We start from the raw sequence: 55,225 nt of genomic DNA, 5'->3' as shown, positions 1-55,225 counted from the left end.
GCATGTCGACCTTCTCGCGGTCCTCGCCCACCCCGCCGTTCTTGCAGACCCAGACGCCGTTGATCGCGACGTTCAGCCGGTCGGGCTCGAAGGCGGCCTTGGTGGTACCGATGGCGGAGAGCACGCGGCCCCAGTTGGGGTCCTCGCCGTGGATGGCGCACTTGAGGAGGTTGTTGCGGGCGATGGAGCGGCCCACCTCGACGGCGTCGTCCTCGGAAGCGGCGTTGACCACCTCCACCTTGATGTCCTTGCTCGCGCCCTCGGCGTCCCGGATCAGCTGCTGGCCGAGGTCGTCGCAGACGGCCCGTACGGCCTCGGCGAACTCCGCGTACTCCGGGGTGACCTCGGCGGCACCGGAGGCGAGCAGCAGCACGGTGTCGTTGGTGGACATGCAGCCGTCGGAGTCGACGCGGTCGAAGGTCGTGCGGGTGGCGGCCCGGAGCGCCTTGTCCAGGACCTCGCTCTCGACGACGGCGTCCGTGGTGAGCACGACCAGCATGGTGGCGAGGCCGGGGGCGAGCATGCCGGCGCCCTTGGCCATGCCGCCGACGGTCCAGCCCTCCTTGGCAGTCACCACGGACGTCTTGTGCACCGTGTCGGTGGTCTTGATGGCGATGGCGGCCTTCTCGCCGCCGTGCTCGGACAGCTGGACGGCGGCGGTGTCGACGCCGGCGAGCAGCTTGTCCATGGGCAGCAGGACGCCGATCAGACCGGTCGAGCAGACGGCGACCTCGATGGCACCGCGCCCCAGCACCTCGGCGACCTTCTCGGCCGTCGCGTGGCTGTCCTGGAAGCCCTTGGGGCCCGTACAGGCGTTGGCGCCGCCGGAGTTGAGGACGACGGCCGAGACCTGGCCGCTCTTGAGGACCTGCTCGGACCACAGCACCGGCGCGGCCTTCACCCGGTTGGAGGTGAAGACGCCCGCGGCGGCACAGCGAGGTCCGTTGTTGACCACGAGGGCCAGGTCGGGGTTGCCGTTCTCCTTGATCCCGGCCGCGATGCCCGCGGCCGTGAATCCCTTCGCTGCCGTCACGCTCACGGCGCAACTCCGATCGTGGTCAGCCCGGTGGTCTCGGGGAGTCCCAGGGCGAGGTTCATGCTCTGGACGGCACCGCCCGCGGTGCCCTTGGTCAGGTTGTCGATGGCGCTGATGGCGATGATGCGGCCGACGGCGTCGTCGTACGCGACCTGCACCTGAACGGCGTTGGAACCGTAGACGGACGCCGTGGCGGGCCACTGCCCCTCGGGGAGCAGGTGGACGAAGGGCTCGTCGGCGTAGGCCTTCTCGTAGGCGGCCCGGACGGACTCGGCGGTCACTCCGCGCTTCGCCGCGGCGCTGCACGTGGCGAGGATGCCCCGGGGCATCGGCGCGAGGGTCGGCGTGAAGGAGACGGCGATCCGCTCCCCCGCCACCGCGCTGAGGTTCTGGATCATCTCGGGGGTGTGCCGGTGGCCGCCGCCGACGCCGTACGGCGTCATGGAGCCCATGACCTCGCTGCCCAGCAGATGCGGCTTGGGCGCCTTGCCGGCGCCGGAGGTCCCGGAGGCCGCGACGATCAGCGCCTCGGGCCCGGCGATCCCGGCCGCGTAGGCCGGGTACAGGGCGAGGGAGACGGCGGTGGGGTAGCAACCGGGTACCGCGATGCGCCTGGACCCCTCCAGCGCGGCGCGGGCACCCGGCAGTTCGGGAAGGCCGTAGGGCCAGGTACCGGCGTGCGGGGAGCCGTAGAAGCGCTCCCAGTCGGCCGGGTCCTGCAGGCGGAAGTCGGCGCCCATGTCGACGACGAGGACGTCCGGGCCGAGCTGCTCGGCGACGGCGGCGGACTGGCCGTGCGGCAGGGCGAGAAAGACGACGTCGTGCCCGGCGAGGGCTTCGGGGGTCGTCTCCGCCAGCACGCGGTCGGCCAGCGGCAGCAGGTGCGGCTGGAGCCCGCCCAGGCGCTGCCCGGCGTTGGAGTTGCCGGTCAGGGCACCGATCTCGACCTCGGGGTGTGCGAGGAGCAGTCGCAGGACCTCTCCGCCCGCGTATCCGCTCGCTCCGGCAACCGCCGCACGTACCGCCATGTCCATCCTCCTCTGGATGGCATGACTATACGGTTCCCTGCACTTTTATGCAACGGACTGCTCCGCCACCGCACCCCCCGAGCGCACCGGCGGCATGGCGATGATGCCCATGAGGGGACACGGGAGAACGTCCTACCCGTGCCCTCCCGGCGTCGTCCCGGCGTCCTCTCCGTGTCCGGGAGTGCGAGGAGACGGACCCGTGCCGGGGCCGCCGCGGCGATCCCGCCGGGGCCCGGGGCCGTCCTTCGATGACAGGATGTCCGGCAGGAGCCGGGCGGCCGAGATCACGGGGTGGGACGAATGGCGGACACGACCCTGGGGGCGCTCGACAACGTGCCGTGGGAGCGGCTGGAGCCCGCTCTGGCGCAGCATCCGGGCGCGGAGATGCGGCGCGCTCTGCTGCGTCTGGCGGGCCAGGGCGGGGCGGCGACGGAGGAAGACTGCCACCCCCTGTACGAGTGCCTCGCACTGGGTGCCGGACGCGTGCCTTCCGCCTCGACCGCCGCACTGCCTTTCCTCGTCGCCCTCGCCGGCGATCCGGACATCGGCGTCCGGATCGAACTCGTGCGGCTGACGGTGTACCTGTCCGAGACGGTGATCGCGGCCGAACCGGACCGGGTGGACCCTGGGTGGCACGAGACGTGGCGGAGTCAGCACCCCCGCTTCAGGGCGCTGCTCGCGGACCCAGGGCCCGAAATACGCCGGGAGGCCCTGCTGCTCACGGCGGAGCCCGGTGTGCTGCTGGAGCGGTGGCACGCCGAGACGGATCCGACGGTGCGGCTGCCTCTGCTGCTCAGGCTCGGCGCCAGTGCCGCGGGCTGTGCCGACGCCGATGCGCTGGACCGGGTGCGCGCGGTGGTGGCCGAGGTACTGCGGACCGGATCTCCGGTCATGCGGGTCGCGGCCGTACACGCCTGGGCCGCGTTCGTCCCTCGGGAGCCGGTCCAGGAGCTGGACCTGCTGGTGGAGATCCTGTCCGACCCGTCCGTACGCCACCGCTTCGAGGAGACCTGGTACGAGCCGGACGTGGACGATGCCTTCAGCCGTGAGGACGTGGTCTCCCGGACGGCCCGCCTGCTGGAGTGCGCGCCGGCCACCGCGCTCTCCTTCGTCGTCCACCTCATCGGCGCGGCACGCCGGACGGGCGACGCCCCGCTGTGCCGGGCCGCGCTGGACGAGGCCTGGCGGCTGCTGGTGGTCCGGCCCTCCACGGCGTCCGAGCTGCTCCCCCTCGCGGGTGGGCTGCTCGCCGACCCGGACGCCGGTGTGCGCTACCGGGCCGCCCACCTGCTCGCGGCCCTGGGAGCACGTGCGGCCCCCTACGCCGACGACCTGGCCCGGCTGCTGGACGACCCCGGCGAGGCCGAGGACCTGGAGGGCACCGTCGGCGACCACGCCCGCTGGGCGCTGACGCGCATCGGCGACCCGCGCGCCCTGCCCGGACTGGTCGAGCGGCTCCACGAGCCGTACCGGGGCGACTACTCCCGCTCGTACTGCACGGGTGATCCACGCCTTCCGGAGGTTGCGGAGGTGCTGACCCCGCTGCGGGCACACGCGGAGAGCCTGCTGCCCCCGATGCGCGGGCTCCTGCGCGAGGACGGCGCGGACGGTCCGCTCACCGGCGCCTTCCTCGAGGTCCTCACGGCCTGGGGACCGGCCGCGGCGCCCGCGCTGCCCGAGGTGGCGGCCCTCCTGGACGACGCCCGGCACTCGCTGAGCGCACTCGACACCCTGGTGGCGATGGGGCCGGCCGCGGCCTCCGCCGAGCCCGCCGTGCGCGGTTGCACGGTCCTCGACTTCCCCGCCAACCACCAGAGGGTGGCATGGGCCGCCTGGCGCCTCGGCGGCGACCGTGACACGGCGCTGCGGCTCGTCGGCGAGGCGGTGCTGTCCGAGGACGGGGCGTGCGGCGCCGCCCTGCTCCTCGGCGACTTCGGCCCGGTGGCTCTGCCGTATGCCGACCGGGTACGGCAGGTCATGGACGACTGCGACACATGGTGCGCGATGTGGCCGGCGATCGCCCTGTGGTCGATCACGGGCGAGACGGAGCCGAGCCTGTCTGTCCTGGAGAAGTACGTCCTGGCCGTCGCCGACGGCGACGACTCCTTCGGCAGCTTCCTCACCGCGCTGCGTGCCATCGCCCGGATCGGCACGGTCTCACCGGCCGTGCGGTCCGCCCTGCTTGCGGTGCGGGAGCGCGACCGGCGGCTGTCGCCGTACCGGGACTACCGCGCGTTCCTGGACGACGAGGAGATCCGGTCCGTGATCGACGAGGCGCTCGCTCTCCCTACGCCGCCTCCACCTTCGGCAGCATGACCCAGCGCGACACCACGAAAGTCACCGGAATCGCCGCCGCCGACGCCATCAGCGGAGCGAACCTGCTGCCGGCCTGCAGGACGTCGACGATCACGTACACCCCCACCGTGGTGATCACGAAATTCGTCGCGTTGGTCAGCGGGAACAGCAGGAACTTACGCCAGGTGGGCCGTATTCGGTAAGTGAACTTCGCATTGAGAAAGAACGAACCGATCATGCTCAGCAGAAACGCGAGAATATGCGCGGCGAGGTACGGCAAATACATCAGGAACAGCAGGTAGAGGCCGTAGTACGTCGCCGTGTTGATGACCCCGATCACCGCGAAGGTGATGATCTGGCCCGATATCGGGCGGGTGGGTCCGGTGGTCGTCAGGGCGTTCGGCATCAGGGGATGAGGTCCTTCGTCGTGCCGCGGGTGCGGTCTTCCGTTCGGTGCACGTTCGTCGCCTTCACCAGGAAGTGCGGGCGCCCCTTGACCTCGTAGTAGATCCGGCCGGTGTACTCGCCGATGACCCCGAGCATGATCATCTGTACGCCGGCCAGGGCGGTGACGGCTGTAATGATGGTGACATAGCCCGGCGTCTGGACGCCGTTGATCATCGCACCGCCCACGATCCACGCCGTGTACACGCCGGCCAGGGCCAGCAGGGTCATGCCGAGGTAGAGCGCGGCGCGCAGCGGGCGGTTGTTGAAGGAGAGCAGTCCGTCGAGGCCGTAGTTGAGCAGGCTGCGGAACGACCAGGAGCTGGAGCCGTGTTCGCGCACCGCGTTCTCGTACTCGAAGGTGGTGCTGGGGAAGCCGACCCAGGCGAACAGGCCCTTGGAGAACCGGTTGTACTCGGTGAGGTCCACGATCGCGTCCACCACCCGGCGCGACATCAGCCGGAAGTCGCCCACGCCGTCGACGAGTTCGACGTCGACGAGCCGGTTGATGAGCCGGTAGTAGAGGCGGGCGGTGAGGGTGCGGGTGAAGCGGTCGCCCTGCCGGGTGCGCTTGGCGATGACCTGGTCGTAGCCCTCGCCGCGCAGTTCGACCATGCGCTTGATGAGCGACGGCGGGTGCTGGAGGTCGGCGTCCATGACGATCACGGCGTCGCCGGTGGCGTGCTTCAGGCCGGCGAGCAGGGCGGACTCCTTGCCGAAGTTGCGGCTGAAGGAGACGTACCGGACGCGCGAGTCGCCGTCGGCGATCTGGCTGAGCAGGGGCAGCGTCCTGTCACGGCTGCCGTCGTCGACGTACACGAACTCCATGTCGTGACCGAGCGGCAGAAGCTCGTTGGCGATCTTCTGGACCTGCTCGTGGAAGCGCTCGATGACGTCTTCCTCGTTGTAACAGGGCGCGACGATCGATATCAGCATGGGTTTCTCCCCTGGGGACGGGTCAGTGAGCGGCGGTCGTGCGCTCGCCGGAGCGGGCGGCGGTTCTGCGGCGCAGGGCCGAGAAGGTGCCGAGCAGGATCAGAGTCAGCAGCGAGGCGCCGCCGACGGCCGTGCCCAGGCGCAGGCCGGGCGGGTGGAACGTGCAGGTGAGGCTGGTCGCGGAGGCGCCCAGCGGGACGGCGATCAGGCCGTGGAACTCGCCCGCCGCGGCCTCGTCGCCCCCGGCGGAGCAGCGCCAGCCGGCGATCCGCGGGGCGGCCACGACGGCGGTTCCCGTGCTGCCGGCGGGGAGGCGGGCGTGCAGGGTGCCGTCGGAGACGGTCACCTCGGTCGCCCCCGTGGCCTTCAACTGCTGTACGGCGGCGCGCAGTCTGCCGGTGTCGAGACAGCCGACCGCGCCCTGCGCCGGGACGCGGCCGAGCCGGTTGGGCTTCAGGTCGATCCGTACCTGCCCCGAGGCTCGAACCGTGCCGAGCGGCTGCATCGCGGCGATCTTCGTGCCCTCGGCGTCGGACCGGTAGAGCTGCTGCTCCCCGCCGCTGGCCAGTTGTGCCGTACCGGAGTAGTGCGGCGCCCACAGGAACGCTTCGCTGCCGGCCTGGCAGCGCGCGGTGAGCGTCTGCGCTCCGTCGACCAGCAGTCCGCGCGCCTCGTCGCCCCTGCGCGCACCGCTGAGGGTGGTACGGGGCAGGGTGTAGACGCGGGTGCCGAGCAGCAGTTCCTGGTTGCGGTACGGCGAGGGGCCGAAGGAGGCCGGGGTGGTGCGCGGGGCGGCCGGCCGCACGGTCACCAGCGGCGGGACGTCCTCGCGGGTGACGGTCGAGGGGCCGCCGCCCTGGGGCAGCCACTTCTGGTGCGGGTCCGGCGGGTTGTGCACCCGGGCGCCCACCGAGAAGACCGCGTCGGTGACCGGGTTGTCGAGGCTCTGCAGGCTGCGGCCGCGCGAGGTCCAGCCGCCGCCGAGCGCGGTGAGGGTACGGCTGAGGACGTCCGAGGTGAGGCTGCTGTAGTACTGGGAGCCCTGGCCGCCGACCATCATCGGGTCGTTGGCGACGGTCTGGTCGCGGCCGGGTTCGGTGCGGTACTTGGGCCAGGCGTCGGCCTCGGCGACGGCGTCCGCCTCCCGCTGCTGGCGGTCTCCCCAGGGGGCGTAGTCGTCCATCTGGTTGAGGCGCATATGGGTGGCCACGGCGGAGGTGGCGGCGGCCTCGCCGAACTGGGCGCCGATCAGCAGCACCGCGGCGAGCCCGGCGAGGACGGGCCGGCCGTCCCTGAGGCTGAGGAGCGCGAGCCCGCCGAGGGCACCGGCGACCGCGAGCAGCACCACCGGCCAGGTGTGGTGGGAGTGCTGCTGGGTCAGGGTGCTGCGGCCGGCGACGGCGCCGACCAGGGCCAGGAGCACGGCGGCCGCGCCCAGGGCACGCCAGTCCGGCAGCCCGTAGGCAAGAGCATGCCAAGCCGCTATGACCAGCAGGGCGCAGAACACGAAGGCCTGCCGGTAGGAGCTGCCGTTGGGGGCGGCGAAGGCGTGCCAGGCCAGGCTGGTCGGCGCCCACTGCAAGGACAGGCCCACGGCGAGCACCAGCACCGTCCAGCCCGCCCGCACCCGGACCGGCACCTTCCGGTGGAAGGGCAGGGCCAGGGCGAGCACCAGCGCGGTGATGCCGACATAGAGGGCCGGGGAGCTGTAGCTGTAGGTGGTCGGCAGCAGCCGGGCGAACAGGTCGTCGGCCCCCACCGGGGCGAAGTGGCCCTCGCGGCCCGGGTAGGCGTGCTTGGTGCCGGAGTAGACGACGATCACCAGCGGTGCGGCCAGGCCGACCCCGAGCCCGACGACGACCGCGGCCCGGCCGACCACCGCCAGTGCCCGCCGCCACGGCAGTTCGGCGAGGACCAGCCGGAGCAGCAGCACCAGGGCGGCACCGAGGGTGGCCATGTAGGCGGTGTAGAAGTTGGCGGTCCAGGCGAGTGCCACGATCAGCACGCTGAGCAGCGGGCGCCGGCCGGCCATGGCCCACTCGCCGACCAGGCAGAGCAGCGGCAGCGCGATCAGCCCGTCGAGCCACATCGGGTTGAAGGAGGCGAGCGCGAGGCTCCAGCCGCACAGGGCGTAGGAGGCGCCCAGGATCCCGGCTCCCCACCAGCGGCCCCGGCGCAGGCTGAGCAGCAGCCAGGCCATGGCGGCGCCGGCGACCGCCGTCTTCAGCACGGTGATCACATACACCGCGAGGTCGATCTCGTCGCGCGGGAACACCCCGACCAGCAGGGCGAAGGGGCTGCTGACGTAGGTGCCGATGTCCGGCAGGAAGCTGGAGCCGTAGCCGGCTTGCCAGTTGAGGACGAGCCCGCCGTCCGCCCTGCCGTGCAGCAGGTCCCACAGGTGCGCGTGGAAGGGCACGTACTGGTTGCCGAGGTCGTTGACGCTGCGCGTGTGGGACCCGAAGGGGTAGCTGCGGGCCACGACGTCGGCCGCACAGAAGGTGACGGCGGTGAGGAGCGCCGCGAGCAGGGCGGCCGCCCTGCGCGGATCGGCGTCGAGCCGTCGCGCGGGTCCGGTCTCCCGCTCTTCGCCTCCCGCCGGTTTCACCCCCTGTTCGCGCCCGGACAGGGTCGTGCGATTCATTCTGTGCGGCCCCTAGAGAAAACGGGGGTGTACTCCCCGCTGGTCGGTGTTTCGCCGACTAAGACGGGTAGAAGTTCCTGATGGTTGTACGTCTCCTGTGAAGTAATAACTCGAATTCCGAATCCGCGTGCGATATCGCAAAGAATTCGCGACTTTAAAGGGAACTGCGGATTTCAGGAAGGTGTTCTTCTGGTTAACGCGCCTGTGGCAGGCCTGTGTCGGCGTGACGGAGGGCCGTATCGCGCACCGCCTCCGGGGAGTCCGCCCGATGGGCGCGTTCGACGGATTGGCCCCAGTACGTCCCCGAGACGATCAGTGCGGCTCCCAGCACGGTGAGGGCGGTGAGGTGTTCGCCGCCGAGCCCGACGCCGACCAGGAGGGCCCACACCGGTTCGGTGCCCAGCAGCAGACTGGCCCGGGTCGCGGAGGTGCGCTGCACCGCCCAGGTCTGGGCGAGGAACGCGAGCAGGCCGCAGCACAGGGCGAGGTAGACCAGCTCGGCCCAGGTGACGGCGCCGGTCCGGGCGAGTGCCGGCAGGCCGGGCGCCGCCGGCACCAGGAAGAGGACCGCGCCGACGGCGGTCTGCACGGCCGTCAGCGGGAACGGACGCACGGCCCGGCCCGCGGTCACCCGCCCGACCAGCACCACATGACCGGCCCGGACCACCGCGGCCGCGAGCATCAGCAGGTCACCGGCGCCGGGGGCGCGCAGCCCGTTGCCGGACACCAGCAGCCCGACACCGACGACGCACACTCCGACGGCAAGGAAGAACCTCCCCGGCAGCCGCCCGCGGTCCAGGACCGGGGTGAGGACGAGGGTCAGGCTGATGATCAGGCCCGCGTTCCCGGCGCTGGTATGGGCGACACCGTAGGTCTCCAGGACGAGGACGGCGGCCTGGGTGAGGCCGAGGAGCGTGCCGTAACGCCTCTCGTCCCGGGTGAGCGGGCCGAACCCGCGCAGTGCGACGAGGCAGACGAGGGCGCCGATGGCGTAGCGCAGGAAGAGGACGATCAGCACGGGGAGGGCGTCCGTGGCCGTCTTCGCCGTCAGGTAACTGGAGCCCCAGACGACGGCGAGAGCCAGGAGCACCCCATCGGTACGACGGGTGTTCGGCATGCCGTTCACGATCCCTGGCCAGCACTTTGAAGTAAACGACGACTTGCTCAACCGACCCTGTAGCGAAGCTACACTCACGGCATGGACGAACGGCAGCTGCGCGTCCTGCGGGAGCTGGGCGAACTGGGCAGCGTCACGGCGGTCGCGGAAGCGCTGCGGGTGACGCCCTCGGCGATCTCGCAGCAGCTGCGCCTGCTCCAGCGGTCCCTCCCGGTACCGCTCACCGAGCGCGCCGGGCGCAGGCTGGTGCTCACGGCGGCCGGACAGGCCCTGGCCGACGCGGCGATCGAGGTGGAGACGGCACTGGCCCGGGCCCGCCACACCGTCGAGGAGTACGTCGACGAGCCCGAGGGGACGGTGTCGGTGGCGGCCTTCCACAGCGGGGCCGCCGCGTTCTATCCGCTGCTGCTGCGACAGGTGCGCGGCCCGGGCTCCCCGAGGATCACCCTGCACGACGAGGACGTGGCCCAGGCCGACTTCCCGCCTCTGACCCGCACCTACGACCTGGTCCTCGCCCACCGTCTCGACCACGCCCCGCCCTGGCCGCGGACCGCCACGGCCACCCCGCTGCTGCGCGAACCCCTCGACATCGCCCTGCCGGTCGGCCACCCGCTGGCCGCGCGGACCGCCCTGACCGCGCGGGACGTGTCCGGCGAGCCCTGGATCACCGTGCACGACGGCTTTCCGCTGCTCGCGACCGTCGAGGCCATCGCCGCCGCGGCCGGGCACCGGCTCGACATCGTCCATCGCGTCAACGAGACCTCGGTCGTCGCCGAGCTGGTGGCCGCGGGCGGCGGGATCGCCCTGATGCCCCGCTGGACGTCCCGCCCACACCCGGGCGTCACCCTCAGACCCCTCGCCGGCATCGAGGCCCACCGCCACATCGACGCCCTCCACCGCCCCGAGCGCACTGCCCGCAGGGCGGTACGGACCGTGCTCGGCGAACTGCGGGCCGCGGCGGAGACCATCCGCGTCAGGGGCTGATCGCGAAACGGGCTTGACCTGGAGCACGCTCCAACTCCTAGCGTTCCCTCCATGGACGCACGAGCTGACACGAGCGAGAGCACCACCCGTGACGAGCGTTTCGCCCGCGGTCTTGAGGTCATGAGCCAGGTCGACGGCGGGCTCCGGGAGCGGGTCCTGGAGTCGCTGGCCGACATCAGCCCCGAGCTGGGCCACCAGGTCGTCGCCTGGGGCTTCGGGGAGATCTACTCCCGGCCCGAACTGGTGCCCCGTGACCGGCAGTTGGTGACCCTGGGCATCCTCACCGCGCTGGGCGGCTGCGAGCCCCAGCTGGAGGTGCACATCAACTTCTCCCTGAACGCGGGACTCACTCCCCAGGAGATCGTCGAGGCGCTGCTGCACTCCGCCGGGTACTGCGGTTTCCCCAAGGCGCTCAACGCCACCCTGGTCGCCAAGAAGGTCTTCGCCGAGCGTGGGCTGCTGCCGGTCGGGCAGCAGCCCACGCCGGGGGCTACTTCTGCCTGATCCGCAGGAAGGTGACCGAGTTCGCCGGGAAGGTGTACGTGAACCGGTCGGCGACTCCGGTGAAGGTGGACGTGACCGGGGCGACCGCGGTGGACGTCTCGGTGTTCACCGCGTCCGGCGCGGCCGCGAGCGTGGTCACCTTCGCCTTCCTCGACACCTCGGCGCCCCCGAGGTCGACGGCCGTACGGGCCGCCGCGGACTGGGCGTTGACGACCTTGACGATCAGGTCGCCGGTCTTCTTGTCCCGGGTGACGACCTGCCGGAACGGCTCGGCCGGCTTGTCGTCGGTGAAGCTGCCCCACTCCTGCCCGTCGAGGGAGAGGGTGACCTGCCGCCCCCGCACCCTGATGTCGACGTCGTAGGTCCGGCCGGTCTGCACCGACCCCGGCTTGGCGATCAGCGTCGACTTGCCGCCGTCCACGGCCTGCTCGACCGCGCTCTGGGTGTTGTTCCAGCCGCCGATGTTCCACCAGTAGTAGGTGCCGGTGTCCTTGACGCCGAAGGCGACGAGGAAGCCCTCCTTGCCTGACTTCTTGGTGGCCTTCACGTGCAGGTCGTAGTCGTGCCAGGAGGGGTCGCCGGCGGAGACCATGGTGTTCTCCGCGGTGTCCGAGGTCTCCACGTACTGCCCGTCCTGGACGGTCCAGCTGCCGGTGCCGGTGTGGGTCCACCGGGAGGCGTCACCGGAGAAGTCGTCGCTGAGCAGGGTGTTCCCGTCGGCGTCGGTCACCTTGACGTCGTCGTAGGCGGCGCTGGTGTTCCAGGTGGACAGGCCGACGGCGCCGGTGATCGGGGCGAGCAGGGACGGCGTGCCGGTGGCCGTGGAGGGGACGACCCGGTCGCCGACGTTGTTCATGAAGAGCTTCTGGACCTCGTAGTTCGCCGAGCCCCAGGAGGCGTGGTTGTTGAACCACACCATGTCCGGGCTCCACTGGACGTAGTCCTCGTTGGCGAACAGCGGGGCGTAGGAGGCGAGCTTGACGACGTCCGCGTTGCGTTCGAGGCCGGTCATGTAGGCGGCTTCGGCGAGGCCGTTCTTGAAGGCGTTGCCGCCTGAGGCGTATTCGCCGAGGAAGACCTTGGGCCCGCTCCTGTCGTAGGAGTCGTAGCGGTCGTTGTTCTGCAGGAACCACTGCGGGCTGTTGTAGTAGTGCTCGTCGACCATGTCGACCTTGGCGTCCCTGTTGAGCTGCCAGGCCGTGTCGAAGGTGGTGCCGGAGTCGTCCGGGCCGGCGTTGGAGATGACCTGCATGTACGGGTACGCGGCCTGGATGGCCGCCCGGAACCGCGTGAAGCGGGCGAAGAACTCGGTGGGGAGGTTCTCCTCGTTGCCGACCTCGATGTGGGTGAGGTGGAAGGGCTTGGGGTGGCCCATCTCGGCCCGTTTCCGGCCCCACTCGCTGGTCACCGGGCCGTTGGCGAACTCGATGAGGTCGAGGGTGTCCTGGATGTGCCGCTTCAGCAGCGCGTCGTCGTCGACGGCCCTGTTCTGGCCGCAGCCGGTCACCAGGGCGGGGACGACGGGCAGCGGCATGGCGCCGATGTCCTCGGCGAAGCGGAAGTACTCGTAGTAGCCGAGGCCGTACGACTGGTTGTAGCCCCAGAAGTTGGCGTTCGTGGCGCGGGTCTCGACCGGGCCGATGGTGTCCTTCCACTGGTACGACCGCTTGCGCTGGTAGCCGGAGGCCGCGCTGTAGTCCTGCATCGAGCCGGTGTTGACCAGGCAGCCGCCGGGGAAGCGGACGAAGCCCGGGTGCAGGGCGGCGATCTTCTCGGCGAGATCCTTGCGCAGGCCGTTGGGCTCGTGCCGGTAGGTGTCGCGCGGGAAGAGGGAGACCATGTCGAGCGCGGCCGCGTCCGAGGTGGCCACGGTGAGGCGGCCGGTGGAGCTGGTGCGGGTCGCGGTGAAGGTCGCCCTGTACCGGGCCCAGCCGTTCTTCTTCACGGCCACCCGATGGGCGGTGGCGAGTGTGCCGCCGGCGTCCGACAGGCCTACGGTGAGGGTCGTGCGGCCCGCCGCGCGGGCCCAGACCGAGAAGTCGTACTTCTTGCCGTCCTCGACCCGGATGCCGGTGTTGTAGCCGGAGTTGGCGACGGCCGCACCCGCGGACAGGGAGAGGTAGTCGCGGTTGCGGTCGTCGAGGCGGCCGGAGTCGTCGACGACCTGGGCGGTCCCGGTGACCGTCCAGGCGGTGAGCGGGGTGTACGACTTGTTGTCGTCGGCCGTGTACTCGAAGGACCGGTTCTGGACGAGTTCCGCGTAGAGGCCGCCGTCGGCGGCGCGGTTGATGTCCTCGAAGAAGACGCCGTACATCGTCTTGTCGATCTTGGCGCCCTGGGATGTGGGGTCGACGGTGATCGCGTAGTCGGTGACGTCCTCGGCGTGGGCGGGCATCGGGACCAGTCCCACGGCGAGCAGGAAAGCGCTTGCTCCAAGGCCGAGTCTCAGCCGGGTGCGGTTGGTGCGTGACATGGATACTCCGCGGCTCGTGAAGGAGTTGACCTGGGGGGCCAGGCGCAACCGAGGTCAATCGGGTTCGAAATATCGGACAGCGGTCAGCACTTCGAACGGAAAGATAGGTACGGGGCATGAGCGCGTCAATGGGGCGGACGTCGGCCGGCTCCGGGACAAGTGCCACGGCGGGCGTAGGGTCGGGGGCATGGGGACCCTGCTGCCGTACCTGTTCGTGCTCGCCGGACTGGCCGTCGTCCCGGTGGCACTCACCCCGCTCGCGCGCTGCATCCGGCGGCGGGGCGGGGTGGGCGGTGCGCTCGCCGCGTACGAGGAGGCGTTCCGGGCGACCAGCCATGACGCCTACCACGAGATCCGGCAGCAGGCCGAGCGCAAGGCGCCGACCGGCTCCCCCCGCCCGAAGAGGCCGTGACCGAAACCATGACCGAAGGCGTACCCGTGGATGATTTCTGGCCGGTGGCGGATGTGCTCGCGCACCTGGCCGGACGGTGGCGTGTCGAGCGGAGCGTGCGGGACCTGGCGAGCGGGGACGAAGGGCGGTTCGAGGGGGCCACGGTGTTCCGGGCGCTGGAGGCGGGCGGGCTGCTGCACGAGGAGTCGGGGACGTTCACCTGGCAGGGGGTGGCGCGGCCGGCCGAGCGGACGCTGCGGTTCCTGCCGGGGCCGCGGCCCGGGACGGCGGACGTGCGGTTCGCCGACGGGCGGCCCTTCCACGACCTGGACCTGACCTCGGGGCGGTATGTCGCCGACCACCCGTGCGCGGCCGACCTCTACCGGGGCGAGTTCACCGTCCGGGACGCCGACCACTGGCGCACGGTGTGGCGGGTCGGCGGCCCGGCGAAGGACCTGGTCCTGACCACCGACTACGTGCGTGAGGCCTGAGACCGGACGAGCGGATCCGGCATCGGCCCACCGTGACGTGGGCACGACCGGCCAGCACGGCGCGGCGCACGGCCGACCGCGCGGTGCGCCACTTCCGGCGGACCGCTCAGGTGCGTGAGGCCTGGGCCGGCGACACGTCGAACCGCAGGTTCCAGCGGCCTCCGCGGCCCGTCACCGTGGTCGTCGACAGCGGGCGCACGTCGATGTTCCAGTAGGTCGACGGCGGCGCCTTGAGGGCGTAGACGAGCGCGGCCCGGATCACCGAGGGCTCGGCGACGGCGACGATCCGGCCGCCGTCGTCCACCGGGCGGGTGTCGAGCCAGCCGCCCACCCGGGAGATGAACGACAGCAGCGACTCGCCGCCGTGCGGGGTGGCGCGCGGGTCGGAGAGCCAGGCGTCCACCTGGTCCGGTTCCCTGGCCATCGCCTCGCCCAGCGTCAGCCCGCGCCAGCGGCCCATGTCGCAGTCGCGCAGGGCGAGCTGGACCAGCGGGGCGTACCCCAGACCCTCGCCGGTCGCGCGGCTGCGCGGAGTCGGCGAACAGTAGCGCAGCTCGGCCGCCGCGAGCGGTAGCAGGTCGGCGGCGACGCGCTGCACCTCGTCCCAGCCCGCCTGATCCAGGGGGCGGGCGTCCTCGAAGCGCTCCGCGAGCAGCGGTGAGCTGCGCGCGGCCGCGACGAACGTGACCCGAAGTGACATGCGGCGATGGTGTGACGCTCAAGTGCGCAGGTCAAGGGCTCTTGATACGTGAATTGCGCGAGGTGGGGGAAACGTTACCCAAAGGTCAGGAGGAGTCCGACAAGTCAACTGGAATGTCACTTCGGCGCCTCGTAGTAGAGCGCCATCCACTGGTCCGGGTGTTCGAGCGGGGCAAATCCGAGCTTCTCGTAGACCCCGTGGGCGTCGTGCGTGGCGAGCAGCACCCGCCGGATTCCGTACGGCCGCAGGTGCTCGCGGATCGCCCCGACCATCGCCGTGCCGACCCCCTTGCCGCGCACCGACGGGTCGACGTACACGTCGGCGAGCCAGGCGAACAGCGCCTGGTCGGTCACCACGCGCGCGTACGCCACCTGCTCCCCGGTGACGGTGTCGTACACCCCGAAGTTGAGGGAGCCCGTCATCGCCCGCCACTGCTGCTCCAGGGGACGGCCGGTCGCCCAGTAGGCGTCGGTGGACAGCCAGCGGTGGACGCGTTCGACGTCCACCCGGTCGGTGTCGGCGGAGAACTCGTAGCCCTCGGGGAGGCTGGGTGCGTCGTTCATGGGGGGATCCTCACCGGTCGGCCGCACCGGCGTCGATCGGATTTCAGAACGTGGATATCGGGGTCGGGCTTTCAGGCTGCGGGACGCAGCACCTCGTCGCAGGCCGTCCGCAGCCGTCGTACGCCCTCCAGGAGCTCCCCCGTCCCGGCGACCGCCGCGAAGCTCAGGCGGACGTGGGCGGCCGGGGGTTCGGCGCTGAAGTAGGGGCGGCCGGGAGTGACGGCGACGCCCGCGCGCAGGGCGGCGGCGGTCAGGGTTGCGTCGTCGACGCCCTCGGGGAGGCGGAGCCAGAGGTGGTAGCCGCCGGCGGGGATGTGCGGGAGGGCCAGTTCGGGGAGGTGGTGGGCGAGGGCGCCGGTGAGGGTGTCCCGGCGGGTCTTCAACGCGGCCGACAGGGCACGCAGGTGGCGGGGCCAGGCCGGGGAGCCGACGAGTTCGAGGGCTGCCTCCTGGAGGGGGCGGGGGACGAAGAAGGTGTCGACGATCTGGATGGCGCGCAGGCGTTCGAAGACCGGTCCGCGGGCGGCGAGTGCGGCCACCCGGAAACTCGGCGAGGTGGCCTTGGTCAGCGAGCCGACGTGGACCACGACTCCGTCGGGGTCGTCGGCGGCGAGCGGGCGGGGCAGCGGGCCCGCGTCGGCGTGGACCAGCCGTCGTACGTAGTCGTCCTCGATCACGAACGCGCCGGCCTCGCGGGCGATGCGCACCACCTCGGCGCGCCGGTCGGGGGCGAGGACGGCGCCGGTCGGGTTCTGGAAGAGGGGCTGGCAGACGAAGACCCGGGCGCCGGTGGCGCGGAACGCGTCGGCGAGGAGGGCGGGCCGCACCCCGTCGGGGTCGACCGGGACCGGGACCGGCCGCAGTCCGGCGGCGCGGGCGATGGCGAGCATGCCGGGGTAGGTGGGGGACTCGACGAGGACCGGGGCGCCGGGCGGGGCGAGCGCGCGCAGAGCGGTGGCGAGGGCGGACTGGCCGCCGTTCGCGATCAGCACCTCGGCGGCGGTGACCGCGCCGCCGATGTCCCGCGCGAACCATTCGCGCAGCTCGGGCAGCCCGTCGAGGGGCGGCCGCCCCCAGGCGCCGGGCCGGCGGCCGGCCCTCGCCAGGGCCGCCGCCATCGCACGTTCGGGTTCCAGGGAGGCGTGCAGGTAGCCGCCGCTGAGTTCCAGCACGCCGGGCGGCGGGGCGGCCAGGCAGATGGTGACCCCGGACGCGTCGACCGTGCGCGGTACAACGTCGAGGGCGCCGTCGGCGCTGAGCGCCACCTCCTGCCAGGAGGTGTCCCCGGTGGGCTCGGCCGTGGCACGCGGCCTGGCCTTGAAGGCGCCGGCGCCGGGCCGGGTGACGACCAGCCCCTCCGCGACCAGCTGGGCCAGCGCCCGGGAGACCGTCACCGGGCTCACCCGGAACCGCTCGACGAGGGCCCGACTCGACGGGAGCTTTCCTCCGGGAGAGTAGCGGTCGAGGTCTCGCCGCAGCTGTTCCGCCAGTTCAAGGACACTGCTACGCTCTTGCATGAGAGTACAGAGTAGCGCTACCGAGCCGACTTCGATAGCGGTCGGCACTCCCCCGGCCGCCCCCGCCTCCCATCGGGCCGGCACTCTGCAGGCCGCACTCGGTGTCGTCGCCTTCTCCCTCACCTTCCCGGCCACCGCCTGGGGCCTGGAAAGTTTCGGGCCCTGGGCGCTGGTGGCGGTGCGCAGCGTCCTCGCGGCGGCCCTGGCGGGCGGCTGCCTGCTGTTCCTTCGGGTACGACTGCCCGAGCGCCGGCACTGGGCGGGGCTGGCGGTCGTCGCGGCCGGCGTCGTGCTCGGCTTCCCGATGCTGACCACGCTCGCCCTGGAGACCTCCACCACTTCGCACGCGGCCGTCGTGGTGGGCCTGCTCCCGCTGACCACCGCCCTCTTCTCGGCCCTGCGCATGGGCATCCGCCCCTCCCGCACCTTCTGGGCGGCGGCCCTGGCGGGTGCCGCGGCCGTGCTGGTGTTCACCGTCGCCCAGAGCGGCGGGGCGCTCACGGCGGCCGACGGTTATCTGTTCGCGGCGCTTGTGGTGTGCGCGGCCGGCTACACCGAGGGCGGCCGGCTGGCCCGGGTCATGCCGGGCTGGCAGGTCATCGGCTGGGCGCTGGTGGGCTGCCTGCCGCTGACCGTGCCGGCCGCCGTGGTCGCGCTGTCCTACGAGCCGGTCGTCTGGAACCTGCACGGTGTGGCCGGTGTGCTGTGGGTGGCGGTGGGCTCGCAGTTCCTCGGTCTGCTGGTCTGGTACCGGGGCATGGCGGCGGTCGGCATTCCGAAGGCCAGCCAGTTGCAGTTGGCCCAGCCGCTGCTCACACTGGTGTGGTCGGTGCTGCTGCTGGGCGAGCACCTCACCGCGGCCGCTCCACTCACGGCCGCCGCCGTGCTCGTGTGCATCGCCGTCACCCAACGATCGCGATCGTGAGGAGGCCCTGGAGATGCGTGCATCCGAGGGCGACCAGCTTGTCCAGCACGGCAGGGTGGTCGGACAGCACGACCAGGTCTCGGAAGTCGTCCAGGTACTGGGCCCCGAGGGCAATCCGCCCTACCGGGTCCGCTTCGAGGACGGCCACGAGGCCATCATGTCCCCCGGTCCCGACTGCCAGGTCAGGCACCAGGAGACCCACCACCAACCGTAGGCCGCGGCGACGGGGTCGCCGGCCGCGCGCCGGTCAGTTCGGCGGGAGCGCCGGCTGCTGGTAATGGTCGGCGACCACCCGCGACAGCGCCCCGATCGGATCGGCGGCCACGTCCTGGGCCGCGAAGTAGACATGCCCGCCTACCTGCGGGTACTGGTCGGCGAGGGTCAGATGCCGGGACAGTTCGGCCGGATTCTGCCAGGCCGAGGGCGCGTCGGCGGCCCCGGCCCGGTACAGCGCCTCACCGATGTAGAGCCGGGTGCCGGACCCCTTCGCCACCCCCGCCCACCAGTCGACGACCTTGGTGTAATCGGCGGCCGCGTTGCCGATCTGCCAGTACACCTGCGGGACGATGTAGTCGATCCAGTTCTTCTGCACCCACTTCCGGGTGTCCGCGTACAGGTCGTCGTACGTCTCCACACCCGCCTTGGTGTCCGAGCCCCGGGAGTCGGTGGTGGAGTTGCGCCACACCGCGAACGGGCTGATACCGAACCGGGTGCCGGGCCGGAGCTTCTTGATCCCGGCGGCGGTCTCGGTCACCAGCTTGTCGATGTTGTCCCGGCGCCAGGCCGCCCGGGAGGAGAAGTCGCCGCCGTGGGTGTCGTAGGCGTCGTCGTCGTCGAAGGTCTGGCCGGCCACCGGGTACGGGTAGAAGTAGTCGTCGAAGTGGACGGCGTCCACGGGGTACTTGGCGACCGCGTCCAGGATCGCCTCCTGCACGAAGGCGCGCACGGCCGGGATGCCCGGGTTGTAGTAGAGCTTGCCGCCGTACGCCACCACCCAGTCCGGATGCTTGCGGGCCGGGTGCGTGGCGACCAGCTTGCCCGGGTCGGTGTTGTTGGCGATCCGGTAGGGGTTGAACCAGGCGTGCAGGTGCAGGCCCCGGGCGTGCGCCTCCTGGACGGCCACCCCGAGCGGGTCCCAGCCGGGGTTCTTGCCCTGGGTGCCGGTGAGGTACTGCGACCAGGGCTCGTGGGACGAGGGCCAGAACGCGTCGGCGGTGGGCCGCACCTGGAACATCACCGTGTTGAGCCGGTAGTCGACCGCCTTGTCGAGGAGGGCGGTCAGTTCCTTGCGCTGGGCGGAGGCCGACAGCCCGGTGCGCGAGGGCCAGTCACGATTGGCGACGGTCGCCAGCCACATGCCCCGCATCTCGGTGGCCGCACGCCGGGGCCGGGCCGCGGCCGTCGCCCCCGGTGCCGCCAGGGTCAGCGTCGACAGCGCCGCCACCGCGAACGCCCTGCGAGACACTTGTGCCATCGTGCGACCCTCTAACTCTCCGGATCCGCAAGGTCACGGATCGCCTCCGCGCCACAGGATGCCCCCACCCGCACGATCGATCATCGATACTTACGGGTAACGTGCACGAACGGAGCAGGCACCGGATCCGGAGGTCCTGCCGGCCGGCCGTAGATCAGCGAAGGGAACGATGTGACCGACATCGAGAAGGTCGGAGTCGTGGGCTGCGGCCAGATGGGAGCGGGCATCGCCGAGGTGTGCGCCCGCTCCGGTCTGGACGTGAGGGTCGCCGAGACCACCGGCGAGGCCCTGGAGATCGGCCGTACCCGGCTGTTCAACTCGCTGGCCAAGGCCGCCGAGCGCGGCAAGATCAGCGAGGAGGAGCGGGACGCCACGCTGGCCCGGCTGAGCTTCACCACGGACCTCGGCGAGTTCGCCGACCGCGACCTGGTGATCGAGGCCGTCGTCGAGAACGAGCAGGTGAAGACGGAGATCTTCCAGGTGCTCGACCAGGTGGTGACCCGCCCGGACGCGATCCTGGCCTCCAACACCTCCTCGATCCCGCTGGTGAAGCTGGCGGTGGCGACCTCCCGTCCCGACCACGTGATCGGCATCCACTTCTTCAACCCGGCCCCGGTGCAGAAGCTGGTCGAGCTGATCCCGGCGCTCACCACGTCCGAGGGCACCATCAGCCGCGCCCAGGTCTTCGCCGAGAAGGTGCTCGGCAAGCACGCGATCCGCGCCCAGGACCGCTCCGGCTTCGTGGTCAACGCGCTGCTGGTGCCGTACCTGCTCTCGTCCATCCGGATGTTCGAGTCCGGCATCGCGAGCCGCGAGGACATCGACAACGGCATGGAGATGGGCTGTGCCCACCCGATGGGTCCGCTGAAGCTGTCCGACCTGATCGGCCTGGACACCATCGTCTCCATCGCCAACAGCATGTACGCCGAGTACAAGGAGCCGCTGTACGCCGCTCCCCCGCTGCTCCAGCGCATGGTCGAGGCCGGCCGGCTGGGCCGGAAGACCAACTCGGGCTTCTACACCTACGGCTGAACACACCCCGCTGACTACAGGGAGCGATGCTCCACGGGCCCGGCACCGCCATCGGTGCCGGGCCCGTGTCTTTCACACACCGTGTGCACCCCGGGCACGCATATGCCCTGCGCACACTCTCCCCACGCGCTCACCAGGCGAGTTCACTCTTCATGCGCATGCAAAGGGATGCGGAACGACATCTTCGACTACGCAAAGGAGTGGACCCGTGACCACCGAACCAGAGCATCCCGTGGTCCAAGGAGAACTCGCAGAGTTACGTCGCCGCCTCGATGTGGCCTACGCCCAAGTCGAGGGCGGCCTGAACCTGCTCAGTCACCGCACCAAGGAGACCGCCAAGGAGCTGGACGACCTGAACACCCGCCTCGCGCTGCTGGAGAACGCCCGCTGGCCCCTGCCCTCGATCGCCGCGCTCACCGCACTGGGCGCCCTCGTCGTCACCGTCTGGCAGGCACTGGCCCACTAGTCGTCGGCGAGGCGCATGTGATGAAGCAGGAGTAACGCGGCCGCCATGTTGGCGGCCGGGACCTCCCCGCGGGCGATCATGTCCGGGACGAGCTTGAGGGGGACCCACTCCCGGCGGTCCGACTCGAAGTCGTCCACGGGGTGTCCGAGGTACTCGCCCTCGTCGGACCAGTAGATGTGGTGCCGGGCGTCGGTGAGGCCGTTGGACGGCTCCACCGTCATGAGGTGGTGCAGGGTTCCCGGCCGCCAGCCGGTCTCCTCCTCCAGTTCCCTGGCGGCCGCGACGGCGATGTCCTCGCCGTCCTCGACCACCCCGGCCGGGAGTTCCCACCCCCAGCTGTCGGTGATGAAACGGTGGCGCCACAAAAGCAGGACCTCACCTGCCTCGTTGACCACCGTGGCCACGGCCACGGGCCGCAGCCGTATCAGGAAGTGGTCGAGGTGCCGGCCGTCCGGCAGCTCGACATCTGCGAGATTGACGCTGAACCAGCGGTTTTCATACACAGTTTGTTCGTTCAGTTTCGTCCACTGCACGGTTCTGCCACCTTCCGCCGAGTAAGTGGCAATATCGCAGCAGGGACTGCTCAGGCCTACAGTGCGCCTCACTCGACGGGGGTGTGGTCTACAGCGGTACGCGCAGTGCGCTGTCGATGAGTTCCGCGGCCTCGGCGGTTCCGGCCGAACCGCTGCGCACCAGGTGCTCGCGCACCGCGCGGAGTCTGTCGCGCAGTCGCTGGGACTCCATTCCGCGGGCCTGTTCGGCCATCTGCACGGCCGTGGCCACCGCGTTGTCCGCGTTTCCCTGGCGCAGCTCGATGGTGCTGAGCATGGCCAGCCGGTGCACCCGCCCCCGGTCGTGGGCCGGGTTGTCGACGGCCGCCGCGGCGTGCTCCCGGGCGGCGGCGAGCTCGCCGAGACTGAGCAGCGCCTCGGCCACCTGCACATTGACCAGGCCGGGTTGGACATAGCCGGTCTCGTCGGGTTCATAGCCCCGCCGGATACGTTCGGCGGCCGCCTCCGCCCGCCGGATGCAGGACAGCGCACTCGTGCCGTCGCCGAGGTGGGCGTACGCCTTGGCCTGCATCGCGTAGAGGTCGGAGGCGAGCGCCGGGGTGATGTGCTTGCCGGCGGCGCGCAGCGCGGCCTCCGCGAACGCGACGGCCTGCCGGAACTCCCGCATGAACAGCGCCTGGTTGACCAGGAGCGCGATGACATAAGCACCGAGTCCCCGGTCGCCGCTCGCCTTCGCCAGACGCAGGGCCTGGTGGAAGTAGCGCTGCGCGAGGCCATGGGCGTCGGAGTCGTAGGCGCAGATCCCCACGATGGCGACCAACCCACCGGTAGCCCGGTGCAGTTGACGCCCCGTGGCGTCCGTGTAACTGCCGCGCAGCAGCGGAGCCGCCTCGGCGTTGAGGAAGCCGACGACCCGGGTGCGGGTCGCCATGCCGCCGGCCTTGCGGTACATCTGCTCGTAGTGGGCGCGGGCGGCCCGCAGCATCTCCAGATCGGCCGGGGTGACCCGGTGCCGGCCGCCGCGCGAGACGTCCACGTCCTCAGGGGGGTTCTCCCACTCCCACACCGGCATCACGGCGGGTGTGCCGGTGACGGCGGGGGCGCCGAGTATGTGCGGGCGCTGCTGCTCGTCGGACCGCCACAGCGCGGTGGCCCGTTCGACGAACCCGGAGAGCGAGGTGGTGTGCGGGACGCTGGGCTCGCCGGGCACACCGAGGCCGATGTCGTCGAGGGTGACCGTGCGGTGCAGCCGGGCGGCGAGCACCTCGCAGATCAGGTCGGGCACCTGACCGCGCGGCCGCTGGCCCTTCAACCAGCGGGCCACGGCGGTGTGTTCGTAGCGGAGCGAGAGTTCACGGGCCCGGCCCGCCTGGTTGACGTGGGCGGCGAGACCGGCGTGCGAGATCCCCGCCTCGTCCAGGATCGCGTCGAGCAGAGAGTTGGGCTGCATGAATGCCCCCCGAGTGGCCTGGTGCCGTCAGCGTAGTGCGTGGGTGTTCACACGGGGTGTGAACGGAGTGCGCGAATCCGCAGCGTACGTGCGCTGTTGCGGAGCGTGTCGGGCCGGTTTGACTGAACTGCCTCGCAAGAGGCCGGCCGGGCCGCCGGCTCCCCCCTCGTACAGTGCGGTGGCCTGGCCGTCGGCTTGGCCGACGGTTCGTGGGTCAGCGGTGCGTTGTCGGCTGCGGGTGAGTGGGGGCTGGCCGTGCAGTTCCCCGCGCCCCCAAAGGGGCGTGTTGGTGGCCGCGTTCGTTGCGAAGTACCAGGAGGGCGATGTCGTCGGTGGGACGGCCGTTGGTGTGGTGGAGGAGCGCGGTGAACACCGTCTTCAGGATGCCCTGGGGCGAGACCGGGTGCGCTCGTACCGCTTTCGCCAGCGCCGCCGCCAGGGAGAAGAAGTGACCCCCCGCGTCTCGTGCGTCTTCCGCGCCGTCCGTGTACAGCACCAGGGACTCGCCGAGGTGCAGAGGGCCGCAGTCGGTGGGGGTGAGGTCCGTCGGGAGGGCGAACGGACCGAGGGGCGGTAGTGGATCGGCGCACGACAGTGGCTGCACCCGCACATCGCGCAGAACATACGGCCACGGGTGGCCGCAGTTGATCGCCCGTACGTCACCGTCCCCGGCGATCTCCAGGAGCAGCAGGGTGACGAACTCCTCGGCGACCGGGTTGTCCGGGTCCAGGCCGCCGGCGGGGTGTTCCGCCCTGGCTCGTTCTCGTAGGTGTCTGGCCAGGGCGCGGTCCAGCCGGCCGAGGACATGGCCCAGTTCGGGCTCGTCGTGGGCGGCCTCGCGGAAGCTGCCGAGGACGGCGGCCACGGTGGCGATGGCGGCCAGACCGTGGCCGCGTACGTCGCCCATCACGACCCGTACGCCGTGCTCGGTGGCGACGGCCTCGTAGAGGTCGCCGCCGATGGTGGCACCCCGGTCGGCGGAGAGCTGGGCGGCGGCGACGTTCAGCCCGGCGAGACGGGGCGGCAGTGGCCGCAGCAGCACGCTCTGCGCGGCGCCGGCGACCTTGCGGGCCTGCCGTAGCTCCCTGAGCAGGGCCCGCCGGACATGGAGTATCAGCCCGGTGCCGACCGCGAAGAACACGGCGCTGGTGACGATGCGCGCGCCGAGCCCGTTCTGGTCGGCCAGCGGGCATCCGAACTTGTACGAGACCGCGACACCCCACACCGTGGGCAACCCGAGGGTGAGCGCACAGCGCGAGCGCCGAGAACTGGTCCGGGGCCGCCTTCTGTGGGGAACCCCAGCCTTGATGCGGATCATGCCGATGGCCCCCAAGTAGGCCCTGACAGAACAGACGGACCGACCCCGAAAGGCCGGTCCGATTCTGTCGACGGCATGCCCCGTAAGGGCCATGTCCGGGTTGGATCTCACCCAAATGAGTGACCACCCACAGGACATCCGCATTTATGCAGGTGGCAGCACATGTTTCACGCCGCCAAGGGCAGCGCCCCGCCAGGGGCGCTGGGGGTCCCCCCGGCCGAAGGCTGGGGGAGGAACTGCGCGATCAGCCACGACGAAGCCGCAGCCGACCGACAACAGTCCCCCCTACGGCGACTAGCCCCGCAGCACCGCCCCCGTACGCTCACCGGCAAGGGCGACCGCCGCATCCCGCGCAGCCGACGCCTCGTCCACGGTCAGCGTCCGGTCACCGGCCCGGAACCGCAGCGCGTACGCCAGCGACTTCTTCCCGTCACCGAGCTGCTCGTCGTTGACATACACGTCGAACAGCCGGATGCCTTCGAGCAGTTCACCCGCCCCGTCGCGCAGCGCGGCCTCGACCTCGGCGGCCGGTACCGGCTTGTCCACCACGAGGGCGACATCCTGCGTGGCGACCGGGAAGGTCGAGAGGCTCGGCGCCTGCGGCGTACCGTCGCCGGCCTGCTCCAGCGCGTCCAGGTTCAGCTCCATCGCGCAGGTGCGTGTGGGCAGCCCCAACGCCTTGAGCACCCGCGGGTGCAGCTCACCGGCGTGGCCCACGACCCGCTCGGTGCCGTCGGCGACGACCAGCAGCTCGGCGCACCGGCCGGGGTGCCACGGCCCGTACTGGCCGGACCGCACGATCAGCTCGGTGCCGGTCTCACGGGCCACCGCACGCGCCGCCTCGACTGCGTCGGCCCAGTCGGCCGGACGGCCGTCGCCCCACCAGCCGGCCTGCTCGCGTGCGCCCGCGAGGACGGCGGCCACATGCCGGGGCTGCTCCGGCAGCACGGCATCCAGCGCGGCGAGTTCCTCGTCGGTCGGGCGGCGGTCGACCGGCAGATGACCGGGGACGCCCTGCTCCTCGCGCGGGAGGAAGACCAGGCCGGTCTCGAACAGCGCCAGGTCGTGGACGCCCCGCCCGTCGTTGCGCCGCAGCGCACCGAGCAGCCCCGGCAGCAGCGAGGTGCGCAGCGCGGGCTCCTCGTCGTTGAGCGGGTTGGTGAGCCGGACGACGCGGCGGGCCGGGTCGTCGGCGGCCAGGCCCAGCTGGTCGAAGACCTGCTCGCTGACGAACGGGTAGTTCAGCGCCTCGACATAGCCGGCCCCGGCCAGCGCGCGGCCCACCCGGCGGTGCAGCCGCTGGCGGTGGGTCAGGCCCCGGCCGGACCGCGGCCTGGGCAGCGTGGAGGGCAGGTTCTCGTAGCCCTCCAGGCGGATGACCTCTTCGGCCAGGTCGTTCTGTTCGAGGAGGTCGGGCCGCCAGGACGGCACGGTGACGATCAGCTCGTCCTGCCCGTAGACGTCGCAGCCCACCTCCTGGAGGCGGCGGACGACGGTCTCCCGGCCGTACTCGACACCCGCGACCTTGTCGGGGTGGTTCGCCGCGACGGTGATGGTGTGCGGCGCGGACGGCGCGATGACCTCGGTGACCCCGGCCTCGGCGGTGCCGCCGGCGAGCAGCACCAGCAGGTCGACCGTGCGCTGCGCGGCGGCGGCCGCGGCCTGCGGGTCGACGCCGCGCTCGAAGCGGCGGGAGGCCTCGGAGGACAGCTTGTGTCGGCGGGCCGTGCGCGCGATGGCGACGGCGTCGAAGTGGGCCGCCTCGATCACCACGTCGGTCGTGGCGTTCTCCACGTCCTCGTGGTCGGCGATCTCGGTGTTGGCGCCGCCCATGACACCCGCGAGGCCGATCGGGCCGCGGTCGTCGGTGATCACCAGGTCCTCGGCGTGCAGCTTCCGCTCGACGCCGTCGAGGGTGACGATCTTCTCGCCCTCGGCCGCGCGGCGGACCCCGATGGTGCCCTGGACCAGGGAGCGGTCGTAGGCGTGCAGCGGCTGGCCGAGCTCCGTCATCACGTAGTTGGTGACGTCGACGGCGAGCGAGATCGGGCGCATGCCGACCTTCTGGAGCCGGCGCTGCAGCCAGATCGGGGAGCGGGCCTCGGGGCTCAGCCCGGTGACGGTGCGCGCGGTGAAGCGGTCGCAGCCGAGCGGGTCGGCGACCTGGACCGGGTAGCCGAAGGCGTTCGGTCCTGGCACGTCGATCAGCGCCGGGTCGCGCAGCGGCAGGCCGTAGGCGATGGCGGTCTCGCGGGCCACGCCGCGCAGCGACAGGCAGTCGCCGCGGTTGGCGGTGACGGCGATGTCCAGGACCTCGTCGACCAGTTCGAGCAGCTCGATGGCGTCCTTGCCGACCTCGGTCTCCGGCGGCAGCACGATGATGCCGTGGGTGCCGTCGGAGCCCATGCCCAGCTCGTCGCTGGAGCAGATCATGCCGTGGGAGGTCTTGCCGTACGTCTGGCGGGCGGCGATCGCGAAGCCGCCGGGGAGCACGGCCCCCGGCAGGACGACGACGACCTTGTCGCCGACGGCGAAGTTGCGGGCGCCGCAGACGATCTCCTGGGGCTCACCCGTGCCGTTGGCCGTGCCGACGTCGACGGTGCAGAAGCGGATCGGCTTCTTGAAGCCCTCCAGCTCCTCGATGGTGAGCACCCGGCCGACGACCAGGGGGCCCTTGAGGCCGTCGCCGAGCTGCTCGACGGTCTCGACCTCCAGACCGGCCGAAATCAGCTTGGCCTGCACATCGCGGCCGGTCTCGGTGGCCGGCAGGTCGACGTACTCCCGCAGCCAGGAAAGCGGGACCCGCATCAGATCTCCATCCCGAACGGCCGGGTGAACCGGACGTCACCCTCGACCATGTCTCGCATGTCCTCGACGTTGTGGCGGAACATCAGCATCCGCTCGATGCCGAACCCGAAGGCGAAGCCGCTGTACTTCTCCGGGTCGACGCCGCAGGCCGTGAGCACCCGCGGGTTGACCATGCCGCAGCCGCCCAGCTCGATCCAGCCCTCGGAGGAGCAGGTACGGCAGGGCCGGTCGGGGTTGCCGACGGACTCGCCCTTGCAGACGTAGCACAGCATGTCCATCTCGGCGCTGGGCTCGGTGAAGGGGAAGAAGTTCGGCCGCAGCCGGGTCTTCATGCCCTCGCCGAACAGCGACTGGACCATGTGGTCCAGGGTGCCCTTGAGGTCGGACATGGTCAGGCCCTCGTCGACGGCGAGCAGCTCCACCTGGTGGAAGACCGGGGTGTGGGTGGCGTCCAGCTCGTCGGTGCGGTAGACGCGTCCCGGGCAGATCACGTAGACCGGCAGCTCGCGGTCGAGCAGCGAGCGGATCTGGACCGGTGAGGTGTGGGTGCGCAGCACGACACCGGACTCGGTGCCGCCCTCGGGGCCCTGCACGAAGAAGGTGTCCGCCTCGCCGCGGGCCGGGTGGTCCGGGCCGATGTTGAGGGCGTCGAAGTTGAACCACTCGGCCTCGACCTGCGGGCCTTCGGCGACCTCGTAGCCCATGGCCACGAAGATGTCCTCGATGCGGTCGGACAGCGTGGTCAGCGGGTGGCGGGCGCCGGCCGGGACGCGGTCGTAGGGCAGTGTGACGTCCACCGCCTCCTCGACCAGCACCCGGGCGTCACGCTCGGCCTCCAGTTCCTCCTGGCGGCCCGCGAGGGCCTTGTTCACGGCGCCGCGGGCCTGGCCGACCAGCTTCCCGGCGGCGGCCTTGGCATGCGGGGGCAGGGCGCCGATCTCGCGGTTGGCGAGGGCCAACGGGGACGTGCCGCCGGTGTGGGCGACCTTCGCCTCCTGGAGCGCGTCGAGGGAGTCCGCGGCGGCGAAGGCGGCGAGCGCCTCGTCCCGCATGCGCTCGATCTCATCCGGTTTCAACGCCTCGACCTCGACAGGGTCGTACGACTTATTGGGTGCCGACATCTCTTCCCGTGCTTCCGATTGGCTGGCGGATGGTCCCCGAGACCGTTGGTGGGCCGTGAGAAGGACACAAAGGTGCCAAAGGCCGAGTCTAACGGGGTGGAGGTATACGAAGAGCCCGTGGGCCGTCAGGCGAGATACGCCGGCGCGCTCACGGGCAACGTAAATCGGAACTCGGCGCCGCCGCTCGCGGCGCGTCCGACGGTGATGGTGCCGCCGTGGGCCTCGACGATGCCCTTGACGATGTACAGCCCGAGGCCGGTGCCACCGCGCTTGCTGCCCCGCCAGAAGCGGGTGAAGACGCGGTTCATGGACTCCTCCGGGATGCCTGGCCCCTCGTCGCTCACGGTGACCGACGTGGCCGTGTTGTCGAGGTCTTCCCCTTCGCGCGGGGAAGACGACGGCGTGACGTCAATGGTGACGGTTCCCTCGCCGTGCCGCACGGCATTTTCGATGAGGTTGCTGAGGACCTGGTCGACCTTGTCGGGATCGGCCCACAGGGCGGGCAGCGGCTGCTCGATGCGGAGCAGGAAGCGGTCGGCGGGCTGACCGGCGGTGACGTACGCCTGGATGTGCCGGCCGACGGCCGCGCCTATGTCCACGGGCTGCCGGCGCAGTTCAAGGCGTCCGCTGTCGATCCTGGAGATGTCCAGCAGCTCGGCGATGAGCCGGGTGACCCGGTCGGCGTCCGCGTCGACCGTCTCCAGCATCAGCCGTTTCTGGTCGTCGGTGAAGCGTTCCCATTTGGCGAGCAGGGTGGCGGTGAACCCCTTGACGGAGGTCAGCGGGGAGCGCAGCTCATGGGCGACGGTGGCGATCAGCTCGGCGTGGCTGCGTTCGGTACGGCGGCGCGCCTCGGTGTCCCGCAGCGACACGACGACCCGGCGGACCGGACCGGTCGGCTCGGTGCGTACGTAGGTGGCGGACACCAGCACCTCCCGGCCGCCGGGCAGCAGGAGGTTCCGCTCCGGCTGGCCGACCCGGATGGCGAGGCCGCCGTAGGGATCGGTGAGCTGCCACCAGCGCCTGCCCTCCAGGTCCTCTACGGGCAGGGCCTTCTCCAGCCGCTGCCCGAGGGCGTCCGCGGGGGCGGTGGCGGTGATCCGGGCGGCGGCGGCGTTGAAGCAGACGACGATGCCGTGCTCGTCGGCGACCACCAGGCCGTCGGGCAGTTCGTCGGGGTCGATGCCGAGCCCGGTGAGGTCGCCCTGCCGAGGTGCGGGCACGCGTCCGGTACCGCGGCCGCCCGGCGCGTTGCTGGTGCCGACACTCATCCCCGTACTCCACCTCTCAGACGGCGCAGCAGGCCCCCGAGCTGGTCACCCTACTAGCTCTCGGTGACGGAACGGCACCCTCCGGAGGCACGCTGTGCACGGGCCGTTGCGTAGAGACATACGGCGGCGGCGGTGGCGAGGTTCAGGCTTTCGGCCTTCCCGTGGATCGGAACGCGCACGACGGCGTCGGCCAGCGCGCGGGTCTCCTCCGGGAGCCCCCAGGCCTCGTTCCCGAACACCCAGGCCGTGGGCCCGCCCATGGTGCCCTTGTCGAGCTCGTCGTCGAGGTCGTCCGTTCCGGCGCCGTCGGCGGCGAGGATCCGCACGCCGACGCCCTTCAGCCCGGCGACGGCCCGCTCGACGGGCACCCCGACGGCGACCGGCAGATGGAAGTGCGACCCGACGGAGGCGCGCACGGCCTTGGGGTTGTACAGGTCCACGGACGCGTCGGTCAGTACGACGGCTTCCGCCCCGGCCGCGTCGGCGCACCGCAACACGGTCCCGGCGTTGCCGGGGTCGCGGACGTTGGCGAGGACGGCGACGAGCTTCGGGCGGGCGGCGAGGACGTCCTCGAACGGGGTGTCCAGGAACCGGCAGACACCGACCAGCCCCTGCGGGGTGACGGTGGTGGAGATGTCGGCGATGACCTCTTCGGAGGCGAGGTGGATCCGGGCGCCGACGTCACGGGCCGCCCCGACGATGTCGGCGTACCGCTCCGCGGCCTCGACGGTCGCGAACAGCTCGACGAGCGTCGCCGTTCCGCCGACCCAATGCCCGGCCGCCTCCCGAACGGCCTGCGGCCCCTCGGCGAGAAACAGCCGGTCCTTCCCCCGGAAGTTCCGCTTGCCCAGCCGTCGGGCAGCGGCGACACGCGCAGAACGGGGAGAGATCAGCTCGGGGCTGGGCATGTGTGGATCACTTTCCGAGAAACGCGGCGAAAGGCGCCCCCCGTAAGGGGCGCGGGGAACTGCACGACAAGCCCCCACCGGCCCGCAGCCGAACGAAGAACTCGCGACGGCAACAACAGGACCCGCAAGCCATTCAGCCTGCGGGTCCTTCAGTCACGTCGGCCAAGGCCAGCGCCAGCGTCACGCGGCCTTCGGCGCGTTGACGTCCGACGGCAGCGCCTTCTGCGCGACCTCGACGAGCGCGGCGAACGCGCCGGCGTCGTTGACCGCCAGCTCGGCCAGGATCTTGCGGTCGACCTCGACGTTCGCGGCCTTCAGACCCTGGATGAAGCGGTTGTACGTGATGCCGTTGGCGCGGGCAGCGGCGTTGATGCGCTGGATCCACAGCTGACGGAAGTCGCCCTTGCGCTTCTTGCGGTCGTTGTAGTTGTAGACCAGCGAGTGGGTGACCTGCTCCTTGGCCTTGCGGTACAGGCGCGAACGCTGACCGCGGTAGCCGGAGGCCGCCTCGAGGATCGCCCGGCGCTTCTTGTGGGCGTTGACTGCCCGCTTGACGCGTGCCACTTGTTAACTCCTTGTAGCGGGGCCGCGGTTGGACTCACGCGGCCCGGAAACGACTGGGTCCCGGATCTGACTTCAGGGCGCCGGCCGGCGCCCGTGCGTCACTTGCCGAGAAGCTTCTTGATCTTCGCGGTGTCGCCCGGGGCCATCTCGGCGGTGCCGGTGAGGCGACGCGTCACGCGGGACGACTTGTGCTCGAGCAGGTGGCGCTTGCCGGCGCGCTCACGCAGGACCTTGCCGGAGCCGGTGACCTTGAAGCGCTTGCTGGCACCGCTGTGCGTCTTGTTCTTCGGCATAGCGCCGTTATCTCCTCGTCGATGGCGCTCCGGTGCCCGGTCGCGAAACCGGGCACGGTGGAACGTCGCTCTTGTATCGGTTACATCCTGAGGCTTGCGCCCCTGGGTGCTGACCTGGGGCGGTTGCCCCGGGATCACGCCTCGGCAGGCTCCTCGGCGGGCGCCTCGGCCTCGACCTCATCCTCGGCGTCCAGCTCGGCAGCGTTCTGCGACTTGCCGGGGTTGGCCTTGGCTTCGGCCTTGCGGGCTTCCTGCGCCTGCCGGGCCTCGGCCATCGCCTCGGTCTTCTTCTTGTGCGGACCGAGAACCATGATCATGTTCCGGCCGTCCTGCTTCGGGTTCGACTCGACGAAACCGAGGTCCTGGACGTCCTCCGCGAGACGCTGCAGCAGCCGGTAGCCCAGTTCGGGCCGGGACTGCTCGCGACCACGGAACATGATCGTGATCTTGACCTTGTCGCCCTGCTTGAGGAACCGTACGACGTGACCCTTCTTGGTGTCATAGTCGTGCGGGTCGATCTTCGGCCGGAGCTTCATTTCCTTGATGACCGTGTGCGCCTGGTTCTTGCGCGCCTCACGGGCCTTCATGGCCGACTCGTACTTGAACTTGCCGTAGTCCATGAGCTTGCAGACCGGCGGGCGTGCGCTCGCCGCCACCTCGACCAGGTCGAGGTCGTACTCCTGCGCAAGCTCCAGTGCCTTGGCCAGGGGGACGATGCCCACCTGCTCGCCACTGGGACCGACAAGTCGCACCTCGGGAACGCGAATCCGGTCGTTGATGCGGGGCTCGGTGCTGATGGATCCTCCTCGGTAGCACCACGCGACGGTCTGGCGGACAGCCGCGTAACGTCTCTATACGTAAGACCTAACCGCACCGAAGCACAAAAAATGCCCCGGACGATCACAGGCAGGGCTCCTCGAACTACCGGAGCACCGCCGCGGGGATCGCGGGGCGCACTATCGGACGGAACGCTGTCGCCGTAGCGGCGAAGCGACCGTCTGACCGGTGACCCGCCGCCCGGCAGGGCGGTCAGGTGGGAGTTCGAAGCCTCCACTTGTGGGCCGGGTCGGTGAGCCGTGAGGCATACCTGTTCGGCCGGTCGTCACACAAGGTTAGCAGCAAAGCCGAGAGAGGACCAATTGGGGCGTCCTGGGGCCAGGTCGGTGCCCCGCGCCCGCTGCGCCTATCGTGTGCGTCATGAGTGAAACGCCCCTTCCTGGCACCGGTGACGCCGGTCAGCCCGACTTCGACGAGATGACCCGCGACATCGCCGAGGTCCCCGCGGTCGAGGTGATCGTGACGGTCGCCGTCAATCTGATGAGCGCCGCGGCCGTGAAGCTCGGTCTGACCGAGGAGGGCGACAAGTACAAGGACCTGGACGAGGCCCGCAAGCTGGTCACCGCCCTCGCCGGACTGCTCGACGCGTCCGCGACCGAGATCAGCTCCTTCCACGCGGCCCCGCTGCGGGACGGCCTGAAGTCGCTCCAGCTGGCCTTCCGCGAGGCCTCGATCGTCCCCGACGAGTTGGGCCAGGGCCCCGGTGAGAAGTACACCGGCCCGGTCTACGGCTAGCGGTCAGTTCCTCACGTACAAGGGCTCGCCCGGCGGCACGGCCCCGGCCGGCAGCAGTGCCAGGTCGAGGCCGCGTACCAGGCGGGCCCGCAGTGTCTCGTCGGCGGCAAGCCGCCCGGCGACGGCCTGGGCGGTCTCGGCGGGCGGCGCGGCCGGGTCGAGGACCAGGGCGAGGGTGCCGTCGGCCTGGCCCGGCCCGAGGTGGGCACGGCGTACGGCGGGCTCGGCGGCCACCACCGTACGGACCGCCTCGATCACGGCCGGGTCGGCGAGCGGGTCGGCCGTCGTCCGCCCCTCCGCGAGCGCGAGCAGTACCGGTCCGGTCAGTTCGAACGGCACCGGCCCCGACAGGTCCAGCACCACCGTGTCCGCCTTCTCGTGCGCGGCGGCCTGGAGCGCCTGGTGCAGGGGTACGGCGACGGGCCGCGCCGCCGGGTCCCAGCGGGCCAGCGACTCGGTGGAGGTGAAGGCGGGCAGGGCGGTGCGGGCGCCGGCCTTGAGGGTGGGGACGGCCATGTCGCTGGTCTTCTCGCGGCGCAGCCCGTGCTCGTCCTCGTCGATCTCGCCGAGGACGGCGACCACCGGGACGAGCAGCCGGGCGCCCTTCAGGGCCGCCAGGACGGGTCCCACGGCCGTGCGGTCCTCGGCCCAGGCGGCCAGCGCGGCGGCCAGCCGGGGGTCCGCGGAACCGTCGTCGGCGGAGTAGCCGGAGTCGGGAATGTTCTTGTTCGCCACGGTCCCCGACCCTATCGGGGGGATGCTGCTGCGGTTGTGCGGCCCCCGAAACCGGATCGACACCGCTTTCACGGGATTCTCAGATATCCCTGACCTCCTTCTAACGTCCGGCAAACGGATCGCACAGTCCCCGCCCCGAGCATCGCGGGCATGGAGTCCCCCAGAGCCACCCCAGGATCCCGGCGGGCCCGCCGCCGTGCCCGGCCCCGGCGCCGGGCTCTTCTCTCCATCTCCCTCGCCACGGTCGCCGTCCTCGGCGTCACCGCGGCGGGGACCGTGTACGTGAAGGCGCATGCCCGCGACGGCGGCGCCGTATCCTCGGCTGCGTCGCCGACGCCCCCCTCTTCTTCTTCGTCTTCTTCTTCCTCTTCTTCGGCCTCGGCGAGCGGGGAGGCATCGGTGGAACCCGTGACGGAGCCGGCCGTGGACCGGGACGCGCTGCTGAGCACGGCGATGAAGACGGTGACCGTGCCGTCCGGGGCGAAGGTGTCGGCGGCCGTCCTCGATCTGGGCTCCGGCGACAGCGCGGCCTACGGCGACACCGCGTTCGACACCGCGAGCATCGTCAAGGTCGACATCCTGGCGACGCTGCTGCTCCAGGCGCAGGACGCGGGGCGGCATCTGACGGCGACGGAGAAGGCGTACGCCACGAAGATGATCGAGAACAGCGACAACACGTCCGCCTCGGAGCTGTGGGACATCATCGGCAAGGCGGCGGGCCTGGACGCGGCGAACAAGCGCTTCGGGCTGACCGACACCGAGGGCGGCGACGGGGCGCTGTGGGGACTGACCCAGACCACGGCGGCGGACCAACTCACCCTGCTCCAGCAGGTGTTCGGGGACGACTCGAAACTGAACTCGGCTTCGCGGGCCTACCTCCAGGGCCTGATGAAGACGATCGAGTCCGACCAGCGGTGGGGGGTTTCGGCCGCCGCCGACGGTTCGGGGTTCGCGCTGAAGAACGGGTGGCTGGCGCGGAGTTCGACCGGGCTGTGGGATGTCAACAGCATCGGGCGGGTGACGGTGGGCGGGACCGGCTATCTGGTCGCGGTGCTGTCCAAGGGGACGGTGAGTCAGGCGAAGGGGATCTCGCTGGTGGAGGCGGCGGCGAAGGCGGCGGTACGTTCCTTCACGGAAGCTGATTCGTCTGCGTTGGCTTCGGCTTCGGCTTCGCAGTAGGGGGAGGGTTCAGGGGTTCGTGGGCGGGTGCGGGACCGTGGGGGCTGGTCGCGCCCACGCGGCGGAGCCGCACATCAATACTGCCCCGCGCCCCTAAGGGGACGCTTGTCCTGGGGGCGTTTCAAAGTCCGGGGGGGGATCAGATCGTCCTGCGGCGGTTGCGCCACAACACTCCCGCCGCCACCAGCAGCACCCCGCCCGCGCCACCCGCCAACGGCGCCGCCCAGTCCGTCGCGCTCGTTGTCTCTTTCTCCGTGTCCGGGCCCGGGCCGAAGTACTTCTTGCCGTACGACGCCGACGTCAGGCTCTGCGTCTTCAGCCTGGCCGCGTCCTTGATCGCCGCCGCCGGGTCGATCATGCCGAAGCCCCGGGAGTCGTCGCGGCCGCCGGACGGGGCGTCGCGGGCCGTGTCCTCCAGGAGCTTCTTGATCTGGGCCGGGGTGAGGCCGGGATGGGCGGCCTTGATCAGGGCCACGGCACCTGACACGAAGGCCGAGGCGGCGCTCGTGCCCCAGCCCTCGTAGTACTTGTGGTCCGGGTCGGCGATGACGATGTCGACGCCGGGTGCGCTGATCGTGGCGTACCAGCGGCGGGTGGAGAAGGCGGCGCGGGTGCCGAACTTGTCCACCGCGGTGGCGGCGATGACGCCCGGGTACGCGGCCGGGTAGGAGATGTGGTCGCCCTTGTCGCCGCCGTTGCCGGCCGAGGCCACGACCACGACGTCCTTCTTCAGGGCGTACTGGATGGCCTCGTCCTCGCTGGGCTCGGGGTGCGCGGAGTCGGAGTCGTCGCCGAGGGAGAGGTTGATGACGTCGGCACCGTGGTCCGCCGCCCAGCGGATGCCCTCGGCGAGGGCGTTGCCCCGGGTGGAACGGGCCTTGCCGCGGGCGCTGTCGCCGTCCTCGAGGATGACCCGGACGGGCAGGATCTTGGCCTCCGGGGCGACCCCCATCACGCCGTCGCCGTCGCCGGCCCCGTGGCCGTGACCGGCGATGATGCCGGCCATGGCGGTGCCGTGCCGGGCCCAGGTGCGCTCGCCGGGCTTGGCGCCGAAGCCGATCATGTCCTTGGCGGTGAGCACGTTGCCGACCAGGTCGGGGTGGTCGGCCTCGACACCGGTGTCCAGGACGGCGACGGTGACGCCCTTGCCCTTGGTGGTCTGCCAGGCCTCGTCGAGGTGCAGGGCGGACAGGCCCCACTGCTGGGCGCGGATGCTGTCGGCGTAGGCGGTCGTGGACGGCAGGAGGGCGAGCGAGCCGGCGAGCAGCAGGCTCAGCGCGGCCCCGGTTGCGCGGCGCTTCATGAGGGCTTCTCCGTTGCCGAGCCTGCGGTGTTCTGCCGCAGTCGCCGTTCGATGCGGTCGGCCAGGCCCTGGGCCTCGTTGCCGAGGCCGGCCTGGGCCGCGGCCGTGGTGGCGCCGGACGCCTCCGCGTCGGCGGCGGACTGCGGGGTGTCGACGGTGCGGCCGTCGGCCCAGCCGGAGACGGCGTAGGCGACGACCGGGGCGTCGGTGAGCACGGAGATCGTCCAGGAGGCGCGCTGGTGCCGGCCGAAGCGCTCGGCGGCGGTGCCCTTGGCGGCGTACGGGAGGGGCATCAGGTCGGTACGGCGGTCCAGGTGCTCGTCCTCGAACCGCTTGGCGAGGGCGGTCATCCCGGCCGGTTCGGCCTTGGTGAACAGCAGCCCCACGGTCGTCACATAGCTCTGGGTGGCGTCGGTGTAGGTGGCCCGGATCAGGCGCTGGCAGCCGACCGGGGCGAGCGTCTTGCGCAGCAGCGGGTCGAAGGCGTGGGCGCAGCCGGTGGCGGGGGCGACGGCGATCCGGGTCCAGGTGCGGTCGGCTCCGCCGGGGCCGGCGCCGGTGCCCTGCACGGTGGGCGGGAAGAGTTCGTCGACGGGCACGTCGTGCCACAGGCCGGCGGCCGAGCTGAAGCTGCTGGCGGCGGCCAGGTCACCGTCGTCGTCGACGATCCAGCTTCCGGTCACCGCGCCACCGATGAGTCCGAGCCCGAGCACCATGCAGGCGGCGGCAGCGGCGGTACGGGGCGCCAGCCGACTGACCAACGACCGCCCCCACCCTCGCTCGTCGTACCCCTCGGGTTCGCCGAAGGTCACAACGGGCCGGTCCCTGCCGGGAGTTCCCGCGGCGGCGGTCCAGGACATCGCGGGGTCCGGCACCGGGCCGGGGCCGTACATCGAGGAGGCGGTGTCCCCGGCAGGCGGGGCAGCGGCGGGGGCCGGGGGTGTCGTGGGACGGGGCGGGAGCGGCGGGGCGGTGGGCGTGGGTGGCTTCGCCGGGCGCGGCGGCGGGGTGGCTTTCGGGGGCGTCCCGGGGCGCGGCGGGGCCGTCGGCACCGGGAACGTCCGCATGTGCGGGCTCCACGCGGTGCCCGACTCCGGCGCACCGAAGGAGGCCGAGAAGTCGCTGCGCGGCCGCTCGGGCCGCCTGGCCCCGGGCACGCCGGAGGAACCTCCGGCCCTCTCGCCGGCGGACGCCGGTCCGGCGGCACCCTGCCGCCCGTCCGGCGACGCCTCCGGTTCCTCCACGACGCGGACGGGACGTAGCGAGGCGGTCGACTCCGAAGCGGACTCCGGACGCCGGTCCGACAGCCCGGGCCCGTACGGTGACCGGGGCTGCGTCCAGCGACCGCCCTCCCTTCCGGGAGACGCCGACCGCTCGTTTCGGCGATCCTCTCCGCGCGACACCGACGACTCGGCCCGGCGGTCCTCCCGGCCGGCCGACCCGGGCGGCACACTCCGACCGCTCTCCCATCCGGAAGCCCCGGGCGGTGTGATGCCGCCGTCCTCCCGGCCGGGGGACGCGGGCGGTGCGGGCCGGGCGGGCTGTCCGGCGGAGGCGGTGGACGGTGTGGTGCGGTCGGTTTCCCGGGCGGAGGTGGTGGGTGGGGTGTCCGGGAAGCGGGCCGAGGCTGGGGGCGGGCTCTGCGGGGGGCGGAGGTCGGGGTAGCGGGGGCGTGTGATGCGCTCGGCGGTAGCCGGGCGGGCGGCCGCCTGGTCCCCCGCACCCTGTTCGCCCTGCGCCACCGCACCGCCCCGACTCGTCCGGTCCTCACGACTCTGCTGCGCATCGGGCCGTCCCGGCAGCTGGTCCTGCCCGGTGGCGTCGGCGCTACCAGTGGATACGTCGGACCGGTGCGACCAGTTCACTCGGTTCGGCCGGTCGAAGAACCCCGGCCCGTCGGTCCGGCCGCTCGCGTCGGCGGTGCCCGGCGCCGCACCCTGGCCGGCCGCCCCGTCGGCAGCGTCGTCGGAGGTGGGCGCGGGGTCGGGCGAAGGGCGTCGCGGGATCGGGGCGTGCCGCGCTTCCGTGCTCATGCGCCCCCCGTTTCCTCCAGCCCGGGCCAACTCCGCGTACGGGCCGACGTGCTCCCCGGCGCGGAGACGTCCGCCCCGGGCACGCATACCCGCACACGCGGATCCGCATCCCGGTGCGGGTCAGGCGGCCGGGGTCGTTCCGCCGTACGTGCGCGTCACTCTACGGGTTCTCCGACAGCGAACGGGAACCAGTCCACGACCGCGGGGCATCTGCCCGTATCGTCCCCCTACCCTGCGGTAATCCTGTCTGGCAGGCTTCGTTCATGACTGCGCGCGCCGCCGACCGGGCCCGTTACGACCGGGCCACCGCCCATCTGGACGCCCCTCTCGCGATCGTCGACCTGGAGGCATTCGACGCCAACGCGGACGACCTCGTGCGCCGGGCCGGCGGCAAGCCGGTGCGGGTCGCGAGCAAGTCCGTACGCTGCCGGCACCTGCTGGAACGAGTCCTCGCGAAGGACGGTTTCGCCGGGATCATGTCCTTCACGCTCGCGGAGTCGCTGTGGCTCGCGCGCTCGGGTTTCGAGGACATCCTGCTGGCCTATCCGTCCGCCGACCGCGCCCGGTTCGCCGAGCTCGCCGCCGATCCCAAGCTCGCCGCGGCCGTGACGGTGATGATCGACGACCCGGCCCACCTCGACCTGATCGACGCGGCCCGCGCCGGCGGCAGCGAAGTGGTCCGGGTCTGTCTGGAGTTGGACACCTCGCTGAAGCTGTTCGGCGGGCGGGTACGGGTCGGCGCCCGGCGTTCGCCGCTGTACTCCCCCGCCCAGCTCGCCGACCTGGCGCGGACCGTGGCCCGGCGGCCGGGCTTCGAGCTCGTCGGGATCATGGCGTACGAGGGGCACATCGCGGGGGTCGGGGACAGTGTCGCCGGCCGGCCGCTGCGCTCCCGCGCGGTCCGGCTGATGCAGGCCACCGCCCGCCGTGAGCTGGCCGAGCGGCGCGCCGCGGTGGTGCGGGCGGTCCGGGCGGTGGTGCCGGACCTGGAGTTCGTCAACGGCGGCGGCACGGGCAGTGTGCAGAGCACGGCGGCGGAGGACGCGGTCACCGAGATAGCGGCCGGGTCGGGCCTGTACGTGCCCCGGCTCTTCGACAACTACACGTCGTTCACCGGCCGGCCGGCCGCCCTGTTCGCCATGCCGGTGGTCCGGCGGCCCGGCGTCGGGGTCGTCACCGTCCTCGGCGGCGGCTACCCGGCCTCGGGCGCCGCGGGCCCCGACCGGCTGCCGGTGCCGTACCTCCCGCAGGGGCTGTCCTACGACCCGCAGGAGGGCCCCGGCGAGGTGCAGACCCCGCTGCTCGGCTCCGCGGCGGACGACCTGCTGATCGGCGACAAGGTGTGGTTCCGGCACGCCAAGGCGGGCGAGCTGTGCGAGCGGTTCGCCGAGCTGCATCTGGTCGAGGGCGACCGGGTGACGGCGACCGTACCGACGTACCGGGGCGAAGGTCACACCTTCCTCTGACCTCCGGTTCCGCTAACCCTCCGGTTTCCGGTCCACCGGGCGGATACCGCTGGTGATCGCGTCCATGTCGGACAGCGGCGGTCCGTCCGGGCCGGCGTCGAAGGCGAACCGGACGACGACCGGGGCCGGGATACCGGTGTGGGAGGGAAAGGCGAGGGACTGGACGTAGCCGCCGGGTCCCTCGGCCGTCCTGACCCGCCAGCGCACCAGGTATCCGTCGCCGCCGGCGACCGCGACCCGCCCGGCCTTGACGACCTGATGGGACCGGATGCCGCCGAAGGGCCGTTCGCCGCCGGGTTCGTGGCCGTAGGCCGTCTCGGCCGCGTCCGGTACGTCCCGTTCGGCGACGGTGCGCGCGGAGCTTCCGTCGGCGCTGCCCGCGGTACGGCTCTGGACCTCGCCGTGGCGGCACCGGCCGGTGTCGGCCGGGCAGGCGTAGGTGCCGTCGGTGGTCATCACGACGTCGTCCTGGGCGAGGTACGAGGAGCCGGTCCAGCCGCTCGGGACCGGCAGGGAGATGCCGTTGAGCTGGTCGACGACCAGGGACGGGGGCGGCGGGCCGGTGGGGGCGGTGTTGATCGCGGTGTCCGTGCCGGCGCGCAGGTCGTCCGTGCGGAGCACGGTGGCGCCGCCGACGATCGCCGTCGCCAGCACGGCCCCGGCGGATATCAGGGCGACCGCCTTGGCGCGTGCGGACGCCCCGGCCGCCGGGGTCGGCGGCGCGGGGAGGCCGGACGGGGTGCGCCGGTGCTCGGTCCAGGTCCTGCCGTCCCACCAGCGCTCCAGGTGCGGAGCCTGTGGGTCGCGGTACCAGCCGGGCGGCGTCATGCTCACTCCCGCACTGTAGGACGGGAGTTGGGGCGGCTCCTACAGGGGTGTGACGTACGCGCCGGAGATCCCGCCGTCCACCAGGAAGTCGCTGGCGTTGACGAACGAGGAGTCGTCGCTGGCCAGGAAGGCGACGGCGGCGGCGATCTCCTCGGCCTCGGCGAACCGGCCGAGCGGGATGTGGACGAGGCGGCGGGCGGCCCGCTCGGGGTCCTTGGCGAACAGTTCCTGGAGGAGGGGGGTGTTGACCGGTCCCGGGCACAGCGCGTTGACGCGGATGCCCTCCCGGGCGAACTGGACGCCCAGTTCGCGGGACATGGCCAGAACTCCGCCCTTGGACGCGGTGTACGAGATCTGCGAGGTCGCCGCGCCCATCCGGGCCACGAAGGACGCGGTGTTGATGATGGAGCCCTTGCCCTGGCGCCGCATGTAGGGGATGGCGGCCTTGCAGCACAGGTAGACGGAGGTGAGGTTGACCTCCTGGACGCGCTTCCAGGCCTCCAGACCGGTCTCCAGGATGGAGTCGTCGTCGGGCGGCGAGATGCCGGCGTTGTTGAAGGCGATGTCGACGCTGCCGTAGGTGTCGTAGGCCGTCTGGAAGAGGGCCTCGACCTGTTCGGCGTCGGTGACGTCGACCTTCACGAAGAGCCCGCCGACCTCCTCGGCGGCGGCCTTGCCGCGGGTGTCGTCGACGTCGCCGCAGACGACGTGCGCGCCCTCGGAGGCGAGCCGCCGTGCGGTGGCGAGGCCGATGCCGCTGCCGGCTCCGGTGATGACGGCGGTGCGGCCGACGAGTCGGCGGCAGACGATGTCAGGGGTCTCGGCGGTCACTGTGCGGGGCCCTCCGTGCTGATGAAGACGTTCTTGGTCTCGGTGAAGGCGGTGAGCGCGTCCGGGCCGAGTTCGCGGCCGATCCCCGACTGCTTGTAGCCGCCGAAGGGGGTCCAGTAGCGGACGCTGGAGTGGGAGTTGACGGACAGGTTGCCGGCCTTGAGGGCCCTCGAGACACGCAGTGCGCGGCCGACGTCCCGGGTCCACAGGGAGCCGGAGAGGCCGTAGTCGGTGTCGTTGGCGACGCGGATCGCGTCGGCCTCGTCGTCGAAGGGGATGACGGCGGCGACCGGGCCGAAGACCTCCTCGACGGCCACGCGCGCGTGCGGGTCGACGCCGGTGAGGACGGTCGGCGGGAACCAGAAGCCGGGGCCCTCGGGGGCCTTGCCCCGGATGCCGGGCGCCTCGGGGTCGACGTACGAACGGACGCGGTCCAGCTGGGACCTGGAGATCAGCGGGCCCATGTCGGTCTTCTCGTCGGCCGGGTCACCGACGGTGACGGCCTCGATCGCGGGGGCTAGGAGTTCCAGGAAGCGGTCGTGGACGGACCGCTGGACGAGGATGCGGGTGCGGGCGCAGCAGTCCTGGCCGGAGTTGTCCAGGAAGGACACGGGGGCGGCGGCCGCGGCGGCCTCGATGTCGGCGTCGGCGAAGACGATGTTGGGGCTCTTGCCGCCGAGTTCGAGGGTCACGCGCTTCACCTGGTCGGCGCAGAGCGCCATGATGCGCTTGCCGACCCGGGTGGAGCCGGTGAACACGATCTTGGCGACGCCGGGGTGGCGGACCAGGGCCTCGCCCGCGATGTCACCGCGGCCGGGCAGCACCTGGAAGAGGTGCTCGGGCAGGCCTGCCGCCAGGGCGAGTTCGGCGAGGCGGAGCGCGGTCAGGGGGGTGGTCTCGGCGGGTTTCAGGAGTACCGCGTTGCCGGCCGCGAGGGCGGGGGCGGTGCCCCAGGCCGCGATCGGCATGGGGAAGTTCCAGGGGGCGATCACGCCGACGACCCCGAGGGGTTCGAGGAGGGTGATGTCGAGGCCGCCGGGGACCGGGATCTGGCGCCCCGTCAGCCGCTCGACTCCGCCGGCCGCGTAGTCGAGCAGGTCCCGGACGTTGCCTGCCTCCCAGCGGGCGTTGCCGATGGTGTGCCCGGCCTCCCGGACCTCCAACCGGGCGAGCTCCTCGCGGTGTTCGTCGACGACGACGGCGAACCGGCGCAGCAGCCGGGCCCGGTCGCCGGGTGCGAGCGCGGCCCACCGCTGCTGGGCCTCGGCGGCCCGTCGTACGGCGGTGTCGATGTCCTCCTCCACAGCCCCCGGGACGGTCGCGATCACCTCTTCCGTGGCCGGGTTGAGGACGTCGAGTTCGTACTGTTGCGACAAGTGGTGCCTCACATGCGTTCGAAGGAGCGGCGCAGCTCCCAGTCGGTCACCGCGGCGTCGAAGGCGGCCAGCTCGACGCGGGCCATGTTGCGGTAGTGCGCGACGACCTCGTCGCCGAAGGCGGCCTGGGCGATGGGGCTGTTCTCCCAGAGCTCGGCGGCCTCCCGGAGCGTGGTCGGGACGTGCGCGAAGTCGGCGGTGTAGGCGTTGCCGGGGCAGGGCTCGGGGAGTTCGAGCTTCTGCTCGATGCCGTACAGCCCGGCCGCGACCAGTCCGGCGACGGCGAGGTGCGGGTTGACGTCGCCGCCGGGCAGCCGGTTCTCGAAGCGCAGTGAGCGGCCGTGGCCGACGACTCTGAGCGCGCAGGTGCGGTTGTCGTGGCCCCAGGCGACCGCGGTCGGGGCGAAGGAGCCCGGCTGGAACCGCTTGTAGCTGTTGATGTTGGGCGCGTACAGGAGCGAGAAGTCACGGAGGGCGGCCAGCTGTCCGGCGAGGAAGTGCCGCATGACCTCGGACATGCCGTCCTGGGAGGCGAAGGCGTTGGCGCCGTCCGTGTCCGTCAACGACAGGTGGATGTGGCAGGAGTTGCCCTCCCGCTCGTTGTATTTGGCCATGAAGGTGAGGGAGACGCCCTCCTGGGCGGCGATCTCCTTGGCACCGGTCTTGTAGATGGCGTGCTGGTCGCAGGTGACGAGGGCCTCGTCGTACCGGAAGACGATCTCGTGCTGGCCCGGGTTGCACTCGCCCTTGGCGGACTCGACGGTCAGCCCGGCCCCCGCCATGTCGTTCCGGATCCGGCGCAGCAGCGGCTCGATCCGCCCGGTGCCCAGTACCGAGTAGTCGATGTTGTACTGGTTGGCCGGGGTCAGCCCTCGGTAGTTGGCGTCCCAGGCGGCCTCGTACGTGTCCTTGAACACGATGAACTCCAGCTCCGTACCGACCTGTGCGGTGTAGCCGAGTTCGGCGAGGCGCTCCAGCTGGCGGCGGAGGATCTGCCGGGGCGCGGCGACGACCGGCGAGCCGTCGTTCCAGGCGAGGTCGGCGACGAGCATGGCGGTGCCCGCGTTCCAGGGCACCCGGCGGAGGGTGGCGAGGTCGGGGTGCATGGCGAAGTCGCCGTAGCCGCGGTCCCAGGAGGACATGGCGTAGCCGTCGACCGTGTTCATCTCGGTGTCGACGGCGAGCAGGTAGTTGCAGCCCTCGGTGCCGTGGCGCAGGACCTCGTCGAGGAAGAAACGGGCGGCGAACCGCTTTCCCTGCAGTCGCCCTTGCATGTCGGGGAAGGCCAGGACGACAGTGTCGATCTCACCGCTCGCGACGAGGGTGTGCAGTTCCTCGACGCTGAGCGGGGGTGTGCGGTCTGCCACGGGAGGACTCCTTGGGCTTCATCGCGCTGCTGCGGCCGGGCCGGGAGCTCTAAGGTATTGCTGAGAACCATTGCTTGGGAAGGGGGTACGGCCATATGTCGCTGGATGCGGACGGCACCCTCGACGACCCGTTGACGCCGGTGCTGCGACCGGTACGGGCGGGCAACGGCTTCGAGGAGGCGCTGGAGCAGATCCTCCAGGTCGTCCGGCTGGGCCTGGTTCCGGGCGGCGAGCGGCTGCCCGCCGAGCGGGAACTGGCGGAGCGGCTGGGGATCAGCCGGGTGACGCTGCGCGAGGTGCTGAAGGTGCTCCAGGACCAGGGCCTGGTGGAGTCCCGGCGCGGACGGTACGGCGGCACGTTCGTGCTGCCGCGCGCCGACGCGCGCGGCGAGGACGAGCTGCGGCGCCGGATCGCCGAGGTCGACATCGAGGACGTGCTGCGCTTCCGCGAGGTCCTCGAGGTCGGCGCGGCCGGGCTGTGCGCGGCGCACGGACTGTCGGACGACCAGGCGGACCGCCTCCGCGACGCCCTGGCCCGCACCCACGAGGCACCGCTCGCGGACTACCGCCGCCTGGACACCCTGCTCCACCTCACGATCGCCGAACTGTGCGGCTCGCCCTCCCTGACCGCCCAGTACGCGGCGGTCCGGGCGACCGTCAACGACCTCCTCGACTGCATCCCGCTCCTGGTCCGCAACCTGGAGCACTCGCAGCGCCAGCACATCGCCCTGGTCGAGGCGGTCCTGGACGGGGACGCGGACGGCGCCCGGGAGATGATGCGCGAGCACTGCGCGGGGACGGCCGCCCTGCTCCGGGGCTTTCTGGCGTAACGCCCGGCCGCCGTGCCATAAAGGTGTGGATGCACACCTTTGAGGGAGGGTCCATGGCCGGACGGCCGCTGATCGGCGTGAGTACATATCTGGAGGCCGGGGCGCGCTGGGGCGTCTGGGAGCTGGAGGCGGCCCTGCTGCCGGCCGGCTACCCCCGGCTGGTCCAGCGGGCGGGCGGCCTGGCCGCGCTGCTGCCGCCGGACGACCCGCGGCACGCGGCGGCGACGGTGGCCCGCCTGGACGGCCTGGTGATCGCGGGCGGCCCGGACGTGGAGCCGGTCCGCTACGGCGCCGAACCCCACCCCCGCACCGGGCGCCCCGCCCGTGCCCGGGACGCCTGGGAGCTGGCCCTCATCGACGCGGCTCTGGCAGCGGGCACACCGCTGCTCGGCATCTGCCGCGGCATGCAGCTCCTGAACGTCGCCCTGGGCGGCACCCTCGTCCAGCACATGGACGGCCACGCGGAGGTGCCGGGGATCTTCGGCCGGCACGAGGTGAAGCCGGTGCCCGGGACGCGGTACGCCGACACCGTCCCGGAGGAGACCGCCGTCCCCACCTTCCACCACCAGGCGGTGGACCGTCTCGGCGCCGGCCTGCTGGCCTCGGCCCACGCGGCCGACGGCACGGTCGAGGCGATCGAACTCCCCGCCGAACACGGCTGGGTCCTCGGCGTCCAGTGGCACCCCGAGATGGGCGAGGACCTCCGGGTGATGCAGGCACTGATCACAGCCGCGTCCTGACCCAGGCCAGCGCCGGTGTCACCCCCGGGTCAGGGAAAGCAGTTCGCGGGCCGGCCCTGTGGGGCGGTGGCCCGTCGGCCAGACCGCTCGCAGGTCGCGCCGTAGTGCGATGCCCTCCACCGGGATGCTCACCAACCGCCGCATCGCCAGCTCCTCGCCCACCGCCAGTTCGCTCAGGACCGCCGGGCCCGCGCCGCTGACCGCCGACGCCTTCACGGCCGTCGTCGACGACAGCTCGATCAGCGGGCGGGCCAGGCCGCCCAGGGCCGCATCGAGGACCTGGCGGGTCCCGGAGCCGCGTTCGCGGAGGATCAGGGGGGTCGCCGCCAGCTCCTCGGCCGCCAGCGGGCGACGGCGGCGGGCCCACGGGTGCGCGGGGGCCGTCACCACGATCAGGCGGTCGTGGGCGATCACCGCCGAGTCCAGGCCCTGCGGAACCGTCAGCCCCTCCACGAAGCCCAGGTCCGCCTCGTCCGCGAGCAGCCGTTCCGCCACCGCCGCGGAGTTTCCGGCGAGCAGGGACACCGCCGTGTCGGGGCGCTGGGCCCGCAGCGCGAGCAGCCAGCCGGGGAGAAGGTACTCGGCGATGGTCATGCTCGCCGCGACCCGCAGCCGCGAGTCCCGACGGTCCCGCAGCGCCTGCGCCCCCGCGTCGAAGGCCTCCGCCGCCTCCACCACCCGCCGCGCCCAGTCGGTCACCAGCGCCCCCGCGTCGGTGAGCCGCGAGCCGCGCGGTGAGCGGTCGACGAGGGCCACGCCCAGCTGCCGTTCCATCGAGCGGATCCGGCTGCTGGCGGCCGGCTGGGTGATGCCGACCTCCCGGGCCGCCGCCCCGAGGCTGCCCAGCCTGGCCACCGCCAGAAGCAGCTCCAGCGCACCGAGATCCGGCACGCGGTGCGCCAGCGTGCCGCCTGCCGTCCGATCCCCCGTCTCACCCGTCTCGCTCATAAGGCCAGCTTATGCCCCCATAGACGCGGACTCCCTGGTCGCGCCCCCTCGTCAGCGGGACGGTTGGTTCATGGTCACCTCAGTCCGGCATCTCGGCCCCAACTGGTACGCATCCGTCATGGGCACCGCCGCCCTCGCCCTCGGCGGCGCCGCGCTCGGCGTCGACGGCCTGCACGAGCTGTTCGTCGCCGTCTGGGCAGTGTCCCTGCTGCAACTCGTGGTCCTGCTGGCCGCGCGGGCCCTGCACTGGGCCCACCACCCCGACCAGGCCCGCGCCCACCTCCGCGACCCCGCCGTGGCCCCCTTCTACGGCTGCCTCGCCATGGCCCTGCTCGCGGTCGGCGGCGGTGCCCTCACCCTCGGGCGGGACTGGATCGGCGAGCCCGCGGCGGTCGCCCTCGACGCCGTGCTGTTCGTCGCCGGTACGGCCGTGGGGCTCGCGGCCGCCGTCGCCGTGCCCTACCTGCTGGCCGTTCGGCATCGGGCCGAGCCCGGGCAGGCCACCCCGGTGTGGCTGCTGCCGCTGGTCGCGCCCATGGTGTCGGCCGCGCTCGGGCCGCGGCTGGTCCCGCACCTGCCGCCCGGACAGCCGCGCGAGACGCTGCTCTACGGCTGCTTCGCGCTCTTCGGGCTGAGCCTGCTGGCCACGCTGCTGATGCTGACGCTGGTCTTCGCCCGGCTGGTCACCTGCGGTCCGCTCCCCCCCGCGCTCACCCCCACGATCTTCCTGGTGCTGGGCCCGCTCGGGCAGTCCACCACGGCGGCGGGTGCCTTCGCGGACCTCGCTCCCGGGGTGGTACCGGCCCCGTACGCCGCCGGTTTCGGCCTCCTCGCCGTGCTCTACGGCGTTCCGGTCATGGGGTTCGCGCTGCTGTGGCTGGCGCTGGCGGTCGCGCACGTGGTGCGGGCACGCCGGCAGGGCATGCGGTTCACCATGACGTGGTGGGCGTTCACCTTCCCGGTGGGGACGTGCGTCACGGGCGCCGCCGCGCTGGGCCGGCACACCGGGCTGGCGGTGTACGACTGGCTGGCGGTGGGTCTGTACGCCCTCCTCGTCGCCGGCTGGCTGGCTGCCGCAGCCGGCACCGTACGCGGGCTGCTCAGCGGCGAACTGCTCGCAGGGCCCCGTCCAGCAGCCGTGGCGCCTCGGCCAGTGACGGGCCGTACCACGTCAGGTGCCGTCCGCTGACCAGTGCGCACGGCAGTCCGGGGAAGGCCTCCGGGCCGTCGCCGGCGGTGAAGCGGTAGGGCTCGTCCGGGAGGACGACCAGGCCGGGCCGCACGTCGTTCAGTTCCGCGACCGGGACGCGGGGGTAGCGCTCGGGGTGGGCGGCGTACAGGTTCTCGATCCCGAGCCGCTTGAGGACATCCCCCGCGAAGGTGTCCCGGCCCAGGACCATCCACGGCCGCCGCCAGATCGGGACGACCGCGGTGGTACGAGGCTCGGGCACCGGTGTCGACCAGGCCTCCTCGGCCTCGTCCAGCCAGCGCGGGCGGGTGCGCGCGCCGCACGCGGTCAGGAGGCGGGCCAGCTCCCGGAAGGCCTGCGGTACCTCCCGTACCTCCGTGACCAGCACCTCGACGCCGGCCGTCCGCAGGGCGTCCAGGTCGGGGGCGCGGTTCTCCTCCTCGTTGGCGATCACCAGGTCGGGGGCGAGGGCGAGGATCCGGTCCAGCTCGGGGTTCTTGGTACCGCCGACACGGGTGACGTCGAGGTCGGCCGGATGGGTGCACCAGTCGGTGGCGCCGACGAGGACGTCGGGGAGCGTCACCGCGACCGCCTCGGTGAGCGAGGGGACCAGGGAGACCACGCGCATCAGCGGGGGCGGTCCTGGACCGCCTCGATGTGTTCCGCCACCGCGACCACGATGACCCGGGTGTCCGGGACCGTCGCCCGCCAGCGGTGGCGGACTCCACCGGTGAGGTAGAGGGTGTCGCCGCGGCCCAGGCGGTAGGCGCGGCCCTCGGCCTCGATCTCCACCGCGCCGTCGGCGACGTACATCAACTCGTCGTTGCGGTGCTGGAATTCGCGGCCGGCGTCGTGGTCGCCGGTGAACTCCGAGGCGTGCAGCTGGTGGTGGCCGCGCACCAGGGAGCGCACCTTGCGCGCGAAGTCCGGTTCGGTGGCGTCCGCGCGTACGACGTCCACGCTGCACGCCGGGTCGGCGGCGGCGAGGAGTTCGACGGCCGTGGTGCGCAGGGCGTCGGCGAGCTTCTCCAGGGAGGTGCGGCTGGGCCGGGCCCTGTCGTTCTCGATCTGGCTCAGGAAGGGCACCGACAGGCCGCTGCGCTCGGCCACGACGGCGAGGGTGAGCTCCAGCGCGCGGCGGCGTCGCCGGACTGCCGCGCCCACCCGCACGGGCTGCTGGTCTTTGTGGTCGCCCATCGCTCCGGCTCCCTCCTTCGCTCGTCGTTCCGTCTTCCGGGTGCCCCGCTTCGGCCGGGCCCCTTCTGCTGGGTTCTCTGCACCCTACGCATGTTCGGCAAACCGTTTCAGGCGGCCGTCACATCCCCGTCACGTCGGGTGAGGGCGACCCTCACAGTTCGCGCCAGTAGACGAGCTCGCCGGACTCGCCGGGCGCGGACTCCTCCTTCGGGATGAAGACGCTGACCAGGAGGGCCGGACGGCCGTCGGGGTCGGTGAGCAGCGCGGCCGACGGATTGGCGAAGGCGCGGCTGCCGCCGGGGGTGCGCAGGCGGAGCCGGTCGGCCCGGCCGGAGGCGGGGTCGTAGGCGTAGACCGACCAGCTGCCGAAGTCGTCGCGCAGGCACTGGCCCTCGATCAGGACGAGGGAGCGCCCCATCAGTTCAATGCGTGAGCGGTCCCCGATGTTCCCGGCGGTGCCCCAGGCCAGCAGGGCCAGGTCGAGGCGCTGATCTGGATGGGCCCGCCAGAGGGTGAAATCCCGCAGGGTGGCCCGGAGTTGGCGGTCGGTGGCACAGTCGGCGCGGTAGTGGCCGGTCAGTTCCACGGTGTCGCCGTGGACCGCGGTGATGTCCGGGGTGCCCTCGGCACAGCGGGACAGGGTGCGGGGTGCGTCGAACGCGCGATCGGCCGCTCCGGTCAGCAGGGCGGTGAGGCTTGGGTAATGCCGTAGCGCTATGTGGTTGGCCGGATCCTTTTCGTAGGCGAGGACCCATCCGCCGGTGCCGTCGGCGTGCAGGGAGGGCTGGCTGGTGCCCGGGCCGAAGTCCTGGCGGCGGGTCCAGGTGCGCAGGTCGGTGGAGGTGGCGACGGCCGTGTGGAAGCGGCCGTCGGCAAGGGTGGTGTGGTAGACGGCGAGGTAGCCGCCGCCGTACGCCCCGGGTATCGGGGTGATCTCGGCGGTGTCCATGGTGCGGCCGGTGTCGTCCCTGGTGTCGAAGACCGCGCCGTCCGCCCGTGTCACATCCCCGGCGAGCGCCTCGAACCGGGCGGTGGCGACCGAGGCCGGGTCCGGGCTCGCCTCGGAGAACTGCGGCACGGTCACCGCGGCCGTCAGCAACAGCAGGAGAGGCAGAAGCCTGCGGATCACGGGCTGCTCACAGGAACGGGCGGGACCGGGGCGTCAGAGAGTACGGGCCCCGGCCCCGCCCGAAGCGGGCCACAAGAGGTGGGCTTCGCCACACCGGTGGTGCGGCTTCGAGCGGCGGCCCGCCTCTTTCACTTCCGGATCGGCGCCCACTTGTCGACGAGCCCCGGGTTGCGCTTCAGCCAGGCCCGGACCGCGTCCTGTTCCTTGCCCTGGCCGGCCTTCTGGATCTCGGCCTCCAGGCCGGTGAGCTGCTTCTCCGTCATGGAGAAGTCCTTGAGCCACCTGCCGGCCTCGGGGTTGTCCCCGGCGAAGCCCTTGCGGGACAGGGTGTGCACGCCGTCGCCGGAGCCCCAGGCGCCCTGCGGGTCCTTCAGCTTCTTCAGGTCGTAGTCGCTGTAGGCCCAGTGCGGCGACCACAGGGTGACGAGGATCGGCTGCCGCTTGGCGTAGGCCCGCTTGAGCTCGGCGAGCATGGCGGGCGTGGAGCCGTCGACGACCTGGTAACTGCCGTCAAGGCCGTACTTCTTGAGGACCTTGGACTTGAGCAGGCCCATCATGCCGGCGCTGGGCTCGATGCCGACGACCTTCCCGCCGAACTCCGAGGCATGGTTCTTCAGGTCGGCCAGGGAGTTCACGTCCTTCACGTACGAGGGGACGGTCAGCTCCAGGGAGGTGGGGCCGTACCAGCTGCCGAGGTCGTCGAGCTGCTTGCCGTACTTCTTCCAGTACTCGGCGTGCGTGGTGGGCAGCCAGGAGTCGGTCTCGAAGTCCAGCTGGCCGGTGGCGAGGCCGGTGTAGAGGGGGCCGGCCGCGTACTGGCTGGTGGTGACCTTGTATCCGCGTTCCTCCAGGAGCTCCTTCCAGAGGAAGGTGGAGGCGATGCCCTCGTCCCAGGGGATGTACCCGATCTTGATCTCCTTGCCCTTGCCGACGTCGGTGGCGGAGGCCTGGGCGGTGTCGGAGGAGGAGCCGAAGATGCCCATGCCGCCCGCGACCAGGGCGAGGACCACCACACCGACGACGGCGACGGCCGGGCGGGGGCGGTAGGTCCATGGGGTGGGGCGGACCTTGGCGGCGGCACGGCGCCCGAGCGGGGACAGCTGGGTGCCGAGCGCGCTGGTCATGCGGTCGAGGTAGATGGCGAGGACGACGATGCCGACGCCCGCCTCGAATCCGAAGCCGATGTCGAGCTGGCCGATGGCCTCGTTGACGGCGCCGCCGAGGCCGCCGGTGCCGACCATGCCGGCGATGACGACCATCGACAGGCCCAGCATGATGACCTGGTTGACGCCGGCCATGATGGTCGGCAGCGCGAGCGGCAGCTGGACGCGCAGCAGGGTGTCGCGGGGTGTGGTGCCGAACGCCTCGGCGGCCTCGACCAGTTCGGCATCGACCTGGCGGATGCCCAGCTCGGTCATGCGGACGCCGGGGGCCAGCGCGAAGATCAGGGTGGCGATCACGCCCGCGGCGGTGCCCAGGCCGAAGAAGAGGATGGCCGGGATGAGCAGGACCATCGACGGCATGGTCTGGAGCAGGTCCAGGACCGGTCGTACGGCCGCGCTGACCGCCCGGGAGCGGGCCGCCCAGATGCCCAGCGGGACCGAGATGACCAGCGCGATCACCGTGGCGACCAGGACCAGCGCCAGGGTCGACATCGCACGGTCCCACAGGTCGAGGGAGTCCACGAGCGCGAATCCGGCGAAGGCGAGGACGCCCGCGGTCAGTCCGCGCAGCCACCAGGCCAGCACCGCGAAGATGCCTGCCAGCAGCAGTGGTGCGGGGGCGGTGAGGACGCCGTCGATGCCGTCGTACATGCCCTCGACGACCGTGCGGATCGCGTCGAAGAGCCAGGACATGTGCGCGACCAGCCAGTTCACACCGGAGTCGACCCAGTCGCCGAGATGCAGCCTAGGCACGGGCGGTCACCTTCTCTCCACCGTCGCAGACGACGGGTTCGGCCGTGTCCTCCGCGAGGAAACCGACCAGACGCTCCTGCGGTACGACGCCCACGACAGCGTCGTCCCGGTCCAGGACGGCGACCGGGTGGGGCAACCGGGCGCTGAGCGCGCACAGTTCGGTGAACGGGGTGTCCGGGGTCGCGGTGGCGCAGCCACAGTCCGCCTCGTCGCCCGCCACGTCGGTGTCCATGACCGCGGCGGCGGTCAGCACCCGGGAGCGGTCGACGTCCTGGGTGAAGGAGGCGACGTAGTCGTCGGCGGGGCGCAGCAGGATGTCCTCGGCGGTGCCGGTCTGGACGATACGGCCGTCGCGCATCACGGCGATGCGGTCGCCCAGGCGCATGGCCTCGTTGAGGTCGTGGGTGATGAAGACGATCGTCTTCTTCAGGGACTTCTGCAGTTCCAGCAGCTGGTCCTGCATGTCGCGGCGGATCAGCGGGTCCAGGGCGCTGAACGACTCGTCCATGAGGAGCAGATCGGCGTCGGTGGCCAGGGCCCGGGCCAGGCCGACGCGCTGCTGCATGCCGCCGGACAGCTCGTCGGGCCAGGAGTCCTCCCAGCCGGCCAGTCCGCACAGGGCGAGCGCCTCGTCGGCGCGGCGGACGCGCTCGGCGCGGGGCACGCCCTGCACCGACAGGCCGTAGGCGGCGTTGTCGCGGACGCTGCGGTGCGGGAAGAGCGCGAAGTGCTGGAAGACCATGCTGATCTTCTTCGAGCGCAGCTCGCGCAGTTCGCGGTCGGTGAGCGCGGTGAGGTCCTGGCCGTCGAAGCGGACCTGTCCCGCGGTCGGTTCCAGCAGGCCGTTGAGCATACGCAGCAGAGTCGACTTGCCGGAGCCGGACAGGCCCATCACGACGAATATCTCGCCGGGGTCGACCCGGAAGGAGGCGTCGATCACGGCGGCGGTGGTGCCGTCGGCGCGCAGCTCCTCCCGGTCGGCTCCCTGACGGAGCCGTTCCACGGCGGTGTCCGGTCGTCTGCCGAAGACTTTGTACAGGTGCTCGGTCTCTAGCCTGGGTGACACGCGAACCTCTCTCGGGGGCGCCAGGCCTTGGAAACGCAGGCCCCGGCGCCTCGGGGACATGGGACAGAAGCCGCCCCTGCCCGGGTCCACACAGGTCAAACGCACAAGTGGGCCAGGTCACGAGGTCTCCACAAGCCCCACCCCGGCACAGGGCCCCGTGACCGTCCGTGCCGTACGGCCGTGGAGCGCCCCGTCGCTGTCGGTGCCGTACGGCATGATGCGAGGCGTGACCGCACGACTGATGCTTCTCGACACCGCCTCGCTGTACTTCCGCGCCTACTTCGGCGTCCCGGACTCGGTGAAGGCGCCGGACGGCACGCCGGTGAACGCCGTGCGCGGGCTGCTGGACTTCATCGACCGGCTGGTCAAGGACCACCGTCCGGACCGGCTGGTGGCCTGCATGGACGCCGACTGGCGGCCGCAGTGGCGGGTCGACCTCATCCCTTCCTACAAAGCCCACCGGGTCGCCGAGGAGCGCGCGACGGGACCGGACGAGGAGGAGGTGCCGGACACCCTCTCCCCGCAGGTGCCGGTCATCGAGGAGGTGCTGGACGCGCTCGGCATCGCCCGGGTCGGCGTCGCAGGCTACGAGGCGGACGACGTGATCGGCACGTTCACCGCGCGCGCCGACGGCCCGGTCGACATCGTCACCGGCGACCGTGACCTCTACCAGCTGGTGGACGACGGGCGCGGGGTGCGGGTGCTGTACCCGCTCAAGGGCGTCGGCACGTTGCAGATGACGGACGAGGCATGGCTGCGCGAGAAGTACGGGGTGGACGGAGGCGGTTACGCGGATCTGGCGCTGCTGCGCGGCGACCCGAGCGACGGACTGCCGGGGGTGACGGGCATCGGCGAGAAGACGGCCGCCAAGCTGCTCGCCGAGTTCGGTGACCTGGCCGGGATCATGGCCGCCGTCGACGACCCGAAGGCCAGGCTCACACCGTCGCAGCGCAAGCGGCTGGACGAGGCCCGGCCCTATGTGGCCGTCGCGCCGACGGTGGTCCGGGTCGCCGGGGACGTGCCGCTGCCGGACGTCGACACCACCCTCCCGAAGACCCCGCGCGATCCCGCCCGGCTGGACGCGCTGTCGGCGCGCTGGGGGCTGGGCGGCTCGCTGCACCGGCTGGTGCTGACACTCGGCGGGTGAGCGGCGGAGAATTGTTCTGGCAAAACCCGCTCATCAAGTGTTCATGGAAGAGGTGTTAACTACGAAGGAGATGCTAACTTAGGTAAACCTAAGCGATGGAGCACGGAGGTCGGTCATGGCAGAGCGTCCGGGACGTAAGCCGCGCAAGCCCCATTCCGCCCAGGTGGTGCGCACCGAGCGGCTGACCCCGCATATGCAGCGCGTCGTTCTCGGCGGGGACGGACTGGCGGGCTTCGCCGCGGACACCTGCACCGATCATTACGTGAAACTCCTCTTCGGGCCGGCAGGCGTCACCTATCCGGAGCCCTTCGACCTGGAGCGGATCCGCGCCGAGTTCCCGCGCGAGCACTGGCCGGTGACCCGGACCTACACGGTGCGTTCCTGGGACGCCGAGCACCGTGAACTGGCCCTGGACTTCGTCGTGCACGGCGACGAGGGCCTGGCCGGCCCCTGGGCCTGCCGCGTCCAGCCCGGCGAGACCGTGCGCTTCATGGGCCCCGGCGGTGCCTACGCCCCCGCCGCGGACGCCGACTGGCATCTGCTCGCCGGCGACGAGAGCGCGTTGCCCGCGATCGCCCGCTCCCTGGAATCCCTGCCCTCGGGGGCGAAGGCCTTCGCCTTCGTCGAGATCTCCGGCCCCGAGGAGGAGCAGAAGATCGACTCCGACGTGGAGGTGGTCTGGCTGCACCGGGGCACCCGACCCGTCGGCGAGGCCCTGGTCACGGCGGTACGGGAGCTGGAGTTCCCGGAGGGCCGGATGCACGCCTTCGTCCACGGCGAGGCGAGTTTCGTGAAGGACCTGCGGGCCCTGCTGCGCGTCGAGCGCCAGGTCCCGCGCGAGGACCTGTCGATCTCCGGCTACTGGCGCCTCGGCCACAACGAGGACGGCTGGCAGGCCTCCAAGCGCGACTGGAACGCCCGCATCGAGGCGGAGCAGGAGGGCGACGGAGCGGCCGCCGCCTGAGACCGCGGGACCACGAGGCCCCACGGCCGGTCGAGCCGTGCAGCGTCGGGGGCGGCGGCGGGTCGCCCCGCGCGCCCCGCCCCCCGGCGGGGGCACCGCACCCACCTTCTCCTAGCAGCAGGGGAAGTCAGACGCCTCCCCGAG

51 protein-coding genes (1 of these 51 only partly in view) are annotated in these 55,225 nt (G+C 71.8%); 17 read left to right on the top strand and 34 right to left on the bottom strand.

Features of this window, described 5'->3' with window-relative positions:
• Both argJ and argC read right to left on the bottom strand, forming a co-directional pair.
• A protein-coding gene (gene argJ, locus ACWGJB_RS04740) for a bifunctional glutamate N-acetyltransferase/amino-acid acetyltransferase ArgJ (protein WP_453378816.1) crosses the window boundary here: on the bottom strand, positions 1 to 1,039 show its 5' portion. 116 nt of this gene lie to the left of the window's left edge; only the first 1,039 of its 1,155 coding nucleotides appear in the window; the start codon lies at positions 1,037 to 1,039; its stop codon lies beyond the left edge, outside the window.
• Positions 1,036 to 2,064: an N-acetyl-gamma-glutamyl-phosphate reductase gene (argC, locus tag ACWGJB_RS04735; protein ID WP_453378815.1), complete on the bottom strand. Its 1,029-nt coding sequence runs from the start codon at positions 2,062 to 2,064 to the stop codon at positions 1,036 to 1,038. The genes argJ and argC overlap by 4 nt, the downstream gene beginning before the upstream one ends.
• A gap of 300 nt (positions 2,065 to 2,364) precedes the next feature.
• Between argC and ACWGJB_RS04730 the strand changes: the two genes are divergently transcribed.
• Positions 2,365 to 4,380 carry a hypothetical protein gene (locus tag ACWGJB_RS04730; protein ID WP_453378814.1) on the top strand — a complete coding sequence of 672 codons (2,016 nt, stop codon included), beginning with the start codon at positions 2,365 to 2,367 and terminating at the stop codon, positions 4,378 to 4,380.
• Here the strand turns inward: ACWGJB_RS04730 and ACWGJB_RS04725 are convergent.
• The 4 genes from ACWGJB_RS04725 to ACWGJB_RS04710 all read right to left on the bottom strand — a co-directional run bounded on the left by ACWGJB_RS04725 (position 4,352) and on the right by ACWGJB_RS04710 (position 9,500).
• Positions 4,352 to 4,765: a GtrA family protein gene (locus tag ACWGJB_RS04725; RefSeq protein WP_453378813.1), complete on the bottom strand. Its 414-nt coding sequence runs from the start codon at positions 4,763 to 4,765 to the stop codon at positions 4,352 to 4,354. The genes ACWGJB_RS04730 and ACWGJB_RS04725 overlap by 29 nt on opposite strands.
• A complete protein-coding gene (locus ACWGJB_RS04720) occupies positions 4,765 to 5,739 on the bottom strand; it encodes a glycosyltransferase family 2 protein (RefSeq protein ID WP_453378812.1) in 975 nt (324 codons plus the stop codon). The genes ACWGJB_RS04725 and ACWGJB_RS04720 overlap by 1 nt, the downstream gene beginning before the upstream one ends.
• Positions 5,740 to 5,761: 22 nt before the next feature.
• Positions 5,762 to 8,383: a YfhO family protein gene (locus ACWGJB_RS04715; RefSeq protein ID WP_453378811.1), complete on the bottom strand. Its 2,622-nt coding sequence runs from the start codon at positions 8,381 to 8,383 to the stop codon at positions 5,762 to 5,764.
• Between the two features lie 193 nt (positions 8,384 to 8,576).
• The gene (locus ACWGJB_RS04710) at positions 8,577 to 9,500 is read right to left on the bottom strand and encodes a DMT family transporter (RefSeq protein ID WP_453378810.1); all 924 of its coding nucleotides are present in this window, start codon (positions 9,498 to 9,500) and stop codon (positions 8,577 to 8,579) included.
• 81 nt (positions 9,501 to 9,581) lie between these two features.
• On the opposite strand from ACWGJB_RS04710, the gene ACWGJB_RS04705 reads away from it, so the two are divergent.
• Together ACWGJB_RS04705 and ACWGJB_RS04700 are read left to right on the top strand one after the other, a co-directional pair.
• Positions 9,582 to 10,484, top strand: a complete 903-nt coding sequence (locus ACWGJB_RS04705) for a LysR family transcriptional regulator (protein WP_453378809.1) — start codon at positions 9,582 to 9,584, stop codon at positions 10,482 to 10,484.
• 51 nt (positions 10,485 to 10,535) lie between these two features.
• Positions 10,536 to 10,988 carry a carboxymuconolactone decarboxylase family protein gene (locus tag ACWGJB_RS04700; RefSeq protein WP_453378808.1) on the top strand — a complete coding sequence of 151 codons (453 nt, stop codon included), beginning with the start codon at positions 10,536 to 10,538 and terminating at the stop codon, positions 10,986 to 10,988.
• On the opposite strand, the gene ACWGJB_RS04695 is transcribed toward ACWGJB_RS04700, so the two are convergent.
• The gene (locus ACWGJB_RS04695) at positions 10,975 to 13,461 is read right to left on the bottom strand and encodes an alpha-L-arabinofuranosidase C-terminal domain-containing protein (protein ID WP_453378807.1); all 2,487 of its coding nucleotides are present in this window, start codon (positions 13,459 to 13,461) and stop codon (positions 10,975 to 10,977) included. The two genes, ACWGJB_RS04700 and ACWGJB_RS04695, sit on opposite strands and share 14 nt — an antisense overlap.
• 187 nt (positions 13,462 to 13,648) lie before the next feature.
• Between ACWGJB_RS04695 and ACWGJB_RS04690 the strand changes: the two genes are divergently transcribed.
• Entirely contained in the window at positions 13,649 to 13,873 is a 225-nt protein-coding gene (locus ACWGJB_RS04690) for a hypothetical protein (protein WP_453378806.1), read from the top strand.
• Positions 13,874 to 13,899: 26 nt separating this feature from the next.
• Positions 13,900 to 14,343, top strand: a complete 444-nt coding sequence (locus tag ACWGJB_RS04685) for a DUF6314 family protein (protein WP_453378805.1) — start codon at positions 13,900 to 13,902, stop codon at positions 14,341 to 14,343.
• A 106-nt stretch (positions 14,344 to 14,449) separates the two neighbouring features.
• Here the strand turns inward: ACWGJB_RS04685 and ACWGJB_RS04680 are convergent, their stop codons facing one another.
• From ACWGJB_RS04680 to ACWGJB_RS04670, 3 genes are all read right to left on the bottom strand, one after another.
• Complete coding sequence (locus tag ACWGJB_RS04680; RefSeq protein WP_351700479.1) at positions 14,450 to 15,043, bottom strand: histidine phosphatase family protein; 594 nt, start codon at positions 15,041 to 15,043, stop codon at positions 14,450 to 14,452.
• Between the two features lie 116 nt (positions 15,044 to 15,159).
• A complete protein-coding gene (locus ACWGJB_RS04675; protein WP_453378804.1) occupies positions 15,160 to 15,606 on the bottom strand; it encodes a GNAT family N-acetyltransferase in 447 nt (148 codons plus the stop codon).
• Between the two features lie 71 nt (positions 15,607 to 15,677).
• Complete coding sequence (locus ACWGJB_RS04670) at positions 15,678 to 17,123, bottom strand: aminotransferase-like domain-containing protein (protein WP_453378803.1); 1,446 nt, start codon at positions 17,121 to 17,123, stop codon at positions 15,678 to 15,680.
• On the opposite strand from ACWGJB_RS04670, the gene ACWGJB_RS04665 reads away from it, so the two are divergent.
• Both ACWGJB_RS04665 and ACWGJB_RS04660 read left to right on the top strand, forming a co-directional pair.
• Entirely contained in the window at positions 17,122 to 18,048 is a 927-nt protein-coding gene (locus ACWGJB_RS04665) for a DMT family transporter (RefSeq protein WP_453378802.1), read from the top strand. The two genes, ACWGJB_RS04670 and ACWGJB_RS04665, sit on opposite strands and share 2 nt — an antisense overlap.
• Positions 18,049 to 18,061: 13 nt before the next feature.
• Positions 18,062 to 18,262 carry a DUF1918 domain-containing protein gene (locus tag ACWGJB_RS04660; RefSeq protein ID WP_360490178.1) on the top strand — a complete coding sequence of 67 codons (201 nt, stop codon included), beginning with the start codon at positions 18,062 to 18,064 and terminating at the stop codon, positions 18,260 to 18,262.
• Between the two features lie 33 nt (positions 18,263 to 18,295).
• On the opposite strand, the gene ACWGJB_RS04655 is transcribed toward ACWGJB_RS04660, so the two are convergent.
• Positions 18,296 to 19,522: a glycoside hydrolase family 10 protein gene (locus ACWGJB_RS04655; protein WP_453378801.1), complete on the bottom strand. Its 1,227-nt coding sequence runs from the start codon at positions 19,520 to 19,522 to the stop codon at positions 18,296 to 18,298.
• 171 nt (positions 19,523 to 19,693) lie between these two features.
• On the opposite strand from ACWGJB_RS04655, the gene ACWGJB_RS04650 reads away from it, so the two are divergent.
• Complete coding sequence (locus tag ACWGJB_RS04650; protein WP_453378800.1) at positions 19,694 to 20,554, top strand: 3-hydroxybutyryl-CoA dehydrogenase; 861 nt, start codon at positions 19,694 to 19,696, stop codon at positions 20,552 to 20,554.
• Between the two features lie 208 nt (positions 20,555 to 20,762).
• Entirely contained in the window at positions 20,763 to 21,020 is a 258-nt protein-coding gene (locus tag ACWGJB_RS04645) for a hypothetical protein (protein ID WP_453378799.1), read from the top strand.
• Here the strand turns inward: ACWGJB_RS04645 and ACWGJB_RS04640 are convergent.
• The 10 genes from ACWGJB_RS04640 to infC all read right to left on the bottom strand — a co-directional run bounded on the left by ACWGJB_RS04640 (position 21,017) and on the right by infC (position 32,062).
• Positions 21,017 to 21,553, bottom strand: a complete 537-nt coding sequence (locus ACWGJB_RS04640; protein WP_453378798.1) for an NUDIX hydrolase — start codon at positions 21,551 to 21,553, stop codon at positions 21,017 to 21,019. The genes ACWGJB_RS04645 and ACWGJB_RS04640 overlap by 4 nt on opposite strands.
• Positions 21,554 to 21,641: 88 nt before the next feature.
• Positions 21,642 to 22,982, bottom strand: coding sequence for a transcriptional regulator (locus ACWGJB_RS04635; RefSeq protein ID WP_453378797.1), 1,341 nt, complete (start codon positions 22,980 to 22,982; stop codon positions 21,642 to 21,644).
• Between the two features lie 214 nt (positions 22,983 to 23,196).
• The gene (locus ACWGJB_RS04630) at positions 23,197 to 24,300 is read right to left on the bottom strand and encodes a PP2C family protein-serine/threonine phosphatase (RefSeq protein ID WP_453378796.1); all 1,104 of its coding nucleotides are present in this window, start codon (positions 24,298 to 24,300) and stop codon (positions 23,197 to 23,199) included.
• Positions 24,301 to 24,594: 294 nt separating this feature from the next.
• On the bottom strand, positions 24,595 to 27,108 hold the full coding sequence (gene pheT, locus ACWGJB_RS04625) for a phenylalanine--tRNA ligase subunit beta (RefSeq protein WP_453378795.1): 2,514 nt from the start codon (positions 27,106 to 27,108) through the stop codon (positions 24,595 to 24,597).
• Entirely contained in the window at positions 27,108 to 28,229 is a 1,122-nt protein-coding gene (pheS, locus tag ACWGJB_RS04620; RefSeq protein WP_450758884.1) for a phenylalanine--tRNA ligase subunit alpha, read from the bottom strand. Before pheS ends, pheT begins: the two co-directional genes overlap by 1 nt.
• Positions 28,230 to 28,354: 125 nt before the next feature.
• On the bottom strand, positions 28,355 to 29,500 hold the full coding sequence (locus ACWGJB_RS04615) for an ATP-binding protein (RefSeq protein WP_453378794.1): 1,146 nt from the start codon (positions 29,498 to 29,500) through the stop codon (positions 28,355 to 28,357).
• A 53-nt stretch (positions 29,501 to 29,553) separates the two neighbouring features.
• Positions 29,554 to 30,408 carry a TrmH family RNA methyltransferase gene (locus tag ACWGJB_RS04610; RefSeq protein WP_453378793.1) on the bottom strand — a complete coding sequence of 285 codons (855 nt, stop codon included), beginning with the start codon at positions 30,406 to 30,408 and terminating at the stop codon, positions 29,554 to 29,556.
• Between the two features lie 180 nt (positions 30,409 to 30,588).
• A complete protein-coding gene (gene rplT, locus ACWGJB_RS04605) occupies positions 30,589 to 30,972 on the bottom strand; it encodes a 50S ribosomal protein L20 (RefSeq protein WP_007495403.1) in 384 nt (127 codons plus the stop codon).
• A 98-nt stretch (positions 30,973 to 31,070) separates the two neighbouring features.
• On the bottom strand, positions 31,071 to 31,265 hold the full coding sequence (gene rpmI / locus ACWGJB_RS04600) for a 50S ribosomal protein L35 (protein ID WP_351320349.1): 195 nt from the start codon (positions 31,263 to 31,265) through the stop codon (positions 31,071 to 31,073).
• Positions 31,266 to 31,399: 134 nt separating this feature from the next.
• Positions 31,400 to 32,062, bottom strand: a complete 663-nt coding sequence (infC, locus tag ACWGJB_RS04595; protein ID WP_453379029.1) for a translation initiation factor IF-3 — start codon at positions 32,060 to 32,062, stop codon at positions 31,400 to 31,402.
• A 400-nt stretch (positions 32,063 to 32,462) separates the two neighbouring features.
• On the opposite strand from infC, the gene ACWGJB_RS04590 reads away from it, so the two are divergent.
• Positions 32,463 to 32,837, top strand: coding sequence for a DUF1844 domain-containing protein (locus ACWGJB_RS04590; RefSeq protein WP_453378792.1), 375 nt, complete (start codon positions 32,463 to 32,465; stop codon positions 32,835 to 32,837).
• A gap of 3 nt (positions 32,838 to 32,840) precedes the next feature.
• Here ACWGJB_RS04590 and ACWGJB_RS04585 read toward each other — a convergent pair whose 3' ends face one another.
• Positions 32,841 to 33,572, bottom strand: a complete 732-nt coding sequence (locus ACWGJB_RS04585; RefSeq protein ID WP_453378791.1) for an SseB family protein — start codon at positions 33,570 to 33,572, stop codon at positions 32,841 to 32,843.
• A 150-nt stretch (positions 33,573 to 33,722) separates the two neighbouring features.
• On the opposite strand from ACWGJB_RS04585, the gene ACWGJB_RS04580 reads away from it, so the two are divergent.
• The gene (locus ACWGJB_RS04580; RefSeq protein WP_453378790.1) at positions 33,723 to 34,751 is read left to right on the top strand and encodes a serine hydrolase; all 1,029 of its coding nucleotides are present in this window, start codon (positions 33,723 to 33,725) and stop codon (positions 34,749 to 34,751) included.
• Positions 34,752 to 34,890: 139 nt separating this feature from the next.
• On the opposite strand, the gene mycP is transcribed toward ACWGJB_RS04580, so the two are convergent.
• Both mycP and ACWGJB_RS04570 read right to left on the bottom strand, forming a co-directional pair.
• Complete coding sequence (gene mycP / locus ACWGJB_RS04575; protein WP_453378789.1) at positions 34,891 to 36,054, bottom strand: type VII secretion-associated serine protease mycosin; 1,164 nt, start codon at positions 36,052 to 36,054, stop codon at positions 34,891 to 34,893.
• A complete protein-coding gene (locus tag ACWGJB_RS04570; RefSeq protein WP_453378788.1) occupies positions 36,051 to 38,087 on the bottom strand; it encodes a hypothetical protein in 2,037 nt (678 codons plus the stop codon). Before ACWGJB_RS04570 ends, mycP begins: the two co-directional genes overlap by 4 nt.
• Positions 38,088 to 38,350: 263 nt before the next feature.
• Here ACWGJB_RS04570 and ACWGJB_RS04565 point away from each other — a divergent pair, with 263 nt between their 5' ends.
• Complete coding sequence (locus ACWGJB_RS04565) at positions 38,351 to 39,553, top strand: amino acid deaminase/aldolase (RefSeq protein ID WP_453378787.1); 1,203 nt, start codon at positions 38,351 to 38,353, stop codon at positions 39,551 to 39,553.
• Between the two features lie 12 nt (positions 39,554 to 39,565).
• Here ACWGJB_RS04565 and ACWGJB_RS04560 read toward each other — a convergent pair whose 3' ends face one another.
• Genes ACWGJB_RS04560 through ACWGJB_RS04545 form a run of 4 tightly spaced genes read right to left on the bottom strand, consistent with a single transcriptional unit; the run spans position 39,566 to position 43,955 of the window.
• Positions 39,566 to 40,381: a DUF2510 domain-containing protein gene (locus ACWGJB_RS04560; protein WP_453379028.1), complete on the bottom strand. Its 816-nt coding sequence runs from the start codon at positions 40,379 to 40,381 to the stop codon at positions 39,566 to 39,568.
• Between the two features lie 39 nt (positions 40,382 to 40,420).
• Entirely contained in the window at positions 40,421 to 41,212 is a 792-nt protein-coding gene (locus tag ACWGJB_RS04555) for a 3-oxoacyl-ACP reductase (RefSeq protein WP_362573549.1), read from the bottom strand.
• Positions 41,209 to 42,588, bottom strand: a complete 1,380-nt coding sequence (locus ACWGJB_RS04550; protein WP_453378786.1) for an aldehyde dehydrogenase family protein — start codon at positions 42,586 to 42,588, stop codon at positions 41,209 to 41,211. Before ACWGJB_RS04550 ends, ACWGJB_RS04555 begins: the two co-directional genes overlap by 4 nt.
• Positions 42,589 to 42,596: 8 nt before the next feature.
• Positions 42,597 to 43,955: a glutamine synthetase family protein gene (locus ACWGJB_RS04545; protein ID WP_453378785.1), complete on the bottom strand. Its 1,359-nt coding sequence runs from the start codon at positions 43,953 to 43,955 to the stop codon at positions 42,597 to 42,599.
• Between the two features lie 95 nt (positions 43,956 to 44,050).
• Here ACWGJB_RS04545 and ACWGJB_RS04540 point away from each other — a divergent pair, with 95 nt between their 5' ends.
• Entirely contained in the window at positions 44,051 to 44,785 is a 735-nt protein-coding gene (locus ACWGJB_RS04540) for a FadR/GntR family transcriptional regulator (protein ID WP_453378784.1), read from the top strand.
• 53 nt (positions 44,786 to 44,838) lie between these two features.
• Complete coding sequence (locus ACWGJB_RS04535) at positions 44,839 to 45,525, top strand: gamma-glutamyl-gamma-aminobutyrate hydrolase family protein (RefSeq protein ID WP_453378783.1); 687 nt, start codon at positions 44,839 to 44,841, stop codon at positions 45,523 to 45,525.
• Between the two features lie 18 nt (positions 45,526 to 45,543).
• On the opposite strand, the gene ACWGJB_RS04530 is transcribed toward ACWGJB_RS04535, so the two are convergent.
• Positions 45,544 to 46,473 carry a LysR family transcriptional regulator gene (locus tag ACWGJB_RS04530; RefSeq protein ID WP_453378782.1) on the bottom strand — a complete coding sequence of 310 codons (930 nt, stop codon included), beginning with the start codon at positions 46,471 to 46,473 and terminating at the stop codon, positions 45,544 to 45,546.
• A 70-nt stretch (positions 46,474 to 46,543) separates the two neighbouring features.
• On the opposite strand from ACWGJB_RS04530, the gene ACWGJB_RS04525 reads away from it, so the two are divergent.
• Positions 46,544 to 47,662 carry a TDT family transporter gene (locus tag ACWGJB_RS04525; protein ID WP_453378781.1) on the top strand — a complete coding sequence of 373 codons (1,119 nt, stop codon included), beginning with the start codon at positions 46,544 to 46,546 and terminating at the stop codon, positions 47,660 to 47,662.
• On the opposite strand, the gene ACWGJB_RS04520 is transcribed toward ACWGJB_RS04525, so the two are convergent.
• The 5 genes from ACWGJB_RS04520 to ACWGJB_RS04500 all read right to left on the bottom strand — a co-directional run bounded on the left by ACWGJB_RS04520 (position 47,574) and on the right by ACWGJB_RS04500 (position 52,970).
• Positions 47,574 to 48,290 carry a helical backbone metal receptor gene (locus ACWGJB_RS04520; RefSeq protein ID WP_453378780.1) on the bottom strand — a complete coding sequence of 239 codons (717 nt, stop codon included), beginning with the start codon at positions 48,288 to 48,290 and terminating at the stop codon, positions 47,574 to 47,576. The genes ACWGJB_RS04525 and ACWGJB_RS04520 overlap by 89 nt on opposite strands.
• Positions 48,290 to 48,859, bottom strand: a complete 570-nt coding sequence (locus ACWGJB_RS04515; protein WP_351700387.1) for a helix-turn-helix domain-containing protein — start codon at positions 48,857 to 48,859, stop codon at positions 48,290 to 48,292. Before ACWGJB_RS04515 ends, ACWGJB_RS04520 begins: the two co-directional genes overlap by 1 nt.
• 151 nt (positions 48,860 to 49,010) lie before the next feature.
• Entirely contained in the window at positions 49,011 to 49,988 is a 978-nt protein-coding gene (locus ACWGJB_RS04510) for a hypothetical protein (protein ID WP_453378779.1), read from the bottom strand.
• 128 nt (positions 49,989 to 50,116) lie between these two features.
• Positions 50,117 to 51,904, bottom strand: coding sequence for an ABC transporter permease/substrate binding protein (locus ACWGJB_RS04505; protein WP_453378778.1), 1,788 nt, complete (start codon positions 51,902 to 51,904; stop codon positions 50,117 to 50,119).
• Positions 51,897 to 52,970, bottom strand: a complete 1,074-nt coding sequence (locus tag ACWGJB_RS04500) for a quaternary amine ABC transporter ATP-binding protein (RefSeq protein WP_453378777.1) — start codon at positions 52,968 to 52,970, stop codon at positions 51,897 to 51,899. The genes ACWGJB_RS04505 and ACWGJB_RS04500 overlap by 8 nt, the downstream gene beginning before the upstream one ends.
• Before the next feature lie 217 nt (positions 52,971 to 53,187).
• Between ACWGJB_RS04500 and ACWGJB_RS04495 the strand changes: the two genes are divergently transcribed.
• Positions 53,188 to 54,117, top strand: a complete 930-nt coding sequence (locus tag ACWGJB_RS04495) for a 5'-3' exonuclease (protein ID WP_453379027.1) — start codon at positions 53,188 to 53,190, stop codon at positions 54,115 to 54,117.
• 115 nt (positions 54,118 to 54,232) lie between these two features.
• The gene (locus ACWGJB_RS04490; RefSeq protein WP_453378776.1) at positions 54,233 to 55,081 is read left to right on the top strand and encodes a siderophore-interacting protein; all 849 of its coding nucleotides are present in this window, start codon (positions 54,233 to 54,235) and stop codon (positions 55,079 to 55,081) included.
• The last annotated feature ends 144 nt before the right edge of the window (positions 55,082 to 55,225 follow it).

The sequence above is a fragment of the Streptomyces sp. NPDC054813 genome (assembly GCF_053611365.1).
The sequence above is the reverse complement of the archived record's forward strand: the minus strand, read 5'-3'. Positions and strand labels throughout refer to the sequence as shown.

What these genes read in the sequence shown, in the direction of transcription:
- ACWGJB_RS04730 (WP_453378814.1), top strand. Translation starts at nt 2,365, where the DNA reads ATGGCGGACACGACCCTGGGGGCGCTCGACAACGTGCCGTGGGAGCGG.
- ACWGJB_RS04615 (WP_453378794.1), bottom strand. Translation starts at nt 29,500, where the DNA reads ATGAGTGTCGGCACCAGCAACGCGCCGGGCGGCCGCGGTACCGGACGC.
- ACWGJB_RS04670 (WP_453378803.1), bottom strand. Translation starts at nt 17,123, where the DNA reads ATGCAAGAGCGTAGCAGTGTCCTTGAACTGGCGGAACAGCTGCGGCGA.
- argC (WP_453378815.1), bottom strand. Translation starts at nt 2,064, where the DNA reads ATGGCGGTACGTGCGGCGGTTGCCGGAGCGAGCGGATACGCGGGCGGA.
- ACWGJB_RS04540 (WP_453378784.1), top strand. Translation starts at nt 44,051, where the DNA reads ATGTCGCTGGATGCGGACGGCACCCTCGACGACCCGTTGACGCCGGTG.
- pheT (WP_453378795.1), bottom strand. Translation starts at nt 27,108, where the DNA reads ATGCGGGTCCCGCTTTCCTGGCTGCGGGAGTACGTCGACCTGCCGGCC.
- ACWGJB_RS04665 (WP_453378802.1), top strand. Translation starts at nt 17,122, where the DNA reads ATGAGAGTACAGAGTAGCGCTACCGAGCCGACTTCGATAGCGGTCGGC.
- ACWGJB_RS04710 (WP_453378810.1), bottom strand. Translation starts at nt 9,500, where the DNA reads ATGCCGAACACCCGTCGTACCGATGGGGTGCTCCTGGCTCTCGCCGTC.
- ACWGJB_RS04525 (WP_453378781.1), top strand. Translation starts at nt 46,544, where the DNA reads ATGGTCACCTCAGTCCGGCATCTCGGCCCCAACTGGTACGCATCCGTC.
- mycP (WP_453378789.1), bottom strand. Translation starts at nt 36,054, where the DNA reads ATGAAGCGCCGCGCAACCGGGGCCGCGCTGAGCCTGCTGCTCGCCGGC.
- ACWGJB_RS04515 (WP_351700387.1), bottom strand. Translation starts at nt 48,859, where the DNA reads ATGGGCGACCACAAAGACCAGCAGCCCGTGCGGGTGGGCGCGGCAGTC.
- rpmI (WP_351320349.1), bottom strand. Translation starts at nt 31,265, where the DNA reads ATGCCGAAGAACAAGACGCACAGCGGTGCCAGCAAGCGCTTCAAGGTC.
- ACWGJB_RS04535 (WP_453378783.1), top strand. Translation starts at nt 44,839, where the DNA reads ATGGCCGGACGGCCGCTGATCGGCGTGAGTACATATCTGGAGGCCGGG.
- ACWGJB_RS04680 (WP_351700479.1), bottom strand. Translation starts at nt 15,043, where the DNA reads ATGTCACTTCGGGTCACGTTCGTCGCGGCCGCGCGCAGCTCACCGCTG.
- ACWGJB_RS04490 (WP_453378776.1), top strand. Translation starts at nt 54,233, where the DNA reads ATGGCAGAGCGTCCGGGACGTAAGCCGCGCAAGCCCCATTCCGCCCAG.
- ACWGJB_RS04610 (WP_453378793.1), bottom strand. Translation starts at nt 30,408, where the DNA reads ATGCCCAGCCCCGAGCTGATCTCTCCCCGTTCTGCGCGTGTCGCCGCT.
- ACWGJB_RS04725 (WP_453378813.1), bottom strand. Translation starts at nt 4,765, where the DNA reads ATGCCGAACGCCCTGACGACCACCGGACCCACCCGCCCGATATCGGGC.
- ACWGJB_RS04695 (WP_453378807.1), bottom strand. Translation starts at nt 13,461, where the DNA reads ATGTCACGCACCAACCGCACCCGGCTGAGACTCGGCCTTGGAGCAAGC.
- ACWGJB_RS04690 (WP_453378806.1), top strand. Translation starts at nt 13,649, where the DNA reads ATGGGGACCCTGCTGCCGTACCTGTTCGTGCTCGCCGGACTGGCCGTC.
- ACWGJB_RS04655 (WP_453378801.1), bottom strand. Translation starts at nt 19,522, where the DNA reads ATGGCACAAGTGTCTCGCAGGGCGTTCGCGGTGGCGGCGCTGTCGACG.
- ACWGJB_RS04560 (WP_453379028.1), bottom strand. Translation starts at nt 40,381, where the DNA reads ATGACGCCGCCCGGCTGGTACCGCGACCCACAGGCTCCGCACCTGGAG.
- ACWGJB_RS04630 (WP_453378796.1), bottom strand. Translation starts at nt 24,300, where the DNA reads ATGATCCGCATCAAGGCTGGGGTTCCCCACAGAAGGCGGCCCCGGACC.
- ACWGJB_RS04580 (WP_453378790.1), top strand. Translation starts at nt 33,723, where the DNA reads ATGGAGTCCCCCAGAGCCACCCCAGGATCCCGGCGGGCCCGCCGCCGT.
- ACWGJB_RS04700 (WP_453378808.1), top strand. Translation starts at nt 10,536, where the DNA reads ATGGACGCACGAGCTGACACGAGCGAGAGCACCACCCGTGACGAGCGT.
- ACWGJB_RS04590 (WP_453378792.1), top strand. Translation starts at nt 32,463, where the DNA reads ATGAGTGAAACGCCCCTTCCTGGCACCGGTGACGCCGGTCAGCCCGAC.
- ACWGJB_RS04565 (WP_453378787.1), top strand. Translation starts at nt 38,351, where the DNA reads ATGACTGCGCGCGCCGCCGACCGGGCCCGTTACGACCGGGCCACCGCC.
- ACWGJB_RS04705 (WP_453378809.1), top strand. Translation starts at nt 9,582, where the DNA reads ATGGACGAACGGCAGCTGCGCGTCCTGCGGGAGCTGGGCGAACTGGGC.
- ACWGJB_RS04635 (WP_453378797.1), bottom strand. Translation starts at nt 22,982, where the DNA reads ATGCAGCCCAACTCTCTGCTCGACGCGATCCTGGACGAGGCGGGGATC.
- ACWGJB_RS04570 (WP_453378788.1), bottom strand. Translation starts at nt 38,087, where the DNA reads ATGAGCACGGAAGCGCGGCACGCCCCGATCCCGCGACGCCCTTCGCCC.
- ACWGJB_RS04520 (WP_453378780.1), bottom strand. Translation starts at nt 48,290, where the DNA reads ATGCGCGTGGTCTCCCTGGTCCCCTCGCTCACCGAGGCGGTCGCGGTG.
- ACWGJB_RS04660 (WP_360490178.1), top strand. Translation starts at nt 18,062, where the DNA reads ATGCGTGCATCCGAGGGCGACCAGCTTGTCCAGCACGGCAGGGTGGTC.
- ACWGJB_RS04530 (WP_453378782.1), bottom strand. Translation starts at nt 46,473, where the DNA reads ATGAGCGAGACGGGTGAGACGGGGGATCGGACGGCAGGCGGCACGCTG.
- ACWGJB_RS04675 (WP_453378804.1), bottom strand. Translation starts at nt 15,606, where the DNA reads ATGAACGACGCACCCAGCCTCCCCGAGGGCTACGAGTTCTCCGCCGAC.
- ACWGJB_RS04495 (WP_453379027.1), top strand. Translation starts at nt 53,188, where the DNA reads ATGCGAGGCGTGACCGCACGACTGATGCTTCTCGACACCGCCTCGCTG.
- pheS (WP_450758884.1), bottom strand. Translation starts at nt 28,229, where the DNA reads ATGTCGGCACCCAATAAGTCGTACGACCCTGTCGAGGTCGAGGCGTTG.
- ACWGJB_RS04715 (WP_453378811.1), bottom strand. Translation starts at nt 8,383, where the DNA reads ATGAATCGCACGACCCTGTCCGGGCGCGAACAGGGGGTGAAACCGGCG.
- ACWGJB_RS04720 (WP_453378812.1), bottom strand. Translation starts at nt 5,739, where the DNA reads ATGCTGATATCGATCGTCGCGCCCTGTTACAACGAGGAAGACGTCATC.